The organism is Enterococcus sp. DIV0358 (assembly GCF_051713465.1).
GTDB classification, from domain to species: Bacteria; Bacillota; Bacilli; order Lactobacillales; family Enterococcaceae; genus Enterococcus; species Enterococcus faecalis.
In genome coordinates this window covers 1,346,201-1,403,871 of the sequence record NZ_JBIOPX010000001.1, presented here as the reverse complement: position 1 = coordinate 1,403,871, position 57,671 = coordinate 1,346,201, and the positions used below count along the sequence as shown (strand labels likewise).

The following is a 57,671-nucleotide window of genomic DNA, read 5'->3' as shown; positions in this document are numbered from 1 at the left end:
ATAGATTTTCTTAAATCTACATGGCTGAAAGTCATCTTAAATTTCCCTAGCCATTATAGATACAAACGTTTGTTGTCTGTACCCATAATGTTATGAATACAAACCTATCTAAAATAGCTAAAGTAAAAGTTATTCAGTTGTGTATGGTTTTTCTTCGTTGTCGTCATAAGAATCACTCCAAAACTGATTTAATTAAGAATTGTTAACAGTATACCGCTAGAAAAAACATGTGTCAACACTTATTCGCTTATTTTTTCGACTATTCCATTAAAAACAATGTTATTTTATTCGTCAAAAGACTGAAAAAAGCCACAGGAACCAGTCATTTCACTGATTTCTGTGGAGCAAAAATTATTTTAATTCTTCAGCGTATACATCATCAACTGTTTGTGTTGGGTCGATAACAATGTATAAGTTTTTAGTTTTTTCGCTGACTTTTGTAGATTGATAGATGTTATCCAAGCCCTCATCTGTTTTATCTTTGTAAGGGAAATAAACTAAATCTGGTGTGCCATTTTTGTAAAGAATTTCCATACGTTCGATATCTTCATATTTTAAAGCACGAGAGAACATCCCTAATTCTAAGCCACCTAAGTTAATATCGTGGGTTTGAACATGATCTCCTTCTTGGAAAATTTCAATTTTGAACCCTTCACATGGATGAATTTCAACAAATTCACTACCATGAATACGGCCAAAACTTGTTGTAATATGTTTGATCCATAAATCACCAATAAAACGACGATCAATCGTCCAAGTTTCACCATTTCTGAAATAAAATTTAAGTCCTGTCATTTCTCTAGCCATAGCACAAATCTCCTTACTTAAAAATAATTTCTTACATTATTAGTTTACCATACTTTTGATAAACGGTCACAAACTTTCGCTGTAGATTCTTAATCTTTTGTTATTCTTTTTAAAAAAGAATCAATCTCAACTACTGCACGTTGGTGAGAACCTTTGGCAATTTGTCGTTCTCCTTCATAAGCAACAAATTCATAGCGTATTTTGTGTGCAGTCTGTTCAATGCTGGTCATCGTAACAACGATTGTCGCCCCTACCGCGGATGGATATAAGTGGCGCAATTCTAACACCGTTCCGACAGTTGTTTCCCCAACTGATAATTGGTCCTTCACAGCTTCTTTGGCTGTTTGTTCAATCATGGCAGCTAAAGCAGGGGTTCCTAAAACTTCTAAGTCACCAGAACCGAGCATTTTAGCCGTTTGTGATTCTTTCACCAAAAATTCTTTTGTAAACATTTCTGTTGGCATTATGCTTTCTCTCCTTTTGAACGTTGTTTTTTGGCAAACGAAAGCAGAACTTCTTGTTTATTCTCTAAGCTACCTTCAACAACGTGTTGCTCGATTTCAGCAATCAGTTCCCCTAACCATTTGCCGGGTGTTTCTTCTAAGACGGCTAAAAGGTCTTTTCCTGTGATGGCCAATTCATGTCTTTGATGAATGGGTAATGCCTTAACTAATTCTTTTGTTACTTGTACTTTACTCTCTTGTTGGTAATAATATAAAAGCCTTTCAACAAGGACTGCTGATTCTTCGCCTAATTCATAAAGCATCATTGGCTGCCAGTCGTTACTCAAGCGAAAACGCAGACCACGTACTAATTGTGAAACATTTTGAATTAATTGATTTGAAAGTTTCCAAGCCTTTAAGAAGGAGCGGATTTCTGCTTCTGGTAAATTCAATGATTGGATAAGTAACGTCCACGCTTCTACTTCTGTTTCAATTTGACGAGCAGGCAAGTCCATTAAACGAAAAAGTCCAGCCCCTTGTTCTCGTAATTTTGGACAGTATTGATAGCATTCTGTTTCAATAAACGGAGCTAAGCCACCTTGCCGATTAACCCCTAAAAGCATTTTTACAAATTCAATTGTAATGCGTTCTACTGAAATTTTTTCCAATAAAGGATGAAATTCAGCGATAGCGGCTAAGGTTTTTTCTTCAATTTTAAAATCTAATTGGCTAGCAAAGCGTAAGCCCCGCATCATTCGCAGAGCATCTTCATGAAACCGCTCATGGGGATTACCGACTGCACGAATGGTTTGATTAGTTAAATCTTCGATACCATCAAATAAATCAATGATTTCACCTGTGCTGTCGAGCGCCAAGGCATTAATCGTAAAATCTCGCCGTTTTAAATCTTCTTTCAAGGAGCGAACAAAGGTGACTTCATCTGGTCGACGAAAGTCTTGATAAGTTGACTCGGTACGAAAGGTTGTTACTTCATACTGTTGGTCTTCCATCAATACAAGGACTGTACCATGTTCGATACCCACATCAACGGTTCGTTTAAAAATTTGCTTAATTTCTTCTGGATAGGCACTTGTCGCAATATCGACATCATGGATTGGTTTATTTAATAAAGCATCACGGACACTGCCCCCGACAAAATACGCTTCAAAGCCCTGTGCATTGATTTCACGAATAACGGGAGCGGCTTCTTTAAATTCGTTTGGAATAGTTGTCAATTTCATAGCATCTGTTCCAATCCGTAAAGTAGTTCTGTTCTCTGTACCACTTGCCGACAAGCTAACGCCACTCCTGTCATGAATGAACGCCGATCATAAGAATCATGCCGAATAGTGAGCCCTTCACCTACACTGCCAAATTGGACTTGTTGGTGTGCCACTAAACCAGGTAAGCGGACACTATGGATTCGCAGACCCTCGAAATCAGCCCCGCGTGCCCCTGGTATTGATTCTACCTCTTGCGGCTTCCCTTGTTTTTTTGCTGGCCGAACTTCTTGAATCATTTCTGCAGTTTTTATAGCCGTTCCACTTGGTGCATCTAATTTGTTATCATGATGTAATTCAATGATTTCCACATCCGGAAAATACTGTGCCGCTTTTTGGGCAAATTGCATCATTAAAACTGCCCCAATTGCAAAATTTGGCGCAATTAAGCCGCCGATGGCTTTTTCTCGAGATAGGTTTGTCAATTCGTTGATTTGTTCCTCCGTAAAGCCTGTCGTCCCAACAACTGGCGCCATATCATGTTCCAACGCAAAACGTGTATTTGGATAGGCGGCTTCAGGAACCGTAAAATCAATCCAAACATCTGGTTTGACAGCTAGGACTTCTTCTAAGCGCTGAAAAACGGGAATTGCTGTTTCATCATTGAAAGAAACAGTTTCTTGTGCTTCATGAGGATCATACACACCTACTAATTCAAAGTCTGCGGTTTCTAAGACCATTTGTGTAGCAGTACTGCCCATCCGTCCTTTAAACCCCGCGACAATTATTTTAATCATGTGTTTTCCCATCCTTTCTTTCAAAGCGATAGCGATCCCGCTTGTTAAATTTGGCCATATTTTCTTCAAAAACTTCGGTTAAATCAATCTCTAAAGAATTTGCCATGCTAATCAATACAAAAAAGACATCTCCAAGTTCCTCTGATACTGTCTTTGGTTTTTCGTCTGCTTTTTTCTGTTTTTCACCATAATAATGATTGACTTCACGGGCTAATTCTCCGACCTCTTCCGTCAAACGAGCCATTTGTCCTAATGGTGAAAAATAGCCTGTTTTAAACTGTTGAATATAATCATCAACTTCTGTTTGCATCGATTGCAAACTACGTTGTTCTGATTCTGACATTTTACCCCAACCTTTCTTACTCTACCTCCTACATCTTATCAAAAACTTGGCTATCTGGAAAGGTTCTACTTGTTGTTTTATATAGAGAATGATACAGTTTATACTGTAAAAGGACGTGATTAAATGGAAGAACAAAGATTTTATTTTAAAGATGTGTTATTTATTGTATTAGGAAGCTGTATCTATGCCTTTGGTTTGGTTACTTTCAATATTGCCAATGACCTGGCCGAAGGTGGTGTCACGGGGATTACTTTGATTTTAAGAGCCTTATTTCATTTTAACCCAGCATATACGACATTATTAATCAATATTCCGCTCTTATTAATTGGTGGGAAAATTTTAGGCAAACGTTCCCTCTATTATACGCTAATTGGTACCGTGTCGTTATCGGTATTTTTGTGGTTTTGGCAAAAATTTCCTGTTGAAATTAATTTAGATCATGATTTATTGATTGCTGCTCTCTTAGCTGGTTTGGCCGCAGGATTCGGTAGTGGCCTTGTTTACCGCGTAGGCGGAACCACTGGTGGGACCGACGTCATTGCCCGCATTTTCGAAAAATACTTTGGGATTAGCATGGGCCGCTCGTTGTTACTTTTTGATGTTGCAGTCTTACTCCTCTCGTTGACCTATATTGATGTCAAACGAATGATGTATACTTTAATTGTGTCCTTTGTTTTCAGTCGTGTTGTTGATTCTGTACTCGATGGAGCCTATGCTGCGAAAGGAATTTTAATTGTTTCCAATCATTCCGAAGAAATCGGTCAAAGTTTAATGGCTTCTTTAGAACGCGGGGTAACATATTTAAATGGTGAAGGTGCTTATTCACAAGTGGAAAAACGGGTTCTCTACACGGTAGTCAGCCCTCGAGAAATAATGGAAGTCAAACGGATTGCTAATGAAATAGATGAAAAAGCCTTTGTGTCCATCATTAACGTACATGAAGCAATTGGCGAAGGCTTTACTTATGCAAAACCCAGCAAACAACGGCGCTTTAAATTAAAACAATAAATAAAACCCAGCATTTATTGAAAATGCTGGGTTTTATTTATTGTTGCTTCAAACGATTTAATTCATCGGATAATTCTAAAAACGCTTCTTTGTTGCCTGTTTCTAAAGCATCATCAATTTGAGCTTTAAGTAATGCCATTCGTTGCGTTTGTTCTTCTTGCTTAAAGTATTGATCAATCGCTCTGGCAACTTCCTGATCCACTTGTTCATTCCATGGCGCAAACGGATTGTCTTCTAAAACAGATAAATACTGGCTCGTTTGCCAAGCCTCTGGAAATACACATTCTAAATAAAGAGCTTTCCGCCAATTCATCCGAATCTCATGAAAAATTTGTTCCGGATCTGTAAATTCTTGTGCTTGGATAAAAAGCAATAACGGCTCCTTACCTAAACCATCCGCTACCACACGGATCCCCCGATCGGTTTTCTCTACGTTCTCAACAAAATGAACATTATTTAAAATCGCATCATGCGTTAATAAGTAATTTAAAATCCACAGTACTTCTCTTCTTCCAAAAGGCACGGTATTCACTAACCAAGTTAAAAATTTTTTCTTTTCTGATAAACTAACAAACATCGTCGTTTCCTATCTTTCTTCCATATCTGCTAGCACAGATTGCATGTCTACATCACCAGGTTCATGTTCCAAATAGTGGTATAACAAGTGTTTTGCTTTTTCAAGTTCGCCTTCTTCTCGTAAGAACAATGCGTATTCTTTTAGAAATTCTGGTTCGTGAGACAATTCTTGCGCTGCTTGTTCATAATGAACTTTAGCGACGGCAAAGTTTTCTAATTCGTTGTACGCTTTTGCTAAATTCCATTCAGCATAAGGATGATCCGTTTCCTCTAAATCATTTAAGATAGTAATTACTTCCTCAAAACGCTCTTCCGTGATGTAGAGATTACTTAAGGTCAAACGACTTTCATCTGTTTTCTCACCTAATTCCAAAGCTTTTAACAACCAGTTTTCAGCACCAGCAATATCGTGTAAGCGATAGGCATTTTCAGAGGCAAATTGGTATAACTCTACTTGGAAGGGGTTTTCCGCAATTCCTTCTTCGATCACCGCTTTTGCTTCCTCTAATTGCTCTTCTTCTTGGAGCGCTTCCGCTAAATATAGATAAAGTGATTGATAATGTGGGTTTAGTGTTTTTAATTGCTGGAACAACGCAATGGCTTTTTGATTCTCATGTAACTGTAAATAAGTGAAAGCTAACTGGAATAAACGATCGTCTGTTTGTTCTTCTTTGACCGCGGCTTCCAAATAAGGAACTGCTTCTTCAAAATCACCTAACATGCTGTAACTACTTCCTAAGCGTTCATTCAAGGAAATAGCAGAGATTTGCGCTGTCCCACTTTCTACAATGCTTTGATAACGAGTAATAGCCTCAACAAATTGACCATTTGTAAAGTATAGTTCTCCCAAAGCAAATTGAATTAACGGCTCTTCTGGCATAAGATTGGTTGCTTCTTTTAATTTCGCTTCACTGACTTCTGGAATCCCTAAAACTTGGTACAAATCCGCAGTGACTAAGAGACTTTGAATATAACTGTCACTAGTTTCTGGAATTTTTTCTAAATAGATGAATGCGTCATCTATTTCATTATTTTCAATGGCGATTTCTGCTAATGGAATGTTTAAGCCATCTGCATCGGGAAATTGTTCCAACAATTGTTGGAAAATTTGTTTGGCTTCTTCTAGAAAACCTAAAGATAATAACGTTTCCCCTAAATCAGCTAAGGTATTTTCATCATCTTTCTTTAATGCTTCTTCAAACATTAACTGTGCTTCTGCTAAATTTTCAGCTTGTAATGCTTGAACCATTTTTTCACTATATGACATAATTTCCCCTCAAATCTCTTTTAAAATTTCTTGGTATCTTTCAATCGTTGTTAACAGTTGATCGGGCGTTGGCTTTAAAGCTGCTCCTAGTTGACCGATTTTTTCCAACACCATAGGAGGACCTAGTGTTTCTGTGTGAAGCAAAACTTGTTCTGCGTAATCAGCACTTAAAATTTCTTTTGGAAACGCCACCGGAAAACCTAAGCGAATAAACCAAACGATAAAATTTTTAAATTGAAAGTCAAAGTGATTGACTTGCTGGCTCCATAAAACTTGTAACAATAATCCCAATAATCGTTTCATGGGACCTGATAACAAATGGCCATTTTCGGTTGTAGCAAAGGCCGCTTCAAAAACTCGGCCAAATTGATCCACTTTTTCCCCTGCTTGTTCATAAAAAGATAACAACTCGTCTAAAATACCATTAAATGACGTTTGATTCAACCGTTTTTTAGCTGGATACGTTTGGTATAGCATTTGTAAATAAGCATAATCACAGACAAGACCCGCTCGAATAAAAACGAGCAAATCAATTAAAGGAGCGGCACCTTTTTTATTGGTCAAGGTACTATCAAACAAAATTTCTTCTGAATGATTTTCTATATGCATGGTTGCATGCTGTGCTTGCTGAATTGTGACACTTGGTAAAAGTCCTTGCCGTAACGCTTGAACAGACACAGGCATCAGCCAACATTTGGAGGAACACTTACTTACTTGGTGCAAAAATGCGGTTAATTGTAGTACCCCTTCATTACCTAAACCAATCAATAAAACATCCTGATTTTCTGGCCAATCAGCTAAGAAACGTAACACACTTTCTAATTCTGATAAGTCATTGCAATGAACATCATTGCGACAAATATACCAGTTTAATCCCAACTGTTCCCCAAAGGCATAATTAATCTTCTCCGAAAAAAGATCATAGTAACGCTGATTCGCCAAAACAACGATTGACTCCGTCGTTACTGGTCGTTTTTTTAGGACGGAAGCAAATGTTTCTCCATAAATAATAGCGACCTTGTTTTCCCCTCTAGAATAGTTGTATTTCATTGATTCACCACCTTAAGACTGTTTCCTCTTCCTTCACCCCAAGTCTAGCATAACCACTAAAAAACAGCTACTGGCAACAACTTATTTTTGTCCTTCATTCATAAATCTTTCTCTTTTTATCAAAAAAGCAAGGAGCGAGTGTCGAACCGTTCCCGCTTGATTCTCGGAGCGAAGCACGTTTTTCTCACCCAAGGCTCGTTACAATTTAGCCTTTTAGCGTACTGTTTCGACCACCTCTTAAAATAACATTTTTTATGTATGATTCAAAAAAGAACCCTTGGAAACCAAGGGTTCTAATTGTCTGTCTTATTTCACTGCATCTTTCAATGCTTTACCTGGTTTGAATGCAGGTACTTTGCTTGCAGCGATTTGAATTTCTTGTCCAGTTTGTGGGTTACGTCCTTTACGAGCTGCGCGTTCGCGAACTTCAAAGTTACCAAAACCGATTAATTGAACTTTTTCACCTTTAGCAAGAGTTTCTTGAATTGTTGAAAAGACAGCGTCTACTGCTGCAGTAGCATCTTTTTTAGTTAAACCAGTTGAAGATGCAACGTTTTCGATTAATTCTGCTTTATTTGCCATGGATCATTTCACCTCCTCTATAAGAGATACGATGTTTTTACACACCTAAAGTTCCGTCTATTTTTGAGTGGTCCAAAAACAGACAGCAAATATTGATCTGGTTCAATATTCTGTTAACAAGATAGCATAAGAAAGTTGTAATAGCAAGGTTTTTAGTGTATTTTAACCAGTTTTTTCAAAAAATAATCATTTTTTCTCAAAGTTGATAAATTTATTTGAATATCTAAAAAAAGTATGGTAGAATGCACTATTTTCGGCGTCGCGGAATGATTTTAATTGGCGTGCCCTCAAACGTAAATGCTTTTCTGATTTGATTTTCTAAAAACCGGGCATAAGAAAAGTGCATTAGTTCTTCTTCGTTGACAAAAATAACAAATGTAGGTGGTTTGACTGCCACTTGTGTTGCATAAAAAATCTTCAAACGTTTTCCTTTATCGGTTGGTGTCGGATTAATTGCTACAGCATCCATTACAACGTCATTTAACAACGCTGAAGGAATCCGTAAGTTTTGATTCATACTTACCGTTTCAATTAGTTCAGGCAGTTTGTTTAAACGTTGTTTGGTTAATGCAGACACAAAAATAATGGGTGCATAATCTAAATATTGGAATTCATCACGAATTTCCGCTTCAAAATCACGCATTGTATTTGTATCTTTTTTGACTGTATCCCATTTGTTGACCACGATAATAATACCGCGACCTGCTTCATGGGCATAGCCCGCCACACGCTTGTCTTGCTCACGAATACCTTCTTCTGCATTCAAGACCATTAAAACAATGTCTGAGCGTTCAATCGCCCGCATTGCGCGCATGACGCTATATTTTTCAGTTGATTCGTATACTTTTCCACGTTTACGCATACCAGCTGTATCAATCATTAAGAACTTTTGACCTTCTTCAGATTCAAAATACGTATCGATTGCATCTCGCGTTGTTCCTTCAATATCTGAAACAATCACGCGATCCTCACCAAGAATAGCATTAATCAATGATGATTTACCGACATTTGGACGCCCGATTAAACTGAATTTAATTGTATCTTCGTCCTCTTCTTCTGAAGTGTTAGGAAAATGTTTAACTGCTTCGTCTAACACATCGCCAATGCCTAAACCATGACTACCAGAAACTGGGAAAGGATCCCCTAGTCCTAAAGCATAAAATTCATAAATATCATTACGCATTTCAGGATTGTCAACTTTATTAACAGCTAAGATCACTGGTTTATTACTACGATATAAAATTTTTGCTACTAACTCATCTGCATCAGTAATTCCTTCACGGCCACTAGCAACAAAGATAATCACATCTGCTTCATCAATCGCAATTTCTGCTTGGTGTTTGATTTGGTCCATAAATGGTTCGTCACCTAAATCAATCCCACCTGTATCAATAATACTAAATTCACGCCCTAACCATTCTCCAGTTGTATAAATACGGTCGCGTGTTACGCCAGGAGTATCTTCTACAATCGAGATACGCTCACCGGCAATGCGGTTAAAAATAGTCGATTTACCGACATTCGGTCTACCGACAATCGCAATAGTTGGATTTGCCATTTGATTCCCTCCTTGAGAATTTCAATCCTTACTAGTTTACCTAATCAAACCTTAAAGTGCAAGAAAAGTTTTAGTTTCTGCTGATTTTCTAACCAATTCAAGAAAAAATGAGTTTGACATAGCCAATCTGTTTACGGCTATGTCAAACTCATAAATTTCAAGAAAGTAACGGGTTATTCCTCTTCTTTCGCATCAGATAAAGCGTCACCTAAAATATCGCCCATGGTAAAGCCAGTATTTTCTTCAGGCAATTCATATTCCTGTTCTTCTTTTGGTTCTTCTTGAGACTCAGGTTTTGGTTCTAACGCTTTGATACTTAAAGCAATACGATGTTCCTCTGGATTAACTTCTAAAACTTTCACTTGTACTTGATCCCCTTCATGAAGGACTTCATGAGGCGTTGCAATATGCTTGTGAGAAATTTGAGAAATATGCACTAATCCTTCCACACCAGGGAAAACTTCCACAAAGGCACCGAAGCTTGTTAGGCGTTTTACTGTGCCATCTAAAACAGTCCCAGCGGCTGCTTTTGTTTCGATATCTGTCCATGGTCCAGGCAGTGTTTCTTTAATAGATAAAGAAATACGTCCTTCTTCTGGATTAATTGAAAGAATTTTTACTTGAACGTCTTCGCCAACAGTTAACGCATCACTTGGTTGGCCCACATGCTGATGAGCAATTTCAGAAACATGAACTAAACCATCCACGCCACCTAAATCAATGAATGCGCCGAAATCTGTCAAACGAGCTACTTTCCCTTCAACAACGTCTCCGTCATGTAAGGAAGAAAGTAATTCTTCTTTTTTCGATTCTTTTTCAGCTTCAACAACTGCTTTATGTGAAAGAATTAAGCGGTTTTCTGAAGGTTCGATTTCAATAATTTTAAATGCTAGTGTTTGACCTTTATATTCAGAAAAATCTGCAACAAAATGATCTTCAACCATTGAGGCAGGAACAAATCCGCGAACACCAACATCAACAACCAAACCACCTTTAACAACATTTGTAACAGGTGCTTCGATTACTTTGCCCGCTTGGAAATCTTGTTCAATTTCTTCCCAAACTTTTTTAGCATCTAAACGGCGTTTTGACAGTAAATAACTGCCGTTTTCTTTATCTTTGCCAATTGATGTGATAACAACTAAATCTAACACATCACCGACTTTCACAAGTTCGTGTACATCTTCAACTGGTAAAGTCGATAATTCCTTTGCAGGAACAACGCCTTCAACGCCCGCTCCTTCAATGCCGACAACAACTTGTTTGTCTTCAATGGCTAAAACTTCGCCTTTAACAATATCGCCAACACTGACTTCTTGAACGCTGTTCATTGCATCTTCCATTGTTTCGTTGTTTGCTACTTGTTTGTCTTCAAAATCTGTCATGCCTCTTATCCTCCTATGCCAACAAAAATTCCAAAACTTAGCTATATATACTTACATAGTACGAGATTTTTGTAAAAAAATAAAGCGATTTCTTCTATTTTTCTTAAAATTCTTTAAAAAAGTTCAAAACCTTTTTGTTTAATCACATTTTGTATGGCGGCGACGACTTCTTCAATCGTCAACCCTGTTGTATCGATTTTCACAGCATCACTTGCTTGGACAAGGGGTGATACTTCTCTGGTTGAATCTAAATAATCCCGACGTTCAATCTCCGCCTTCAAGGTTTCAAAATCCGTCTCAATCCCTTTTTCTTGATTTTCTTTAAAACGACGTTCTGCACGTTCTTCAACGCTAGCCACCAAGAATATCTTTACTTCGGCCTTTGGTAAAACTGCAGTACCAATATCTCGACCATCCATGACAACTCCGCCGGCTTGACCAATTTTCTGTTGTAACGCCACCATTTCTTCTCTAACTTTTGCATGTTTTGAAACAGCTGAAACAGCATTCGTTACATCTGGCTGGCGAATCGCTTCGGTCACTTCATGACCGTCGATAAAAACACGTTGGCCATTCTCTGCTTGCTGAAAAGAAATAGTGTGGTTGACACAAAGCGCTACTAATGGCTCTTCCGCTTGAATGTCGATTTGATTTTGCAAGGCCAGATACGTAATCGCTCGGTACATGGCACCCGTGTCACAATACACATAATTCAATTGTTTTGCTAAAATTTTTGCAACTGTACTTTTGCCTGACGAAGCTGGTCCGTCAATAGCAATACTGATTTTCCCCATGAAAAAACTCCTTAACTGATATGCATCCTTTAAAATGCGCTTCTTCTTTTATATTAAAATCAGAAGAAAAGAACTTGGATTTAAACTGATGACGAGTTTCTAACGAAAAAGCAATAAGCCGAAATCCCTCGAAAGACGCAAACCATCTTTCGGAAATTTCTGCTTATTGGCATTCTCATGTAATCATCCGTCGCGGTTTAGCCCTTGAAAGTGCTGTCCAAACCTCTTTTTCTGGATTATTTAATACGTAATGGTTGTCCCGGATAAAACACAGATGTATCAATCCCAGGATTTAACGCTAAAATTTGTTCTAATGTCATTCCGTTACGTTCGGCAACTTGACGTGCCCCTTCACCACTTTGAACGGTATCATAAACAGGTTGTTGGTTCTGCGCTTGTTGCTGTTGTTGATTTTGAGCTTCTTGTTGTTGTTGCTGTTGTGCTTGTTGGTCCTGTTGTTGTTGTGCTTGTTGGTCCTGTTGTTGCTGTGCAGCAGCATCAGAACTTGAAGGTGTTGTATTTTCAGCTGGTTGGCTGCTTGCTGGTTCTGAGCTTTCCACTGATTTTGACGTACTTTCTTTTTTCTTCTCTTTTGATGATGATTGGACTAATGAAGAAGATGGCTGGCTATTTTTGCTAGCACTTTCGTTCGGTTTCTTGTCTTGCATCATCCATAAGAAAGTCCCAATTGGAATGGCAATAATTAATAATAGCAAAATAACTAAAACAGTTAGAAATAATGAATTTCCTCGTTGCTGTTGGCGTTTTGCTAAACGAGAACCACCACCATTTTGATCAGGTTCATAAATTGATTGTTCCCATGGCTCACGAGCTTGGTTTTTCTTTTTGTCCTTTTTACTCACTGCTAATTTCCTCCTAAACTTCTCTCGCTTGTTATTATATCATAGCTTTTGCCAACTGCCGACTAAAAAAATGAATTAATCACGTTCTTTAAATAATTTTAGAAATTTAGAACGCCAATCTTCTTCATTTTGATTGCTGGTCTTGTTCGATTTTACTATTGAATCTTGGTAAATGTCAAAGAATAACGCACAATTATCACAACAAGTTTCCGGTGATTGTTTTACAATCGGTTCTTGAAAATAAGTTTGAATCAACGTTCTTCGACAGGTTGTGGTTTCAATATACGTCAGCATCCCTCTTAATTGCGTTTGACGATCTTTTTCTTTCTCCTCTAAACGATGCTCTAGCTCTTCAAAAGAATAATCCTTGGCTAAATAGCCTTGGACCCATTTTTGTTGTAACTCGGTGGCATTTTCTAACAAACCTGCTTGTTCTTCTCCTTCAATCAGCGATTTTAAGGTCGCTCGATTCGCTCTTGTCTCTTCTAAGAAAAACCGATGAATAAATTCATCCCCTTTTTTATACAATAATAGCGCCCAACTTTTTTGACCATCACGTCCAGCTCGCCCGATTTCCTGCAGGTAATTTTCTAAGCTATCAGGCAAATCAAAATGAATCACTCCACGAACATCAGGTTTGTCGATTCCCATCCCAAAAGCATTCGTTGCACAAAGAATATCGATTTGATTATCAATAAATTGTTCTTGCAAGCGACTACGTTCACTAGCCTCCAAGCCCCCATGATAATAGGCTACCTTAAAACTGGTTTTCGCCTGAATAAGTTGACTAATTTGTTCTGTTTTGTTGCGCGTGGCGCAATAGATAATGATTTTACCAGACGTTTTAGATAAGTAATCTAGTAACACTTCTTCTTTTTCTGACGTTTCCTTCACGAACAAGCCAATATTTTTTCGATTCACTGAAGAAAGAACTTCTTGATAGCTACCATGAGAAAATAATTGTTTTATAATTGCGTGCTGTACAACGGGTGTCGCTGTGGCAGTTAACGCCAAGGTCAAAGGAAAGTCTAGCTGTTTTTGGACCAGATCTAATTTACTATATTCAGGGCGAAAATCGACGCCCCACTGATAAACACAATGGGCTTCATCCACCACAAATAATGCAATTTTTTGGCGTTGTAACACACTAAGTACTTCTTGTTGCAAAAGCATTTCTGGGCTTAAAAACAGATAATCGTATTGGAACATTTTCGCTAAAATATAACGCTTTTCTGAATATTGTAACGTACTGTTTAAGGCAACCGCACCTTTAATTCCTTGTCTTTGTAATTGACGCACCTGATCTTCCATTAACGAAAGTAAAGGAGAAACAATTACCGTTAGTCCCTCTAACTTCTGACCCACAAATTGATAACACAATGATTTGCCAGTGCCTGTTGGCAAAACAGCCAATGTATTCATACCGTCAAGTAAGTTTGTAATCACTTCTTTTTGACCAGGCTTAAACTCTGCATAACCAAATCGAGTGAATAATTCTTGTTCTAATGTCAACAACACTCACTCCTTTTCTTGCCAAATTTGTTGGATTTGATATAAGCGGAAATCTAAATAAGAAAGCGTCTCTTCTTGCGCTCGCCAATCCCGATACACCCACAACCGCGGATCTTGTTCTATTTGAGCCAATTTTTGGAGCATTGCCTCCTTTTCAAGATAAACAGACGCCTGCAGCTGCCCTTGAATAGCCAACTCTAATAGATGATCATGAATGGTACTCAGTTTTATTTTTCGCTGCTCAGCAATTTCTTGAAGTGTCTTACCTTCCGTTAACAATCGTTGAGTTTCTTGCATACTTTGGTTTAGATTTTTTTCTAGATACGGCCATACAAGCGTTTGTAAAGCAGGATAGTTTCCTCCGTACATTATCAACTGCAGTAAATGATGAACCGCTTGCGTGTGCCACAAACGCTGTTCAAGAGCTGTCTTATGGCTTGTTAATTGCTGAGGAACTTTGCCAGTTTGCTGATAACCAGAAAGTTGCGCAACCAAATAGTCGCTTTCTGCTTCAGGTAGTAACTCAAACCCTCGCAACAGTTCTTCTTTGATTGATTGAATGCGCTGCTCTTTCTTGTCTTTTTGTAACCATCGTTTCAAATATAGTTGCGGAATCGGTGTTGATAAAAGTGGAATATACTGTTTTTCCTCAAATGATAAATACGAAGTCACTTGCACGGCAAATTGAATGAGTTGCCAACTTTCTCGATCACTTCTGCCAAAACGATAAAGATCAATTGCAGGATAATCCAGCAACGAAAAATGGTGCTCCTTTAAAAACAGTTGCCCTTCTTTTGTTAGTTGAATCTCATTTGTCTCTTTGTGATACTGAATTTGTTTCGCCTTCGAAAGTTTTTCAAGAAATTGAAAATAGGCTTGTTCGGAAATCGTTGGCCACCAGCCAATGAATCGTAAACAATCATATAAAAAACCATAAATCAAAACAGAGCTAGTCCGTTTGCCTTTTAAAAGATGATACAAAGTTGATGCACGTACCTTGTATCCGTGAGATAATAACGCTAAAATAAAAGTTGCTTCCATAGTAAACCTCTTTTAGATAGGATGTGTCACTGTTTATGCAATCACGTTTAGTTCCTGAAAAATGTATTGCTTGTGGACTTTGTCAAGTTTATGCGCCCAATATATTTGATTATGATGATCATGGAATTGTCCTTTTTAAAGACGAGCCGCATGCTCGACAACAATTTATTCCAGAAAACGAACGCGAGAATGTGTTAAAAGCGTACCGCAAATGTCCCACGCGTGCAATAGAAATAAGCAAAAATGAGTGCTAAATAATTTAGCACTCATTTTTGCTTAGAGTATTTTTTCGAGCCAAGCAAGTGTTTGTTCATCTATCGAAACAAACTGTAATTGTCCTTCTTTTAGCGGTTCTTTGACTAAATGAATTTGATCATTTAGGCCATTGATCCATTCATAACGAAGACCATTTTCTTTTGCTTTAGAATTTTTGGCTTCTAAATAATAATTGACATGGTAATTTTCTTTACCATCCAATTGTAGCGTATTAATGGTTACTTCAAAATCTGGTGAAACATCGGTCGATTTCTTTTCACGTAATCGTTCAAGTGCTTCTATAAAAGAAGGAAATTGAGGATTATTTTCCCCACCAACGAGATATTTTTTAGCAAATTCTGTACTATCCGTATGACTTTTCACTTGTTTGGCAAATGCTTGATAAAAGGTTTCTAGCGCTTTGCGGGCATCATAGTCGCTAGCTAACGGAAAATTCAATTGTAGCGTTGGATTATCGGAGAGCGCTTCGACAAAATCATTTTCACCAATCGTTTCTTTTGATGTTTGAATTTCTTCTCCATTAATCGTCTTTTTAAGTTGAATCGTCATCCCTTTGGACCAGAACAAAGGGCCAATCGTTTTGCTTCCATTCGTTAGCGTACCAACTTTCCGATCATTAATATAAATATCTGCGTCTGGCAGATTGCTCTCCACAACAAAATTCATTCGTTTAAAATCTAAAGGAATACTAGAAATATAATTTTCCTCTTCTAATAAACGATACTCTTCTGTGATAACAGGTTCGCCGGTGCTATCTTTCACTGTGGCTGTAAAGGTATATTGTCCTGGCGCTAAGGGTCCCAATTCTTTTTGATAAGTGGTTGAGTCGGAAGTTCCCACTTCCCGACCGTTCATTGCCAGCGTCACACCGCGCTGATTCGTCGTTAACTGAACAGAAACAGGCGTTAAAATGAATTGATAACGGTGAGAGAAAAATGCTGTTTGACTTGTTTCACGAATAGTTAAACCATGTAGCTTTTTATCCTTTAATAGCGCTTTTTCTAATTTTTTTAGCTCAGTTGGATTTTTTTGATAATAAGTGATTAAAGGCTTAATGCTTTGCGGATTCACTTGAAATTCAGACTCGTTCGTCCTCATTTTTTTACTTAATTCTTGGGCATCACCATTCTCAATCGCTTCAATAAAATGAGAAATTTGTTGTTCCTTAGAAAAATAATGCGTCCCGAGAAAATAGCTACCCGCTCCAAGAACGATGAACACAAAAAGAAACACCCAGATCCAGCTTCTTTTTGATCTGAGAGGAGTAGATTCGTTCCCTTTATTCATTGATGGTTGTGCTTGGTTTTCCTCTTGATGCATTGATTCATTCATTAGCGGAGCGCCGCATTCTTCACAAAAGGACTCCGTATCACGATTCACGTGACGACAATTTTTACACTTTTTCACTCAGGAAAACTCCTCTTTCTTTGATGATTTCTATCATACCAAGGGAAAGTTAAAATTACAATGCAGATGGTTTAGTATTTTTTAACAGAATGATGACAGATTATGACAACCTCTTTTCTTTTAAGCGTAAATTTTAAAAACCCACTGTCAAACATTGTTCAACAGCAGGTTTTTTATCATTTATTTTGTTAACGGTGTTTTTTTCTGAATAGTATGTTGTTTTTTTGATAGCCATGGCAATAACTTCGCATGTAGTACTAGAAAAACACCACTGACTAAGAGGCCTTTAATAAGGTTGAATGGCACAATACCAATCGCCACATAGCTTGCTAAAGATGTTCCTAAAAATTGTTGTGTGGTCACACCATATAATTGTAAGTAAATGGGTGTAATGACAAAATAATTCGCAATACTCATGAAAATTGTCAAGGCTAAGATCCCACTTACTAAGCCCACTATCCGATTTGTACGGATATTTTTCTTTTTACCAAAGAAATAAAAAATTGGCAAGGTGAAGATACTACTTGCTAAAAAGCTAGCGAAATCTCCCACCATATTTTGCGGTGCTAGTCCGGTTAAGAACAGGTGTAACAACGAACGAACAAAAGCAGTAATTACTCCTGCTAACGGTCCGTACAAGAACATTCCGAGTAAAATCGGAATATCACTAAAATCGATTTTCAAAAAACTAAACGCCGGCATAATCGGAAATGCCACAAATTGTAATACTGTACCGATTGCGGCCAACATTGCAATGCTGACCATTTTTTGTACCTTGTTGTTCATCTGAAATCCTCCAATTAAGGACCCATCTTCAACGAACTTTTTGATTCGCTTCTTTGTCATACAAAAAAACCCTATTTTTCTGCAGGGAAAAATAGAGTAGGATTATCTGATGAAAAAGCGTCTCAAATAAGCCCTATCTTCTTTATCCAGACTATACTGTCGGTATTGGAATTACACCAATTCAATCGTTAAAAACGAGTCGTGGACTATAACCACCGGTCGGGAATTACACCCTGCCCCTGAAGACGAACCTTGTATTATATTTTTTTACTTACTTAGTGTAACCGATTTGAACAATGAATGCAACTAACTAAGCTTTTTTATTAAATTTCATTGATTGTTTCGTTTCTCAAAAAAAAAAACAATCCCTCCGCCATAAGCGCGAAGAGATCGAGTCATTTTATCTTATTTAGCTTGATTTAATAATTGACTGATTTCTTTTTTAGTTAAATCACGATATTGCCCTGGTCGCAAACCTTGTAAGGTCAACTCACCGTAACGTTCACGTTTTAATTTTTGAACAGGGAAACCAACAGCTTGAAACATTTTCTTCACTTGATGATTACGTCCTTCATGAATCGTTAATTCCACGACACTGCTACCTGTTTTAATGTCCGCTGAAAGAATTTGAAAATTGGCTGGTGCTGTGCGTTTGCCATCAACGCGAATGCCTTTGGCTAATGGCAATAGATCCCGTTTAGTTGGTACACCTTTAATTTTTGCTACGTAGACTTTATCTACTTCATGTTTAGGATGGGTTAATTTTTGTGAAAAACTTCCATCATTCGTTAAAAGTAACAACCCAGAAGTATCATAATCCAGACGACCGACTGGATAAATTCGCTCAGTAACATCTGTAAAATAATCCGTTACTACTTTACGGCCTTTATCGTCAGACACCGCAGAAATAACCCCTCTTGGTTTATAGAATAAATAATAACCATATTCTTCTTGATAAATTGGTACACCATCAACCTCAACAGTATCTTGTTTACTTACTTGCGTTCCTAATTCTTTGACCACTTGGCCATTGACTTTTACGCGACCTTTGACAATTAATTCCTCTGCTTTGCGACGCGAAGTCACCCCAGCATGAGCAATTGCTTTTTGTAATCTTTCCATTGTTTAAGCTTCCTCGCCTTCCGTTGTTTCAGACATTGGGTTCGTTTCTTGATAACGATCAAAAAATAGATCCATTGGTAGTTCTTCTTCTAATTCATCTTCCATTTGTTGGATATCTGGTAATTCATCTAAACTTTTCAACCCAAAGTAATCCATAAAATACTTCGTTGTGCCATACAAAATCGCTCTACCAGGACCATCTACGCGGCCTTTTTCTTCTATTAACTGACGGGCAACTAACTTTTGGATAGAGCCGGAAGTCTGTACGCCACGAATTTCATCAATTTCAATACGCGAAATTGGTTGCTTATAAGCAATAATGGATAATGTTTCTAGCGCCGCTTGTGATAAGGCGTTCGACATAGGCGATTGCGCATATTTTTTTAGTAATGAGGCATATTTTTTCTTAGTTGTTAAGACAAAATGATTGCCGACTTCTAAAATATTCAACGCCGATTTATTGTCAGAAGCATAATGTTCTTTCAATTTCGTTAATTCTTCATAGGTTTTTGCTGTTGACTTCTCTAATAAGTACGCAAGCTCTTCCAAGCCAATTCCTTCTTCGCCAACCACAAATAAAATTGCTTCAATTTGACTAACTAATGTCACTGTGTTTCCTCCACCTCTGTTGTATCTTCCTGCTGGGTTTCTGTATTAAATAACAAAATTTCACTATAATTATTTTCTTGTTCAGCATAAATCGCGCCCGTTTTCATTAATTCTAAAAGAGCCATGAACGTTGTCACAATTTCTTGTTTGGAATAAGAATCGAAGAAAGAATCAAACGACACTGCCTTCCCTTTCTGTACTTGACGCATACGCTCTGAAATAGCGGAGATTTTTTCTTCGATGGAAACATCGTCACTGGCAACAGTTGTTTCAACAGGCTGGCGATTTTTTTTCTTTTCTAACATGGCATGAAAGGCTAGAAATAAATCAATTGTATTGATTTGATTAGGCGGTAGTGTTGTATCTTCCTCTTTATAATCATCCATATCCATTGGTTCTTTTGTATAATAGAGTTTACGTTCTTCTTCTTTTTCATGTAAAACAGTCGCTGCATATTTAAATTTCCGATACTCCAATAACTGAGCTACTAAAGCTTCCCGTGGGTCTTCCTCTTCAAAAAAATCTTCATCATCAATGATTTCAAGCTCTTGTTTTGGAAGCAACATCTGACTTTTAATAGCCATTAAGGTGGCAGCCATGACTAGATATTCTCCAGCGACTTCTAACTCTAAGGTTTGCATCGCATGAATATAAGACATGTATTGTTCAGTTACTGCTGTAATGGGAATGTCATAGATATCGATTTCTAATTTTTGAATTAAATGTAGTAGAAGATCCAGTGGTCCTTCAAAGACATCTAGTTTTAAATTAATTTCTTGCAAAAACGACACCTACTTTCTTTTCTCGACTTCCTAGTTTACCATAAATTTATTCGTTTGTGGGCATTCTCGCAAATTAAGCCCGAGGAAAATGTTCCTTATAAACATCTGCCATTCGTTGTTTGGTAATATGTGTATAAATTTGTGTCGTGGAGATATCTGCATGTCCTAATAATTCTTGCACGATTCTAAGATCTGCGCCATTTTCCAACAAATGTGTCGCAAAACTATGCCGTAATGTATGCGGCGTAATATTTTTCTCTATCTGGGCTTCTCGGACAATCTGTTTTAAATTTTTCCAAATGCCCTGTCTAGATAACGGTTCGCCATGATGATTAACGAACAGGTGTGTTTCATTCGGATGGTTTTTAATCAATTGAGGTCTGGCTTCGTTCATATAGCGCTCAATCCATTGAATCGCATAATCGCCTAAAGGAATAATTCGTTCTTTGTCCCCTTTTCCGATTGTTTGCAATAAACCAATGGATAAATGCAGATCCCCTAATTTTATTTCAATTAGCTCACTAACTCGCAGGCCCGTTGCATACATCACTTCTAAAATAGCACGATTCCGCATACCTAGTGGTTTACTTGTATCAGGCGTTTCAATTAATCGAGTCACTTCGTCAACAGATAATGTACTTGGCAATTTTTGAACTTTCTTGGGGGAGTCAATATGTTGCATCGGATTATGTTCGCTTAAGCGTTCTTGACGTAAAAATTGATGAAATCCTCTCAAACTAGAAATCATCCGAATCACACTTGCTGAAGCTTGCTGTTCTTCGTGAAGGGATTGCAAAAATTCTGTAATCATGTAACGGTCAACTTCGTCCCAAGAATGCAGGCCTTGTTCTTGTAAAAAGGCTACGTATTTTTTTAAATCTCGCTCGTAACTCCGTCGTGTGTTATTTGATAAGCCCCGCTCTATTTGTAAATAGTGTAAATAATCGACTAATTGTTCTTCCATTATCCTTCCCTCATTTCTAGTACTATCCTATCAGATTATGCCCTAGATTGCATGGGTAAATTCCAACTTATTAAAAAAAAATCAACTGACAACAAAAGACTTGTTCACTAAGTCGTTAACTTAAGAACAAGTCTTTTGTTGTTGCTACTATTAGTAAAGAATAAATTTGTTATTTTATATATTTATCTAGAAAAGCAGCTACTGTTTCCTTATATTTTTCTGGGTTTTTATTATAAGCTTTCGCATGCTCTGCTCCAGGCACGACATATTTCTCTTTAGGTCCTTGGGTTGCATTATAAACTTCGTCTAACATACTAAACGGCACAAACGTATCATTTTCACCATGAATAAAGAGCATTGGTAAATGATTCTTTTGTAATTGTTTAACAGCGCTTGCTTCCCCAAAGAAATAGCCAGCTCTAAGTTTCGTAATCCCGCTAGTAACATTAACTAATGGGAAACTTGGTAAATTGAAAAGCTCTTTCAATTGATATTGCAACTCCTGATTGACTGTAGAATAGCCACAATCTTCCACAATGGCTTTCACGTTATCTGGTAATTTTTCCCCGCTCGTCATCATGACTGTGGCAGCACCCATACTGACACCGTATAAAGTGATTTGTTCTTGCTGACCATTTTCGGTTAAAACTTTCTCAATCCATTGGACATAATCTTTACGATCGGGCCAGCCGAACCCAATATAATCTCCTTGACTTTTCCCGTGACCACGCGCATCTGGAGCTAACACATTGTAGCCCCAATCATGATACATTTTCGCAAAAACAGACATCGTTTCTGCCGAACCCATATAACCATGCGCCATAATAACGGTACGATTACTTTTTTTGTCGGCTGGTAAATAAATAGCCTTTAGACGTAGCCCATCTTCTGAAGTAATTGACCATTCTTGTCGATTTTTGTCATCTTTAAACCACGCGCCTTCAGGTGTCTGGACCACTTTTGACCCTGGGGTATTCTCATTTATAAAGTCTTTCTTTCCTGGAACTACTGCATAATTATAAAAATATAAGCCTGCCGCAATTAAACCAATTGCAATTACTACAATAAGCGCAATCAAAATTTTTAACCATCGATTCATCTACGTACTCCTTTTATTTAAACTGTATGATTCATTATAAGTTGTCGCCCTTTTTTTGACAACTACCATTCAAAGATTCAGCCATCTTTCTTTACCACTACAATGAGACAATTTTGTTGCGACAAAAAAAGCATAGCACAAAAATATTACCTTTTACGCTATGCTCCACTTATCTATTTATAGGAAACTAAAAATTATTTATTTTCAATAAGTTTAAAACTTGACCATGGTTTCAAAAATTCTAATAAGAAACGTTCGTCATCAGAAATACGACCAACCACATTTACACGGCCATCATTTTTCATTTCTTTTAAAGCAATTTGTGTTTCCCCTTTGTATTGTCCATAGCCAACGTTGTCAATCAAGACATCGCCTCGAACAATATCTCTCGTTGTATGAGCTGGGAAAGGACGATCTTTATAGTAAACACGTGTCATTGTTGAACGCAAAACGTAATCAGAACGATCTCCACGATAACTGTGTAAGTTATCGAACAATGCAATTCTTTCATCTTCTGTGATTTCTGGTTCTGTATCCACTTTGATCGAAGGATACGGTGCATGAAAGGCTTCTGCCATTGCTGCTAATTCTGCTTCTGAGGCATAAGCATTTCCGACAGAAATATCATCGATTAATCCTGTTAAAACTAAATGCTTAACTTGCGTTGCAATTTCTAAATCGCGGTGGTCTTCCAAAGAACATAACCCATCTTGTGTCGGCCATGGCCCAAATGTAGCATCGTGTGAGTTCACAAACGCCATCGTATTTAAATTATATTTTCTAAATTTTTCTGAACAATAAACAAAATGCTCATAGCCTAAGCCTGTATAACGATGTGGATAGAAATTATGTGAGCCTAGTAAATTTTCTGTGTTTGGTGAGTAGGCCATAATATTATCTACATAACTTGTCCCTGAACTCATATTAATTTCAATTTTAATGCCATAAGGGTTTCTTGTCATATTCGCCTCTTCTTGCCCAGTAAAACCAAGATCTAAACGAATGCCGTAAGCGCCCATATCATGGAAAAATGATAAATCATCATAAGAGATGCCTAATTGTTCGAACAATGCAGGATTAATATCGACCATCACTTCCATACCTAATTGGTTGGCGTAATCTACGACTTTTTTAAACTCTGCTAATACCTTTTCCCGATCATCATTGATTTGCAATAAACTAGTAAAGACACGCTTAAAGCCGTATTTATGAGCCAAATCCAAATATGCTTTGTCCTTTTCAAATGTTGAACGTTCTGGATAAATTGAAATACCTAATTTTCCCATGTGATTGCCTCCTAAATTGTAAAACATAATAATGTATCTGCTTACATTGTAACAAAAAAAACAAAAGTGGTCTACACCTTTCCTATAGGAAATCTTATAAAAATTCCACTGGTTTGTTATCTTCTCTTTTGTTATGATAAAAAAGAACCTAATTGTCAGTGTGAAAGGAAGAGGAAAACAGATGAAACATAAGAAAATGCTTGCTGTTGCTTCAGTTGCAGCATTCACCTTGCTTTTAGCAGGCTGTAACACAACCAATAATAAAGGCACGACCGCAACGAGTGATTCTATCGCTAAATCCAGTGAAAGCAAAACAAAGGATTCGGTCGACTTAAATTCACTAGATTTACCACAACTAGATGACAAAGTTGCCGAAGATCAAGACTTAGTCCAAATGGTTACTTCAATGGGAAATATTGAAATCAAATTATTTCCTAAACAGGCTCCAAAAACTGTCGAGAACTTTATGAAACATGCCAAAGATGGCTATTATGATGGCTTGACTTTCCACCGCGTCATCAATAACTTTATGATCCAAGGTGGCGATCCTAGCGGTGATGGAACTGGCGGAAACAGCATCTGGAATAAACCATTTGAAGATGAATTTTCAAACCAGTTATATAACATTCGTGGCGCATTATCAATGGCGAATGCAGGACCTAATACTAACGGCAGTCAGTTCTTTATTGTCCAAAATACAGATGATCAATCTGATGGTCTTTTATATGATGATTATCCAAAAGCAATCATTGATGCTTACAAAAAAGGCGGCTATCCTTCTCTTGATAAAAAACATACTGTTTTCGGTCAAGTAACCAAAGGAATGGATATTGTCGATAAAATTGCCAAAGTCGAAGTTGGTGCCAACGATAAACCAAAAACCGATGTTAAAATTGAAAAAATCAATATTCTTCAAGAAGCAAAAAAATAACAAAAAGTCAGAACGTACGCTGAAGATACGTTCTGACTTTTTGTTATTTTTGAATCGCTTGTAATGCCTTTTCTGGTACTTGGTCTTGATTGACCTCTTCATACGTATTGATGTGGGCCCCTTTATTTGAGACTTTTAGATAATGATCTGTTTTTAATTCATGGTCCGCTGTGAAAGTTATTTCTCGCGTTTTGCCTTCCTCATCTGCGGCTACTTGCGTATAACTAGCAATTCCATAGCCATTAACGCTATCGGCTTTCTTTGTTTTAACATACACATTTCCTTCTTTAACCAATGGATTTAATTGATCTAACACACCAGCTAATTCGCCAGAGTTCTTCTCTGCGTAAAACTTGGCCCCAAATAAACCACCACCAATAACAATTGCTGTCACCACTAAAAATTTAATAAATTTCATCACATAAATCCTCCCGAGTAATTATTCTCTGTTACTTCTTCCAAAGTATAGCAAGTTTTAAACAATCCTTCCTCGGGCGCAACGACCAGTTTTTCCTCAGACTTATGTCGTATTTTTGTTATTTTGAATAAATAACAAAACACTACTCTTCTATCAATAATTGACTTAATAATTGAATTTCTTGATTCTTAGTTAAGTCAATTGTTTTCATTGTAACCGCTGTGGCTAAACCTAAATAGATTACCACCATTTTAGGAAATAATTCGACAAATTTTCCTTTGTCCATTTGTACATATTTTTTATCCAATAATAAACGCTCTTCAAAAAAAATTTGAAGCATCTGCTGCAATTCTTCTTCATAACCATGTGCTTTCATAAATAACGCCGTATAGATTTTTTGATGTTTTTGGGCAAATAATATAAAGTTCAGACCCAATGCAATCACTGGGTCTGAGGCACCGACATCTGCTTTATAAAATAATTGCATACGATGAAATAACGATTTAATTAAGGTTCGCTTTAAATCGTCCATGTTGACAAATTCTAAATAAATTGGCTGCGTAGAAATCCCCATAGTATCTGCAATATTTCTAGCAGTTAAATTAGAAAAACCTTTATCTACTAAAATTTTTTCAGCTACGTTTAAGATTTTTTCCTTTGTATATACCTTCGTTCTAACCATTTTCATACCCCTTTTCTCTTTTAGTTAACAATAACTTTATTATGTTCACACAAAAGAAAACCATTTTCATTATATATATAATATTTTACACTTTTTTATGCGTTTCTTTTCTCAAAATTTTCTATACATTTCAAAAAAATTGAGAATTTTCATCGCCTATAAACAAATAGGTCCAGAACAAAAGGTCATCACCTTTTGTTCTGGACACTAAACGGCTGCACTCTTTATTCTTCTATTTGTTTGCCTTGTTCTTTGGCAAGCTCATTTTTATCATAAGCTACAAAGAACGGATAGTAAATCAAGATGGCCACTAGAATTAAAACAATATTCAAAACAGCAGCACGCCAATCGCCGCCTGTCGCCATAAAGGCGCCAATTGGCCCTGGTAAGGTCCACGGTGCGGTAAAGACAACTTCACTTACTAAACCTAATTTAGTGGCAAACCAAGCAATCGTTGCTAAAACCATTGGTGCAAAGATAAAAGGAATCATTAAAATCGGATTTAAGACAATCGGTACACCGAAAATAACTGGCTCATTAATATTAAAAATAGACGGTGCTAAAATAGCTTTTCCTAGTTTTGAACCATATTCTGATTTTGCCCGAAAGGCTAATAATATAGCTAAACCAATTGTGGCTCCAGCACCACCAATCCAAATAAACCATTGGTAAAAAGGTTCTGCCGCAATCCGAGGTAATGCTTCGCCAGCTGCTTTAGCAGTCGTGTTTTCCTCTAATAGTTGTAGCCATAGAGGACGCGCCAACGATCCTACGATTGAAGCGCCGTGAATCCCAAAGAACCAGAAAAATGTGGTTAAAAAGACTAACAACAAGACACTCAATAAAGAGTCCGCTGCTTGAACTAGTGGTCCTACTAAGTTCCCTACAAATGTGTGCCAATCAAAGCCTAAATAATAAGTGATTGAACCAATCAATAACATGACAATTAACGTCGGAGTCAACGATTCAAATGAACGAGCAACAGCAGGTGGAACGTTATCAGGCATTGTAATTTTGAACTTAGACTTATATGTCACTCGATAGATTTCGACAGCAATAATTGACGTCACAATCCCGACAAACATCCCTGCACCACCCAAATTAGCCATTGGTAAAACAAACCCAGAAACGCCAGCTGCTTTACTGGCTTCTTCAGGAATCGCCACAGGTACTAATGTTAATAAAAAAGCAATCGTAGCCAAAATCCCTCCAGAGACTTGATCAAGATTATATGATTTCGCTAAACTAGCGCCAATGCCAAAAGTCGCATATAACGCCATAATGTACATTGTCATTCGGTAAGGCAGTAAAATTGTAGCAGCATTACTTGTTAAAAATTGAGTAATGCCCCAAGATTCTGGTAACGGCGGAAACGCAATAATTAGAAAAAAAGAACCGACAATAATTAAAGGTAATGTCGCAATAATCCCATCCCGCACCGCACGTAAATGGCGCTGATTGGCAATTTTAGCCATTGGTCCAGCTAGATGATTTTCAATCCAAACAGTCAGTTTATCTAACATAAATAACACTCTCCTCTGTTTTTCTCTTAAAAAATAACTCCTTTAATCAGCCATAAATAAGAGATAAGCTCTAATAAAATAAGAGAAATTAAAAACAACCAAATAAAACGCTTACAAAAACCTGTTTTCGTTTCAATAAAATAATGACTATACGCTAACGCAAAAGCAATCCCAACAGGCAAAAAAATCATGGCACCAATATTAAACGGCAGATTGAAAGTCCATAATAAAACACTCGGCAACAGGACACCACATAAGAGCCCCATACTAAAAAGAAAACCAGCACTTTTAACTGAAAACTTAGGAACCATTGCTTGATTGTTTTCCATTTCAATTTCGCTCCTTTCGTTTGTTATTTTGTTACATTTAAAATTATAAGCTATTAAAAATATTATTTCAATCTATTCGCTGATTTAATACTAATTTTAAAATAAAAAACCAGTTCACTGAGTGAACTGGTTTTATGCTTATTCGACAAATTCAAATTCAAAATTACCAATCCGAACAATGTCGCCATCTTTCGCGCCACGTGCTCGTAATGCCTCATCGACACCCATACCACGTAATTGACGTGCAAAACGCATTACTGTTTCATCATGATCGAAATTCGTCATTTCAAATAATTTTTCTAATTTTTCACCAGATAAAACCCATGAAGCATCTGGTTCACGATCAATCGTAAATTCTGGACCTTCTGGTTGGAAGCCATAACGAACGGTTTCTTCCTCTACTACTTCATCTTCATATAATGGGAATTCAGGCGTTACTTCCAACAAGTCAGCTGTTGCATTTAATAAAGGTTCAATACCTTTACGAGTAACCCCAGAGATTGGGAAAATAGGTAGCTCATCAGCATACTCATCTGTGCGTTCCTTCGCAAGTTGCTCTTTAAATTTCGCTAAATTCTCTTCTGCTTCAGGCATGTCCATTTTATTGGCAACAATAATTTGAGGTCGCTCCATCAAACGTAAATTGTGTGAAGCCAATTCTTTATTGATTGCCAAATAATCTTCATAAGGATCGCGTCCTTCCATGCCACTCATATCAATGACATGTAAAATAACACGCGTCCGTTCAATGTGGCGTAAGAACTGTGTTCCTAAGCCGACACCTTGAGAAGCTCCTTCAATTAAGCCTGGCAAATCTGCTGCAGCAAAGCTTCGACCATCACTAGTAGTCACCATCCCTAAGTTTGGAACTAACGTCGTAAAATGATAGGCACCAATTTTCGGACGAGCGGACGAGATAACAGAGAGTAACGTTGATTTTCCTACAGAAGGAAACCCAACTAAGCCAACATCTGCTAAGACTTTTAATTCTAATTCGATTTTACGTTCTTGGCCCGGTTCGCCGTTTTCGGCAATTTCTGGTGCAGGGTTTCTTGGGGAAGCAAAGCGAATATTCCCGCGACCACCGCGTCCGCCTTTTGCTACTACTAAGGTCTGACCATTCTCAATTAAATCCCCAATTAAAGCTCCAGTTTCTGCATCACGAACTGTTGTACCTGGTGGAACTTTGACAAGTAAATCTTCTGAACCACGACCATGCATTCCTTTACTCATACCATTTTCTCCAGGTGTCGCTTTAAAATGACGATTAAACCGGAAATCCATTAATGTGCGTAATCCTTCTTCAACAACTAAAACAACGTCGCCACCGCGACCGCCATCACCACCAGCGGGACCCCCGTCTGGTACATATTTTTCTCTACGGAAAGCAACCATTCCGTCGCCGCCTTTACCAGCTTTGACATCAATCGTCACTTGATCTAAAAACATGGACATATAATTTGTCCTCCTATTCTACTTCTACTATCTTTAATCACCTCAAAAAGCGTGATTCGAAAGTCTTTATTATTGTATCGGGAAAACAACCGTTTGTCTAGCAATTCTAGTTAGTTATCGTTGGAAAAAGCAAAATTTCTCATAAATCTTTCGCTTTCTTTTTGTCGCTTCGCTATCAGTCTTTTGACAAAAAAATTTTAGAGGTTCATACTATAGATAGTTGAAGAAAATCACTTTTTCAGCAAGGGTCCAAAGAAACACAAACATCTAAAGGAGGAATTTTTGTTATGACAGTCAAAGTAGGAATTAACGGTTTTGGAAGAATTGGTCGTTTAGCCTTTCGCCGAATAAAAGAAGTTTCTGATGATATTGAAGTTGTGGCTATCAATGATTTGACTAGCCCAACAATGTTGGCTCACTTATTACAATTTGACTCTACGCATGGCACCTATCCTGGCACCGTGACAGCCACTGAAAATGGCATTGTTGTTGACGGCGAAGAAACCCGTGTCTACGCAGAACCAGATGCAAGTAAAATCCCTTGGGTTAAAGAAAACGGAGTAGACATTGTCCTTGAATGTACAGGTTTTTATACTTCTGAAGAAAAAGCACAAGCTCATTTAGATGCAGGTGTGAAACGTGTGGTTATCTCTGCTCCTGCAGGCGCAATGAAAACAATCGTTTACAACGTCAATGATGATACACTTGATGCCAACGATAAAATCATTTCTGCTGGTTCATGTACGACAAACTGTCTAGCACCGATGGCTTACTTCTTAAATAATGAATTCGGTATTGAAGTTGGTACCATGACAACTGTCCATGCCTACACATCAACACAAATGCTATTAGATGGCCCTGTTCGTGGCGGAAATCTTCGTGCGGCACGCTCTGCTGCAGACAATACTATTCCCCATTCAACTGGTGCTGCTAAAGCAATTGGCTTAGTTATTCCAGAACTTAATGGAAAATTACAAGGCCATGCCCAACGTGTTCCCGTTGTGGATGGATCCTTAACAGAATTAGTTAGCATTTTAAAAACAAAAGTAACAGCTGATCAAGTAAATGAAGCAATGAAAAAACACACCATTGATAACCCTTCTTTCGGTTATGATGATCGTGAAATTGTTTCTGGGGACATAATCGGCACGACAGAAGGTTCGATTTTTGACCCAACGCAAACAGAAGTAACGACAGCTGGCGATTTCCAGTTGGTGAAAACTGTGGCTTGGTATGACAATGAATATGGTTTTACTTGCCAAATGATTCGCTTATTGGAAAAATTCGCTAATTTATAATGCCAATAAAAAACTGCCTTGCATAAATTAATGCAAGGCAGTTTTTTTAATGTTTACTTTGACAACTTTGACAAATACCATGAAAAGTTAAGCGATGATCTTTGACTAAAAAATGATACCGACTTTCAACAATTTGCTCTACTTCACCAAGCAAGTCTTCTTCCACTTCCTCAATTGTGCCACATTCTAAGCATAACAAATGGTGGTGAAAGTGTTTGGCGCCTTCTTTTCTTAAATCATAGCGAGCTAAACCATCGTTAAAGCTCACTTTATCAACGACTTTTAAGTCTGTTAAAATTTCTAGCGTTCGATAGACTGTTGCTAGACCAATTTCCGGACTTTTTTGTTTTACCAAGAAGTAAATTTCTTCTGCTGATAAATGATCTTTTTCATTTTCCAATAATACAAGTACGGTTGCTTCCCGTTGTGGTGTTAATTTAAAGCCTGATTCATGTAATTGTTTTTTTGTCTTTTTTAAAGCAGCAGTCGAATCCATTATTACAGCTCCTTGTTTAGAATGATTACAAATTAAGAAACTTAATTTATCAATCAAATTAAAATAATTATAAAAGAAATAACTGTAATTTGCAAGATATTCTCAATTAGCTACCTTAATTTTTTTCTTTTGATTGTTCCAACGAGCCAATTAGAATTGTTTTACCATCTTCTTGTTTAATTAATTTTTGTTTCATTAAATGGCCTAAGGCGCGTTTAAATTGAGCTTTACTAATGCCAAAGGTTTGTTTAATTTCATCAGGGCTTGATTTATCGGTGAAAGGAATTTGGTGATCGTTTGCTCTTTCTAAGAAAGTTAGAATCATTAACGCATCATCGCTGATTACTTCATGACTTCTTGGTTTTAACGAAAGATTCAATACGCCGTCCGGCCGCACGCCAATCACACGTCCCACTACTTTTTCACCTAAACGTGGTTCCTGGAATCGTTCAGAAGGATGGATAAATCCAATGTATAAATCATCAGTTAAAATATACGTTCCTGCAAGTTTCAGACGATACACATGCCCGGTTAAGTTTTGGTTTTGCATTTCAGCATTCCCACGTTTTGCCATTGCTTTAAAGACTTTTTCATCTGCTAATTCGCCCCAAATGCGGTCTTTACTGTCCACTTTTAAAGTAACCATTACTCGGTCTTCTTTTTTAGGCCAAAGTTCCCGCATAGTTGGTAATTCATCCAACGAAATAACAACATCTTTATCTGGTAAGCCAACATCCACAAAAACACCTAAATCACGTCTCGTTCCTGTGACAGTACCAAAGCCATAGCTACCAATGCGCACAGTAGGAATTGTAGTTGTCAGTGCTGGCTCTTGTTTTTGATTTAAATAACCAAAGCCTTCTACAGCCTCTCCTATGGCATGCGTACCTTCTTCTTTTTTTAAACGGAATGTGATGCCATTTTTTTGAACAAAATAAAATTGTTCATTTTCATCGACCACAATGCCGGTAAATGTTGTTGCTAGTAATTCTCTCATTTATCATTAACTCCTCAAGGAAAATCAATCGAACAAAAGATTTCCGCTTTTGTTCGATTGTTTCTATTTTCTTTTATTGCCCTGCATTACGAGAAGCGTTCCCTTTGAACCAACCTGTTTTAGCATTGATTGTAACTAAATACATGTGAACATTTTTCTCTGTAGTGCCTTCTAATAATTTTGATTGATTGTTTGTTGCATAAAGATTGTAGTAACCTTCGCCATTCACAATTTTGGCAGGTTCTAAAGAATATCCGCCAGGAACCACATAGCCACGAGCAATCACTGTGTCTAAGACTTTTTCTTTCACACCTGGTGCCCATGTCCACGCTGGATTGCTACTATCAGCGATATCGGTAGCATCTGGCGCATAAAGCGGACTAGTGTACACCCCGTCACTGTTCGGTGCCGTGTAGCCATTCGCTTCTGTTTTTGCTGTTTCTTCCTTCTTAGCGTTCTCTTTTTTCGCGGCAGCAGCTTGTTTCGCTTGTTCTTCTGCTTGTTTTGCTTGCTCTGCGGCAGCTTGTTCTTCTGCAATTCTTTTCTGTTCTTCTTCAACCTTGGTTAACGCTTGGTCAGCTGTCGTGACTTGTTTGATCAGTTCTTTTTTCAGCTTATCACTTGTTACTTTATCTACTTCTGCCTTAGCAGCTTGATACGTGTCTCGATTCAGCTGATTGGTAGTTTTTCCATCTTTATAAATGACCTCAACCGCTTTTTTAGCTTTTTGTAATTGGTTGTATTGTTGGTTCGCTTGATCGATTGCTTGGTTCATCAATTGGTCAAACGGATCATTTCCTGTTAATTTCTTTACGGAAATTGGTTGATCAGCAGCTAGAATCGCCGGTTTCAACTCATTGCCATTGACAATCGGGGCCTCAAATAATTGGTTGATTTGTTGAATGGTTTGTTGTTTCTCTTTCAATGTTTGAATTTGTTTATTTAATTGAGAATACTCTTCTGAATCTTTAATTTCCGCGACTTGTTTTGAGAGTTTTTCTGGACTAACAGTCACCATATCGGGTTTAATAAAAACTTGCTCCTTTGTGGTATAAAAGGCTGCTAGTTCATCTTTCAGCGTATCTGTTTTCTTGGATAGTGCCGCCGCCTCTTGCGCGGCAGCTTTTTGCGTTTGATCATGATACGCCCAAGCACTACCTCCAGCTAATAAAACAACCGCAAGCGCAACGAAAGCCACTTTTTTTGATGGTTTCTTTGGAGCAGGCGCTGGTTGAGCATTCCCAGTTTCATTCATCGGTGGTATCACACCTGAATCTGAAACTTTTTCCTCGGTTGTATCAGCTTCGCTCGGTTCCTCTAGCGACGCTGCACTTGTTAACCCTTCTTCAGAATCTGAAATGGATTCAGTTGGTGTTTCGGCTTGGGTTAATACTGCCTCACCGCTGTTTTCTAACTCTTGGGTCTCTGCTGTTTCTTCTGATGGATTTTCAGACATTTCTGTATCTGCTCGATGCGCTTGAATATAAGCTTGCAAAGTTTCGTTTGGTGTTACATCTTGATCTTCTATCGGTGGTTGTGAAAAAATTTCTTCTTCAGAAGTGGTAGAGATAACTTCAGTTCCTGAAATCTCTGTTAAAGCTTCCTCTTCTGACTTCACTGTCTCAGATACCTCAGCTGTTTCTGCTTCAACAGTAGTTGTTTCTTCTGTTGTTTCCTCTAAATTAACTGCTTCGTCCGTTGCTAGTTTTTCTTCTGTTGAATGAGTAGGCATCGCTTCTGTCGCTGGTATCGTTTCCTCCACCGAATCATGAGTCTCCTCACTAGCCCCTTCTTGAAGCACTGCTTCTGAATCAGAAACATCCTCTGAATCAGAGACTATTAAGTTATCTTCTATCGACTCTTCTTTTTTGTCATCATTACTTTCTTCTTCAGGTGATTCGCCAAACAGTTCCATCACATGGCCTAAGCTCATATCTTTTAACTCAGACCATTCAATATTCTCATTTAATTGATCTTCATGTTGTTCATTTTCCTGTGTTTTAAAATCTATATTTGTTGAAGTCGTTTCCGCTTCTTCTTTATCAACTGTTGTGTCAGTTAGTGAATAGCCACATGTTGGGCAGGTCGTTAATTCTGCATCGAATTCGTTCCCGCACTTCGGACATTTCTTTGTCATTCTTCCGCCTCACATTCTGCTAATATTCCATTACTTCTAATTTACCACAACTTGCGCCTTCTTCCAATAACTAGCAATGACATTTAGAGACTTTTTAAAAATCAAAAGCGGCTCTTCTCGCATGCACGAAAAGAGCCGCTAAACGGTATGTTTATTCTAAAAAGTCTTTTAATTGTTTTGAACGAGAAGGATGTCTTAGTTTTCTTAACGCTTTTGCTTCAATTTGACGAATACGTTCGCGAGTGACACCGAAAACTTTTCCGACTTCTTCTAGCGTACGTGTCCGACCATCATCTAAACCAAAACGTAAACGTAAAACATTTTCTTCACGGTCTGTTAAAGTATCCAGAACATCTTCTAGTTGTTCTTTTAACAATTCGTAAGCTGCATGTTCAGCAGGACTTGTAGCATCTTGGTCTTCAATGAAATCACCTAAATGTGAATCATCTTCTTCACCAATTGGTGTTTCTAAAGAGACTGGCTCTTGTGCGATTTTTAGGATTTCACGAACTTTTTCTGTTGGTAAATCCATTTCCGCACCAATTTCTTCTGGCGTTGGTTCTCTACCTAAATCTTGCAATAGTTGGCGTTGAATCCGAATCAATTTATTGATTGTTTCAACCATGTGAACAGGAATTCGAATTGTTCTAGCTTGGTCCGCAATTGCCCGCGTAATCGCTTGACGAATCCACCAAGTAGCATACGTAGAGAATTTGAACCCTTTACGGTAGTCAAATTTTTCAACAGCTTTCATTAAGCCCATATTACCTTCTTGAATTAAATCCAAGAATTGCATACCACGACCTACATATCGTTTGGCAATTGAAACAACCAAACGTAAGTTAGCTTCTGCTAAACGTTGTTTTGCTTCTTGATCGCCTTCTTCAATTTTAAGTGCCAATTCAACTTCTTCTGCAGCAGTTAATAATTGAACGCGCCCAATTTCTTTTAGGTACATACGCACGGGATCATTAATTTTAACACCTGTTGGCGCAGATAAGTCTTCTGCTTGGGCCTTTTCCGCTTCTTTTTCATCTTTTTTCAAGCTATGTTCACTTGGGTCTCCATTTTCATCGACTACGCTGATACCAGCATCTTCAACTTTTTGGATTAATTTTTCCATAGCTTCTGCATCCAAAGTATACGGTGTGGCTAATTGATTCGCTAAATCATCATAAACCACTGTTCCTTTAGGCTTGTTTTCTTTGATAAATGCTGCCACTGCAGCTTCATATTTTTTACTTGTTTCTTTTTCCATGAAAGAAGGCCCCCTTCATTTTTCGGTTCACGCTTGAAATAACTGATAAATCACCGGGACTTATCAAAATAAAATGAACAAAACGCTTAGTTCTATTCATTTATTACTTAAGTAAATGTTCGTTGAGCTTTAAGCTGTCGAGCCAATTGGATAATCTCCATTGTTAATTCGGCTTCAAGCTGTTGGTTGCCCACTCGTTTTGCTTCTTGCTGTTGAATCTTTTTCTGCTCAATTGCCTCTGCAATACTTGATAAGGCAATTACATGTAATAAATCGGCAACTTCTCGCTCAGAGCTTTCTTCCGATAAATTCTGATACGCAATTTCAATTGCTAATTGTTTGGTTTGATTATCTTGCAAAAAATTAATAAAATCGGCAATGTCGAAACTTTGATGCAGTGTCGCATAACTTTCTAGCAAGAAATATAATTCTTGGTATTCATCATGAGCGAACGAAAAATCTGACAATTGTTGAACGGTTTGCCGTACTCCTTGTTCATTCATTAAACGAAATAATAAAGAACGTTCTGCTTTTTGAACTTGTGTTAACGGTAACTTGTTCTGGACGTGATTCTCTTCAAAAACAGGTTCTTCCATTGGTGGTGGCATCATTTCATCTTGATAAAATTGTTGCCTTTCTTGCCGTTGGACTGAACGTTGCTCTTGCTTCAATTGATTGAATTGCTCTTCCAGACTATGAACAGAAAGTTGAAATTCCTGAGCAATTTGGTTTAAATAACGATCACGTTCCAAGGGAGATTGAACATTGGTTAACTCCCGTAACAATTCGTTCACATAATCCAATTGTTCTTTTTCGTTATTCATGTTTCTAGTTAACCGATGATAATTCATTTTAAAACTAAAAACTGTTTCTCGGCCATGATTGGCTAAATTTTGAAAAGCTTCTGCGCCATATTTCCGCACATATTCATCAGGATCCAGCTTTTCAGGGATGCTGACAATACTCAAGTCAAAATGACTGTTTTCTTGCAATAATTGAATCGCACGGTTTGTGGCTTGAACACCGGCATTATCGCCATCGTAACAAATAACTACTTCCTTAGCGACCCGTTCCAAACGCCGAATTTGTTCATTGGTCAAACTAGTCCCCATTGAAGCCACACCACTTTTTACGCCTGATTGCCAAGCAGCGATAACATCCATGAATCCTTCAAAAAGCAAGACTGTATTTTCTTTACGAATTTCTTTTCTGGCTCTATCAAAGTTAAACAGCGTTTCTCGCTTATTAAAAAGTGTTGTTTCAGGACTATTCAAGTATTTAGGCATCTCATCCCCTGGAAAATCAGCTGTTTTTAACAAGCGACCAGAAAAGGCGATGATATTGCCTTGGGGATCATTAATTGGAAACATGATTCGTTGATAGAAACGATCCAAAAACGTACCGTTATCTCTTTGGACAAACAGCCCAGAAGGCTCAAAAAGCGTTTCATCCAGTTGTTCATTTTTAAAAACTTGACTTAAGAAATCACGTTTTTGCGGCGCAAATCCAATTTGAAAGGTCTCAATTAGTTCTTGTGTTAACCCCCGCTCTAATAAATAGTTTAATGCGGGTTCGCCAATTTTAGTATTCACTAAAATATGATGGTAAAGTTCTGCGGCTTTACTATGCAGTTGTAACAAACTCCGTCTTTGTTGGTTTTCTGGGGTATCCGCTACTTCACGCGGCTCTGACCAATCAAAGTCCACAGATAAATGTTCCAAATCTGCAACACGTTTCACGGATTCTGGAAAACTAATGCCTTCAATTTCTTGCAAGAAATTAAAAACAGTTCCACCTTTCCCGCAGCCAAAACAGTGAAAAATTTGTTTGTCTTCTGCTACTGAAAATGAAGGGGAACGTTCTTCGTGAAACGGACATAAACCCATATAATTTTTACCGGATTTTTTTAACTGGACATACTGCCCAATAATATCTACTATATTCGTTCGGTGACGAACTTCCTCAATGACTTCCTGAGGAATGCGTTGTGCCATTGTCCTCACCTCCTAAGAATAGCATTGTGCTAACTCATGTGATTGACCGTTTAAAAAACGCACTGTCATTTCAGTGCGAATTCCAATGGACACATTTACACATGATTTATTGTATCACATAATCGCTGTTTTTCAAGTATCTTGTTTCAACTCAACAAAAAAAGAAAGTATCTAGGACAAAAGTCATCCTGACTCCTGCCCCAGACACTAACTCTTAAAATAATCAGTTAAACATCAAGCTTGCTCCGACTTCCTTCAAGATTTAAAGAAGAACTGCATTTCTGGAGACGAATACTTTTAGCTCAACCTCTATTTTTTATAAATCTTTAATTGTTTTTCCAGCACGTTTCATTTGTACGAAACCAATTGCTACACGCACCACAATATTAATGGCCATCATAATAAAGAAGAGACCCATTGTTTGCGAAGTTAAGAAACCAATTTCTAAAATGTTGTGGAATAACATAGCTGCTACATAAATACCAATAATAGTACTGAAAACCAAGAAAATGCGTAATGGATTGAAAGGCAGACATGCTCGAACAACAGCCATACAGCTAATTCCAACTAATAAATAATACATTAACGTCGTGGTGTCTAAAGAAGAAAATCCTTGATTTTGTCCAATCAGATAAACAGCAATGATATTCGCTACAACTAAAAGCGCATTAACAGACGCATTTTTCAAAGCCGTTGGTAAAAACTTCCCGACAACTTTTCGTTTGTCCCCTTCGAAAGATAAGAAGAAGGCTGGATACCCTTCAATTGCTAAATCAATCAAGGTCACTTGAATCGGAATGAACGGGAACGCAATGGCTGTTAAGGCACAAATGATTGAGAGAATAAACGAATAAATCGTTTTAATGAAGAAAACGCTGGAAACTCGAGTTACATTATTTACCACACGCCGTCCTTCAAACAAGACATCTGGTAACGTTGTAAAATCAGAATCTAGTAAAACTAGATTAGAAATTTGCCGAGTAGCGCCATCTCCTTCTGCCATAGCGATACTACAATCCGCTTCTCGTAACGCCAAAACATCGTTGACGCCATCGCCGGTCATCGCCACCACATGCTCTGTGTCTTTCAACTCACGTACAATGGTTCGTTTTTGCTGAGGAGATACACGTCCGAACACCGTGTATTGCTGAACTGCTTCACGCACTTCTGCTTCTGTCGTTTTGGTCGACAAATCAATATAAGACTCATAACCGGGTAGCCCAGCACGACGAGCAATATTTGAAACAGTCACCGGATTATCACCAGAAATTACTTTTAAGTCGATTCCTTCTTCTTTTAGATAAGCCAGTGTTTCTTTGGCATTTTGGCGAATTGGATCGTCAATTTCTAGAATTGCTAATGGCTCTAAATAAGGCATTTTGGTTTCGTTTAACGGTTGTTGTTCCGCAATGGCTAACATCAAGACGCGATAACCATTCTCTTGTGCTGTAAAAACAGCTTCTGGCAACCGACTATCGTCTACCAAACGCTCAGGAGCCCCTAAATAAACTGTCCCAATTTCTGGAAATTCAATAGCCCCCCATTTTCGTTCAGAAGAAAAAGCCAAGACTTCTTTTGCGCCAAATCGATTGGATACTTCATAATGATCACGAATTGCTTGCATTGTAATATTATTATCCGTACTTTCAGATAGGTAGCTTCCGATAATCTGTGGGAAGAGTTCTTCATATTTGTCATGCAAGATAATCGCCTTTTGCACTTTCATTTTACCTTCTGTAATCGTTCCAGTTTTATCTAAACACAAAGTGTCCACATGGGCCAATGTTTCAATTGAGTACATATCTTGTACTAGAATACGTTTTTTGGCTAACTTAATGACACCTGTTGTCAGCGCAATACTAATTAATAGTACTAATCCTTTTGGTAACATCCCTAACAAAGCAGCTGCAGAAGCAACAACAGATGTTTTAATGCCAGCATCTCTTAGCCAAAAAGCTTCAACAAATAAAATAATCCCTAGAGGAATAATCACCCAACTTGTAAATTTAGAGACTTTACGAATCGAATTGACTAACTCTGATTGAATTGGTTTATGCACTTTAGCTTCTTGGGTGATTTTCACAGCATAGTTTTCGGCACCAACGTGGATAACACGGGCATAGGCTTGTCCGCTAACAATGAAACTTCCAGAAAGCAAGGTATCGCCGATTTCCTTTTCAATTAAATCTGATTCACCTGTTAACAACGCTTCATTCGCTTCGACTTTACCGTCAATAACTTCCATATCAGAAGGAACTTGTTCCCCTGCAGAGATAATAACAATATCTTCCATAACTAGTTCTTTTGTATCAATTTCTTGTTGTACGCCATTTCGAACAACATGAACATTTTCTTTTGCCACAATAGATAATTTTTGAACTAAATTACGGGCATGAATTTCTTGGAAAATCCCGATTGACATGTTCACAATAATAATCGCTAAGAAAGCCAGATTGGAATACGCTCCGACAAATAGTAAACAAACAGCGATTGCAAAGTTTAAAAAGTTGAATAACGTCATGACGTTATCAAAAATAATATCTTTTGTAGATTTTGCTACATTTTCCTCATAATTATTTTGAAGGCCTAACTCTTTCTGCTTGGCAACTTCTTCTGTACTTAACCCTTTTTTCAGGTCGACTTTATTCAACATCCAGCTCTTTCCCTACCTTTTCAATTAATCAGTTACATCCCTTCTAGTTTACTTGCATTTTCATGAAACTGCAAGAAAAGCCTAAAAAATTCCTGTAAGTTGAAAGAATTCTTTAGACTTTTCTCGTTTTAATTTAACTTTTCAATAAACCAACGATTCATTTTGACAATTTCCGCATAGAACATATTGCCACCATTTTGATAAAGGTAACCACCATTGTAAACTAACGCTTGCCAACGATAATAACGATATTTCGTATTTTGGTCATTCCCTAGCAACGGTGAAAGGACTTCTCTTGAATATTCTTCTGCTAACTCTGTCGTGTGTTTCCCGCCGCGTTCTTTAACAAACTGAATATAATCCAGTCCATAATTATATGCTTGTACGCCTGTCCACTCATCACAGCCAGCTTCTTTTGCTTTCGCTAACGCTTCCGCGAGAAATTTTACGCCATGCGCGATACTTTCTTCTGGTGTTTCAATCACTTCTTGTTGTCCATAAACACTTTCACTGCTCTGCATAATATCGCCAGATTTCCCTTTAGATTCTGTATAGATAATCGCTAAAGCTAATGTTTTGTATTCAGGTATTTTATTTTTTTTGACTTCTGCTTCTACTTGTTTTTCAAAGGTCATTACCGTTTCAACATTTTGATGTATTTTATAGCCAAGATAGCCAAGACCAGCAACTAAACCAACAAACAAAAGTAGCATGATTTTATAAATTATTTTTCTTACTCTACGCATCGAATCATCCAAACTTTTTCTTTTAAGATACGTTCTATGTTACTTGAAATAACTGAAAAAAGCGAAGTTTTTGTTACTTCTTTAGTTTTATTTAATAAAAGTAACTTTTTTGTGAACAAACCGTAACTTCGCAAGATTGAACGTTTTCACCTAGAATAGAATAACAAGTAATTTTGTTCTATTGACGCTTATTTATTGCATCAAAAAAAGCCCAGATAAGAATGAACAAAATTCTTTTCTAGGCTTGACTTTATACAACTTATCTATTCTTTTAACAAACAGTCAAATGTTTTATGGAATTTTTTTCCCAGTCATTTCTTTATAGTCTCTACTCATCATTTTCCAAGCTTTTTCAATATCTTCATCTAATCCAAATAATCCGCTTCTACCAACAATATAAATATCAGGTCCTGCAGCATCAATTCGCTTAAATGAATTTCTATTCGATGAGCCATCCATTTCAATTACATAACGATAACTTTTTTCTTCACGTAAATTACGAAGAGCAACAATTTTATCAAGTGTTCCTTCAATAAATCGTTGGCCAGCAAAGCCTGGATCAACGGTCATGATTGTGATTTTATCCAACAATTCAATATATGGAAAGATTGATTCAATAGGCGTTTCGGGATTAAGGACGATCCCTGCTTTAAGATTAGCATTGTGAATTTGGTCAATTAGGCGAAATGCTAGACCATCTAAAACCTCTGCATGCATACAAATCCATTCACATTTGATATCTACTAGTTGTTGTACCCAAAAGCTTGGATTCGTAACCATTAAATGGGCAGATACTGGGAGCTTCGAAATTTTTCTTAACTCCTCAATAAACCACGGAGATAGCGTGATATTTGGCACATAGTGACCATCCATAATGTCTATGTGATACGAAGCAACATGATCATTCAAAAAGGTGATTTGCTGTTTAAACTTGTCCAAATCCATCGTCATTAGTGACGGAGAAAATTCAACTTTGTTCATTCTAATTTTCAACTCTTTCTATCTGATTATTTGGTTGATGTTTTTGAAAATTTTTCTAACTCGTTATATTCAGACGTTGACACATCTCTGACAGGCAATATAAATTGCATTAATTTTGTTGCGCTTTTTCATTTTTTTTTTAGAAAATCTGAATGTCTTCCAAGTTTATCTCCTCTTCTTCTTTTTCTACTAAGGCTTCCATATCTTTCTCAGTTACATCTTTCTTAATAATAGCTAAAACTAAACCGGTAACCACAGCGTTTACAACAATCGCAATAATGCCAGCCAGCGGTTTACTCATTGTTGGAATCATTAAAACACCGCCAAATGGAACTGTCGCATCTGCCCCTAAGATCATTGTTGTTGCGCCACCCACGAAGCCACCAATCGCTGTAGCAATGACTCCTCGGACAATATCATTCATAACTAAAGGAATAACACCTTCAACAATGTTAATCACGCCCATTGGTACGGCAGACTTTAACGTTTCAACTTCTAGTTTTGTATAAATATTTTTTCTAAATAATTTAGCAAAGAAGAAAGCTAATCCAAAGCCTATTGGCGTTGCTGTATTTACTAATTGCAATGCTGTAATTGGTCCATTAAGTCCTTCCGCTTGCATTGTCAAAACAAAGGCAAAAACAGTTTTGTTAATGGGTCCGCCATAGTCTATACCACTTAATAAACCAATTACACCACCAAAAATTAATAATGACGAGTTACCTAAGCTATCTAAAAAGTTCGTTAATAATGAAGTAAATGCCGTTATTGGGGTCCCGATAATATATATCATGATTAATCCACCAGTAATTGAGGTTAAAAATGGAATAATTAATGTTGGCATTAACCCTTTCGCCCAATTGGGTAATTTCACATATTTCAAAATAGCTAATACAAGATATCCTGCCAAGTAACCACCTAAGATACCACCAATAAAGCCGGCACCAACTGCATTCGCAGTTAAACCAATAATAAAGCCTGGAGCAATTCCAGGTTTACCGGCGATTGAAAAGGAAATGCCAGTAGATATAACAACCGGAAGTAAGCCTAAGCCAGCACCACCCATAGTAGCTAAAGCATCCCAAAGCGAAAATTCACCTGGTACCAAGGTTCCTTGACTTGAACCACCAAACCCCATACCAATTGCAATTAAAAAGCCAGCACCACAGACAATTGGAATTAAATATGAGATTGCTGTTAATAAATGACCTTTAAGATTTAACTCTTTTAGTTTTTTCATTTTTATCCTCCTAAACATTGTTCTTTTATTTTATTTTCTATTTAAAAAAATTGCTGTTATGAATTCTTCTGTAGAAAATATCCACAATATGCTGTCTTAGTAATTTCATTAAGAGAATGCCTTCACTACATCCTCTGGCGATTTTGATTGAAGGAATTCTCTCACTACTTCATCATTTCCGAGTTTTCTGGCAAACAATGATAATAGTTTAAGATGGCTAGTTGTTTCTTTATGATCATTACCCACAGCAAAAAGAATGATTCCTTTTACGCCATTATCATCTAAAGATTCCCAAGGAATTTCTGTACTGTTAATACCGATGGCCACGCCTATTTTTTTTACATACGCACTTTTGCCATGTGGAATGGCTAGATAGTTTCCGATGCCCGTTTGGCCTTCCGCCTCTCTATCATAGATATCTTTTATAAAGCCTTTTTCATCTGAAATATTGCCATTTTCAAGCAAAAGATTGGCTAATTCTTTTAACGCTTCCTCTTTTGTATTTACATTCATATTCGTTTTAACGGTTTTTAAGTCAATGATATCCTTTACTTCCATTACAATTCCTCCTAGAAGGTTACTTTTCTTGTGTCATAACTTCTTCTGCTTTTTCAATTAGTTTAGTGGGTGATTTTACAGCAACTTCTGTAGGTACTTGAATGATTCGTTTCCCATCAAAACGCTCTCTTCCAGAAATTTTTACATCAATGGCTAATATAACAATGTCCGCTTCCTTAATTTGTTCATCCGTTAGTTTGTTTTCAATCCCAATGGTCCCTTGTGTTTCTACATGGATCTCAACTCCTGCTTTTTTTGCAGCGTTCTCCAATTTTTCTTGTGCGATATATGTGTGAGCAATTCCTACTGTGCAGGCTGCTACGCCGACTATCTTCATTATTTTTCCTCCTCAAATTTTTCTATAATTTTATAAAAATCTGTTTCTGTTTTTAAACGCAACAACTTTTCTAAGAAGTCTTCATTTGCTAATTTTCTAGTAAATCGACTGATTTCTTTTTTTACTTTTAACCGTTCATTTTCTTTTAGTAAGATGACAATAATTAATTTCACTTGCTTAATGTCTGCCGTCCATGCTTGGATTTCTGTTTTTAAGCCAATCAGATATATTTCACTTTTTTTCAAGAGTGCATTCTCTAAATGTGGCAAGACAACTTGCTCTGCAATCTGATTACTTCCCATCTTCTCACGATTTACCAAAGATTCCTCAATCTGCTTTTTTTCTTTGGGCGTTAACAAAGGCGCTGCTGTTTCTGCAATGAATTGATATACTTGCTGTTTTGAAAGAAGTTCTTGGTTTAGGAAAACTTGGTATAAAGGATTAACGTTCATGATAGATTTCCTCTACTTTTCTTTGTAATCGATACTGATCATCCATTGTAAACATGGCACTTACCAACAATGATTTAATGGGGACCTTTTCCTGTAAATGAATCGTTGTAAGTATCAATTCAATATCAGAATAATCTTTTAATGATTTCCTTATATTTCGTGTGGCAATAATTTCAACAATTTGTAATTCAGGGAATTTCTTTTCAACTTTTACTCTCAATAGTTCTGAAGTGCCAATTCCAGTGGTACACATAATCAAAGTACGAATAGGTAACTGATTGGTTTCAATCATTCGCGCAAAATACAATGTAATAAACCCATTCTCGTCTTCGTTTATAGCCGGTAGTTGATAGTTTTTACTTACTTGCTTAGAAACTTGCACAATTTTTCTGAAAATTGTTTCATAGGTCATTTTTATTTGATCCAATAAACTATTCTTAACATGTATGCCGTTTTCAAGACGATTTATCATTGGTTTTATATGACTAGCCAATTCAAGAAGTAGCTGATCATTATCAGTTAAAATTTTTAGTTGTGCACTCATTTCCTCTAAATAAAATTGAGTAATTTGCATTACTTTGAAAGAAAAATTAGTTACTTTACTAAATGAACCTTGCATCCTAGAAGAAACCAAATATTGATATAAGTAATAAATTTCAACGTTAGGCAGTCTCTTATTTAAATAAGTTTCAATCTGTTGAATCGTTGTTTGCGCGACCTTTTTGAGTACTAAGTCCTTTGTTAATTCTTGTTCTTCTTCGTTAGATAATTGGTATTTTTCAGAAATAGCTACTTTTCGTGAACGACTAATTAAGATATAAAGATGCGAAAAGATGTTTACGTTATATGGATGTGGAATAGTAATATCCAATTTTTTTTCAATGTTCCTGACTTGATCTAACGTAAAAAGGACATCATAATTATTAAAATTTAATGCTTTGTTGTTTCGAAGATCCTCAATATCGATAATGTTCAACAGTTGTATTCTATCGGAAATGGCTTTCCTGATAGCTCTTTCCTCCCCGATAATTGCCAACGTTCGATTTTTCCGTTTGAGTGTTAAATCATATTTCTTTAAATCTTCGGATAATTGTTGTTCATCGCTAAATATCACAGAATCGCCAACATAATATCTTGCAAATAATTCATAAACATTTTTAGCTTGTGGAGAAGCTAACAACAATTCCTCCAGAATTCGATTGCGTCTTTCCCTTGGCGAAAAATCACTTTCTTTTTCGACTAAATGTCGATTCTGTTCCATAAATCGTTCATAGTCTAGCTTGTATCCTCGTCCTTTCTCAGATAATATGAGTGAACCTTCTGAAAATTCATCGTTAATTTTTTTTATCAAACGATAAACTGTCTTAGGAGAAGTACTTAGGCAGTTTGCCAATTCTTCTGCAGTCATATAATCTTGTTTTTTTGAGAGAAGTAACAACAATTTTTGTCCACGTTCTTTTTTCGAACTCATAGCAACCCCTCCTTGATATATTTATTATAATCCATACAAAAGAAAACGCTTCCTTGTTTTCTGTCCGTTACATTGGCCATTTTTGTGAGTGGTTAAAGTGTTCAATTATGCGAAACTTTCTAAGGCTATTTATAAATAAAAATCTGTAGAGCAAGCTATTTTGAATTACTGTCTCTACAGACACTAATACTTTCAAAGAATACAAAAAAAGGGCTGCCTTGCGGCTAGCCCTTTTTTACTTTTATTTTACGGTAACATTTCCGATTACATCATTCATTGAAGTTGTTTGACCTGCTTTTTGTAAATCGTATTGAGCAACGATATCTTGATTTGTGAAAACAACAATTAAATCTGATTTTTTGCCAGCTTGTTCTAATGCGGCTAAATCAATGGTTGCAATTTTATCGCCTTGTTTTACAACTTGGCCTTCTTCAACATGTAATGTAAATGGTCCACCTTGTAACTCAACAGTATCTAGACCCATGTGTAATAATACTTCAATGCCTGAATCTGTTTGGATACCTAACGCATGTTTTGTTGGGAAAATGCTAGTAATTTTACCAGCAACGGGTGTTGAAACTTCGCCGTCTGTTGGTACGACAGCAAAACCGTCACCCATCATTTTTGCTGAGAAAACATCATCTGGTACTTCAGAAATAGGAATAACTTTCCCATTCGCTACAGAATATAATTCAGTTTCTTTTGTTGAAACTGGTGCTTTTTCTTCAACAACTGGTTGAGAAACGGGTGTTTCTTTGACTGGTGTTGCTGGCGCTTGGTGGTTATATAATCGTTGCATTTCGTCAGCAACAAATTGTACTTCCGTACCAACGATAACTTGGATATTGGTGTCATCAATGACTTTCACACCAGGAACCCCAGTTGCTTTAATTTTTGCTTGATCCACTTTGCCTGTATCTTTCACTGTTAAGCGTAAACGAGTTGTACAGTTATCAATAGAAGTTACATTAGCATCAGCGCCTAAACCATCATAAATACGACGAGCTAGAGAAGCAAATTTGTTGTCGCCGTCTGCAACATCTGGTGTTTCTTCGCCATCGCCTTCTTCGCGTCCTGGTGTCATTAAGTTAAACTTAGTGATTGCAAAACGGAAACCGAAGTAGTAAATTGCTGCAAAGACAAGTCCTTGAACCACCAACATCATTGGGTGATTTGCGACTGGGTTTTTCAAACTTAAGAAGAAGTCTACAAAACCTGCACTAAAGGCAAAGCCAGCTGTCCAATGCATAAACGCAGCGAATGCTAAAGAAATACCTGTAAAGACTGCATGTAAAACATATAAAGGCCAAGCAACGAACATAAATGAGAATTCTAAAGGTTCAGTAACGCCTGTAAAGAAAGCCGCAAAACCAGCAGCTAACATTAATGAAGCTGTAACTTTTTTCTTCTCAGGACGTGCACATTGATAAATAGCAAACGCACCTGCTGGTAAACCAAACATCATTACTGGGAAGAAACCAGCTTGGTACATCCCTGTTTGTCCTACAATTGCTTTACCAGTATCTAACGCTTGTTGACCAGCTAAAAAGTTCCCAATATCATTGATACCAGCAACATCAAACCAGAAAACAGAATTCAAGGCATGGTGTAAGCCTGTTGGAATTAATAGTCGGTTAAAGAAACCATACAAGCCAGCTCCTACGAAACCTAAGCTAGAGATTCCTTTACCAAAAGCAACTAATCCGTTATAAACAACTGGCCAGAAGAAGAATAAGATAGCTGAGATTGCTAACATCGAAATAGCTGACATAATAGGAACTAAACGTTTTCCACTAAAGAATGATAAAGCCATTGGCAATTTCACACCAGAGAAACGATTATACATTGCCGCGGCAACTAAACCAGCGACAATCCCGACAAAGACATTGTTGTCCATGCTGTTGAAGGCTGGGTTTACTTCAGCAATATCCTTGAAGCCTTTAATGGCTTGGATAGAAGCAGGCGCTAAAACAGTTTTTGGCACTAAATAAGCGACTAAACCAGCTAATGCTGCCGATCCATCTTTATCTTTTGACATTCCTAACGCTAAACCAACCGCAAATAATAATGCTAAGTTGTTTAAGATAGCCAAACCACCATTCATTAGAAAAGTTGTGGCTGGACTAGCGCCGATTGTTCCCACGATCCAGTTAGCAATACCGACTAATAAAGAAGCCGCCGGTAATACAGCAACTGGTAACATTAACGAACGTCCCATTCTTTGCATATACGCTTTCATTATACGTAACTCCTCACATAAACTATTTAATTTTTATTATTTGGTCATTCTTAATCGTTCAATGTGAATCGATAAATAACCAAGTTCTTCATTTGGTACTTGATAATGAAAATTTCTCATTAATAAGACTTGTACTTTTTTTGAGATTTCATAGCTTTCAGCATACTTTTTCTTTACGACTTCCAAAATTTCTTCATCTAAAACAGCATATTGATTTTGTTGGAAGCGATGAATAAACAAACGTAAATGATTCACCAAACGTGAATAACTGAGACTATTTTTATCATCATGAATATCAATAGCCAATTCCTGCTCGATTAAATGAATAATTTCAGAAACGATTGTAACTTCACGGATACTTTTACTATTATCAGTACGCCCGCTGCGAGCACTATGGATATGAATTGCAATATATCCCGCTTCATCATAACTAAATGGAATCTCTAAGGTTTGTGTTAAATATTCTACAGCCCATTGAGCAATAGCAAATTCTTCACTATATAAAATCTCAATTTCACTTAAAAGCTTGTTCCGAACAATAATATTATTTTGAATATTTTCAGCTGCAAAAGCAATGTGATCACTCAACCCAATATTAATATGTTCATTCAACTTTTCACCCAATACCGTTTCAGCATGTTGGATAATTTCTTCACTCGCTAAAAAGTATTTGTCTTCAATTTGTGATAGCAATACTTGAAGTTTTTTCAGTCCTTCTGGCTCCATCACAAACATCCGCTCCACCAATTGTCGAGATAAGACATCATTTTTAGTCTTATTAAACCCGACGCCTTTACCGACAGCTACTTTCTCCTGTCCTTCGTCAAGAACAAGTACAGCATTTTGATTTAGCACCTTTTTAATTTTCATAAATGACCCTCTTCTGCAGAAGTAATTCTAACATTTTCAGTGAAAACAACAAAAAAAGCATAGAACAATCCCGTTAAACATGTTGCGTAACCATTGTACACCACATTGTATTACGAAATTCTTCCATGCCTAGTATTATCTAGTCACATGAAAACGCTATTCATTTGTTAACAGTGCTTATTCTAACGAGTATCATTATTTTTGTCAACCTTTTTCAATTATTTTTTTATTAATTGTTGACTATTAACAAAAAAGAAACTCTTATCGGGAAGAGGTCGGGACAGAAGTGTTTAACTCCGAGAACCAAGTAGGTACTGTTCAACATCTATTTGCTTTGCAAATAGTGTTTCTCAGCAATAAGAAGGAATTTCCGAAAATTGTCATAAAACACAACGAGGAACGAGTTGATGTTGCATGATACCTACCCGGTGTTCTTTAATTTTTGGAGACCAAGTAGGTATTGTTCATCATCGAAACACTACGTTCTTCGTGATTCTCAACACTTGGAAGGATTAAGATACGCCGAACACTTGTGTGAGAAAGTCAATTTCGGCTTATTTCCGAAGGAACTTCACCAAGTAGGTACGATGATTTCATCTGTTCATGCTTCACAGTGAAACATCGCAACTCTTAGAGCTGTAGCTCTTTTGAAGGCTGTACTGTGACGAGACGCATGTCGAGAAAACACCTTAGAAGTTGTTGAGATCGGAGCAACGCGTAGTGTTGCTTCTGTTCCCGCCGTTTATCAGTTTTTGAGCGTGGAGCAAAAATCCAAAGTGATTTTTGTCCCACGCTCGTTCACTAATTTATTCTTTATAGGCATACTTATATGTGCTCGTTGCACCGAAGTTATGATACTGAATGCCTTTGACACCTGGTCGTACAAGCTGACTACGGGCCTCTTGGTATAAAGGAATTAAAGCGGCATCTTCTTCCACCAATACTTTTTCAGCTTTAATTAATGTTTGCCAACGAGTTTCAGGATCATTTGCGTATTTAGTTGTTGCTTCTTCAATTAGTTGATCAAACGTTGGGCTAGAATAGTTCATACGGTTACCACTAACTGAGCTTTCTAAGAAAGTCATTGGATCCTGATAATCGGGTCCCCACATGCCAACAGACAATTCATAATCCCCTTTTCTCATTAATTCAATCGCATTATTTAAAGGAACTGTTTTGACATTAATAGTGAGACCAGGCAACGTTTCTTGTAACTGGCCTTGGATAAATTCAGCAACTTTTCGGTCACTATCACCATCTCTTGAAAGAAGTTCAATGGCTACATCTCCGTTTAACTCTGCTTTTGCTTTATCTAAATACTCTTTGGCTTTTTTGGCGTCTGTTTTGACAAGGGCGCCTGCTTCTTGACGAAAATCTTCATTCGTTTCTGGGTTATATACAAATTTTTCTGGAATGTACCCATAAATTTCTTTTGAACCATCTGCTAAAATATTATCGACTAAACTTTTTTTATCCAAAGCATAAGCTAAAGCTTTGCGGACATTCTCATTTGCAAAAATGGATGGTTTTTCGTTTCTTTTTTGGTTTAAACGTAAGGAATATACTTTTGACCGTTCAATTGCTTCATAGTCAGGGTTGTCTCGATTTTGTTTAGCAAAATCTCCTGTTAAGACAGCCACATCTAATTCACCTGATTCGTACAAATTATAAACGGTATTGGTTTCTTTAAGAACTTCAAAATGAATCGTTTCTGATTTTACTTTTTCTTTATCGTAATAGTCGGGATTACGCACAAAGTCCCATGACATCGCTGACTGATCCCAATTTTTCATTAAAAACGGACCATTAGATACAATCATTTCACTAGAAGTGCCATAGGCTTGTCCTTTTTCTTTCACGAATGCTTCGTTTTGTGGGAAAAATGGAGAAAATGCCAATAAGGACGTAAAATATGGTACAGGCTTTTCCAAAGTAACCTCCAAAGTATAATCATCAAGCGCTTTGACACCCAATTCCTCTGGTGCTTTTTCCTCTTTTGTAATAGCTGTTCCGTTCAGAATCGTTCCTTCTAACAAGAAAAAGTAATTGGCTTGGTTTTTGGGATTCGCTAATTTACGCCAAGCAAAAACGAAATCATTGGCTGTTACAGCATCACCATTGGACCACTTGCCATCTTCTCTTAGTTTAATGGTATATCGTTTGCCATCTTCAGAAATTTCAGGCATCTCTTTAGCGGCAGCAGGTATCAGTTGATCCTTCTCATCTAATTGATATAACCCTTCAAAGACATTGGACTGTGCGTTAATACTGGCTTCATCTTGTGTAAAAATAGAATCCATTGAACCGATTTCCGAGTTCTCCATTAAATTTAAAACTTTTTTCGAGACACTGGTTTTCTCAGTTGCTTTCTCGTCTATTTTTGTTTCTGCTGTTGTGCCACAACCTACCAAGACCGTACTAACAAATAACATAATCCCCATCATTTTTAACTTTTTCATACTATTCCCCCTATGTGTCAATCAAACGGCAACTCTTCCATGGAAAGCCGTTCTTGCGAAACTATCAAACATGCGTAGGGCAAGCCCTCATTTTCGTACTCAAATTCTCCCCGCTGGTTGTCAATGGGGTCTGCACGCAATTGCATTTTTGCTGGCTGAAAGTCTGCCTGGATTTCACTATTTGCGACCATTCTAAAAACATCTAAATTGCCGAAATAATGATTCCACCGCTGTCTATCCCCGTCTCGGTAAGCACCACCGCCAAAAGATAAATCCGCAAAGAGCCAGCCGTACGGTTCTATATAAAATTGTGCCCAATCATGACAGCCTGTATAATGTGTAGAAACATATAATCCCGATTGCCATTTGGCTGGTATCCCTGCAATCCGACAAAGCGTGATAAACAAAATCGCTTGCACGCCGCAGTCACCTTTTAAATTAGTTGCAGCATACTCTGAAATATTGGAAATTGTAAAATATTCACGCATGAATGAATAATGAATCTTTGTCGTCACAAAGTCATAAATCAAGCGTGCCTTTTTTAAGGGATTACTTTCATCGCCCACAATCTCATCTGCTAAATTTCTTAAATAAGGCGTGAATCGAATATGCGGTAACTGTTCCTCTAAATCAAAGCTTGGTTGCATTTTGTCTACGTTACTTTCTTCTAACTGTTGGTAAACCATCCGATTAACATAACAATATTCAACTGTAAACGTTTGATTTTCTTTTAAGATTGTTTCAAAACACAGTGTTCGTTGAGGCGCATCTTCTGCCGCAATATAGGTTGCCTCAGGTGACGTAGCTAGGATTTCAATTTCTGATTGTTGTTGACACGCTTTGGGTAGCGGCAAATGGACACGAACACGTTCACCTGGACGCTCAAATTCTTTTTTCACCTGAATGGTGGCTTTAATTGTTGTTCTCACTTTTCTACCACCGTTTTTTTGCATTTGTTCGATGTTCTCTTTTAGTTCTTTTTTGCGGAGAATTTCTAATTGATTGCTTTCTGCTTCCCGCAAACGTGCAACATATGCCGCATTTGTTTTAATTAAATTGGCCAAAAATCGAAGTTGGAAATACGGTTCACCGTCAATATAAACCCAGTCCACTAAACCCGTTTCTTTTAAACGAATTAATTCCTCTGTTTGATAATCCTGAAAAGTATCTCTCATCATTTGATCAGCTTTTGCAAAGCTATGAGGATACTCATTCATACGCATCATTTTAATGACATCTTTTTCAATTATCAAACGTTCTTTTAATGCCTGCGGAAGTTCTTTTGTCAACCAAAAATCAATGGCAGTATCCGCACTTGCAAAATCGCCAAATTCTTTCACCCTTTGAATTTCCTCAGGCAAAGGGACACTAAGATACTTTAAATCATACTTCATTAGCTTTACTCCTTTTTTAATGAGAAATGCCTAATCCAGCTACTTCTCCTAATTCCAATAATGGTTTTGCTTCTAAGGATACGCCCCCAGTTACGGGCGCAGTTTCTAAACCGAATGTCGCATCTAAATCTGCTCGTGTGATATTCTTTTGAGCAGCAGCTAAATGGGCAGCAGCCGTGATGCCAATGGTTGTTTCTTCCGCCATACACCCAATCATGCATTCGATACCTGCTGTTTCACAAATCTGATTAATCTTCAGCGCTTCATGAATGCCACCACACTTCATTAATTTTATATTGATAACATCGACTGTACCTTTTTTAACTAATTCCAACGCATCTTGGGCATCAAAACAGCTTTCATCAGCCATAATTGTCGTATTGACTTGTGAGGTAACGTATTTTAGACCTTCTAAATCGCGTCTTTTAACTGGCTGTTCCACTAATTCAATTTGATAATCTGCTAATTCTTGAATCGCTTTAACTGCATCTTTGGGCGTCCAAGCCTGATTCGCATCTAAGCGGAGCTTGATATCAAAGCCAACTGCTTCACGAACCGCTTTTACTCTTGCGATATCAGCTTCAATTCCTGTTCCGACTTTAATTTTTAATGTATCAAAACCTAGTTTGACTTTTTCGACGGCTTTTTGTGCCATCACATTTGGTTCATCAATACCTAGTGTAATATCCGTTATTACTTGGTTATCATAGCCGCCTAACAATTGATAAAGAGGCAGTTGAGCTTTCTGACCCATCAAATCATAACAAGCAATATCGATTGCTGCTTTTGCCGCTGGAGCGAAAGCAGATATTTTATCCATCACTTCATGAATTTTCTCAATATTAAAGGGGTTTAAGCCAATGATTGCTTGGCCAAATAATTCGATCGTTTCAAGCGTGCCAGCCAACGTTTCACCGGTAATAAAAATGCCTGGCCCTCCTTCTCCATATCCAACTAATCCCTCTTCTGTTTCAATTTCCACAATTGCACTATCCGCTGATTCTATCGTCCCCAAAGCGATCGTAAATGTTTCTTTCAGTTTAATTTTCGATGCCCTAACATGTACCTGCTTAATTTTCATAAAATCCTCCCTTTGATATTTCCAATTGACTGAATATTCAGTTTTTTAAAAATGTCCAAAAATTAAATTTAGATTGTTATCGATCATTCTAAACTCATTATTTTCTAATGTCAACAAAATAATGAGATTTAGATTAAAATAAAATGAATCTCAAGTTTTATGAGCTTTTTAATAAATCAGTAAATTCCAGGACATGTGAGATACTTCTCATTTACAAACATTCCTAAAAAAGGTATGATAGTAAAGAGGCAACTTGCAAAGGAGTAGAAGACGAATGAGTGAACAACCTCAACAACGCTCAACCGAAGAAGTTGAAGCAATTAAAGAAGATATTTTAACTGCATTAGAAACAGTGATTGACCCTGAATTAGGCATCGATATTGTTAATTTGGGACTAATTTATGAAGTTGAATTTGCAGAAGAAACTGGTGATACTGTCATCAAAATGACCTTAACCACAATGGGTTGTCCGTTAGCAGATGTTTTAACAGAACAAATCCATGGTGTTTTAAAAGATATTCCTGAAGTGAATAATATCGAAGTAAAATTAGTCTGGTACCCTGCTTGGACAACGGATAAAATGAGCCGTTACGCACGAATTGCTTTGGGTATTCGCTAGTTATTTCGAGACTTTGATTAATGATAAAAACCGCCTGAAAGAACTGACTGATTAGTTTTTTTATGTGGTTTTTTGTTTAGCTAATAGTTTGCTAGTCCAACTTTATTATTTTTCTTTTTAAGCACTTTAAATTTAGCTAAACGAGTCAGACAAAAAAAGACATGGAATCATGAAATTCCATGTCTTTTTTAGTCGGATGTTGTTTTTACTGCAGGACAGTTTTCTTCCAAAAATTCAAAAATACTACTGTAATAATTTTCAGGTTCGTAGACACTTGAAGATAAATGTGGTGCTTTAGCCACAATGAGACCTTTTTTTATCCCCTGAGTTGCCGCTAAATTTTCTTCAAACATTATCATTGGAACAAAGCGATCACCTGTACCGTGAATAAAGAATGTGGGCAACGTATTTTTGTGTAATTGTCTCACGGAAGAAGCGGTTTTCAATTGAAAGCCATAGTTATTTAATGCTAATTGATTAGCAATTGTTAAAATAGGAAAAGCGGGTAAATGAAAAGATTCATGTAGGACGTATTTAAATTCATCATAAACAGAAGTGTAGCCACAATCCACTATTAATCCGCGGACATTCGTTGGTAACTTTTCACCACTTGCCATCATGACAGTAGCCGCTCCCATGGAACCGCCCACTAAAATAATTTCTGCTTCCATATCAATGGCAAGAACTTCACTAATCCAACTTAATAAATCTAACCGATCCAGCCATCCCATCCCAATTTTATTCCCTGAACTTTTCCCGTGCGCACGCAAATCGGGAACTAAAACATTGTAGCCTTCTTCTGCAAAACGTAATGCAGTATATGCCATATCGCGTTTTCCGTTTGAACGATAACCATGCACACAAATCGCCCAACGATGGTTATCTGGATAAGGAATAAAGCACCGTGCATACAATGTTTCATCTTTAATTTTCAACCAACGATCTTCAGCAAAAGACTCTGTCCAAAAAGCTTCGCCTTCTTGTTTTTGTTGTTCTTCTATTTTTGTATATCTTGTTTCCCGTTCTTGAAAATTATCAGGATTTAATAACCGATGCCCTTTTTTATGATACCAAGGGTTGTCTTTAAGCAACGCAATTTTCAAAAAATAATTGGCAATGTAAAAAGAAAAAACAACGCCAATCATTGCAAAAATGATCAGTAACCCGAGGAGCCATTTCATCTGCAAATCACACCCTCTTCTAAAGTATTTCCTTCTTCATTTAATATACTATGGATTTTTCATTTCTGAAAGAAATCACCCTTACATTTTGTTATTTTTTGAAAAAAAAGCAGCCGGCTCAAAAAGAGGCGGCTACTTTTAATCTATCAACAATCCAACGTTGTCATATCTTCATATGTCTCACGGCGAGCAACTAATTTTACTTGTCCATCTTCGACAAAAACCACTGCCGGTCGAGGATTTCGGTTGTAATTACTTGCCATTGAATAACCGTAAGCCCCCGTACTACTAATGGCCAATAAATCCCCTGCTTTAACTTCTGGCAATAAAATATCTCGAAGTAAGACATCTCCTGATTCGCAATATTTACCAACCACTGTGACTTTCTTGACTGAATCATGCCCCTCACAATTCGCTAGAAAACCATCATAAACTGCTTGATACAAAGCAGGCCGTATATTATCACCCATGCCACCATCTACGGAAACAAAATGACGAACACCAGGAACCTCTTTTTGCGCGCCAACTGTATAAATCGTTGTGCCCGCTTCAGCAATTAAACTGCGGCCTGGTTCAATCCAAAGCTCAGGCAGTGGATACCCTAATTGTTCACAATGACCTTTCAAGGAATAAACAATTTTTTCAACAAATGTTGCTGGTGCTAATGGCTCATCTTGCTGCGTGTACTGCACACCAAAACCACCACCCATATTTAAAACATGTGCTGTAAATTGATGGACTTGCCGCCAGTCTTCTAAAATAGTGAACATTTTTTCAACAGCAGCTAAAAAGCCTTCCACAGCAAAAATTTGCGAGCCAATATGGCAATGGACCCCTTGTACATCAAAAGAGGGATTTGATAAAAGGCGAACGAGTGCTTCTGTCGCCTGGCCACTTGCAACATCAAAACCAAATTTTGAATCTTCTTGGCCTGTCAAAATGTAATCATGTGTTTCTGCATCCACGCCAGGACTCACCCGAAAAAGAACTTTTTGTGTTTGGTTTCGTGTAGCTAATAATTCTTCCAACAAGTCAATTTCGTAAAAATTATCAATGACAATTGTACCTATTTTGTTATCCAAGGCGTAACGTAATTCTTCAGGGGTTTTGTTATTTCCATGGAATTCAATTTCCGCTGGCTCCATGCCCCCTTTTAAAGCTGTGAATAGTTCTCCACCAGAGACAACATCACAAGCAATATCTTCTTCCTTTAACACTTGATAAATGGCTAAACAACTAAATGCTTTACTTGCATAAACCACTTTATTTTTGATACCTAATTGATTTAACGTTTGTTTAAAACCACGTGCCTGCGCGCGAATATGAGCGACATCATAGACAAATAACGGCGTCCCGAATTTTTGCGCCAACTTTACGGTGTCACAACCACCGATTTCTAAATGATTTTCCCGATTCATTTTTGCTGTACCAAATAACATGTTTTCCCGCCCCTTCATTTTGTTTTATTAAAAATCATAGCATAAAACCCAGTGGCTTCCTATAATTTTCCACATTTTTCTCTGACTTTCTCCTGTTGATTTTTTTCGCCAAATAGCCTACAATAATTGGCATACGAATAAAAAACCTTTATTATCAAGACTTTAATCTTTTAAATCAAAATTGGTATATACGAAAAAGAAAGAAGGCAGATGACTTGGCTACACTGAACCGCGATCAACAAATTGAAGAAATTATTAATTTGGAAGCAATTTTGAATTTACCGAAAGGAACAGAACATTTTGTCAGTGATTTACATGGTGAATTTGAAGCTTTTGACCATATTTTAAGAAATGGTTCTGGGCGAATCCGAGAAAAAGTTCAATTTTTATTTAAACAAGAATTAAATGCCCATCAGATGGACGAGCTTTGTTTTATTATCTACTATCCAGAAGAAAAATTAACACTTTTAGAAAATGAAAGCGCCCTCTCTTATGAATGGTGGCTATTAACGATTCGCCGTCTGGTTGAAATCGTCCGTTCTTCTTCGATGAAGTACACACGTTCTAAAGTTCGCAAAGCCCTTCCTGAAACCTATGGGTATATTCTCGAAGAATTGATTTATCAATATGATGAAACAACAACCAAAAACGGTTACTATCAACAAATTATTGAAAAAATTATTTTACTAGGTGAAGCCAAACGTTTCGTGACAGAATTAGCTTATCTAATCCAACGTCTGATTATTGATCACCTACATGTTATTGGTGATATCTATGATCGGGGGCCAGCACCAGATAAAATTATGGACCGATTAATGTCCTATCACTCCTTGGATATTCAACTAGGCAATCACGA

General features: G+C 37.2%; 54 protein-coding genes and 1 riboswitch (1 of these 55 cut by a window edge). Of the genes, 6 read left to right on the top strand and 48 right to left on the bottom strand.

Annotated elements, in window-relative coordinates; translation table 11 throughout:
• Window positions 1-351: 351 nt before the first annotated feature.
• The 5 genes from IGK70_RS06910 to IGK70_RS06890 form a co-directional block, all read right to left on the bottom strand.
• Window positions 352-807: a hypothetical protein gene (locus tag IGK70_RS06910; protein ID WP_002357586.1), complete on the bottom strand. Its 456-nt coding sequence runs from the start codon at window positions 805-807 to the stop codon at window positions 352-354.
• An 89-nt stretch (window positions 808-896) separates the two neighbouring features.
• Window positions 897-1,271, bottom strand: coding sequence for a thioesterase family protein (locus tag IGK70_RS06905; protein WP_002361804.1), 375 nt, complete (start codon window positions 1,269-1,271; stop codon window positions 897-899).
• Entirely contained in the window at window positions 1,271-2,491 is a 1,221-nt protein-coding gene (locus IGK70_RS06900; RefSeq protein WP_104874225.1) for a CCA tRNA nucleotidyltransferase, read from the bottom strand. The genes IGK70_RS06905 and IGK70_RS06900 overlap by 1 nt, the downstream gene beginning before the upstream one ends.
• Window positions 2,488-3,267 carry a 4-hydroxy-tetrahydrodipicolinate reductase gene (gene dapB / locus IGK70_RS06895; protein ID WP_220421652.1) on the bottom strand — a complete coding sequence of 260 codons (780 nt, stop codon included), beginning with the start codon at window positions 3,265-3,267 and terminating at the stop codon, window positions 2,488-2,490. Before dapB ends, IGK70_RS06900 begins: the two co-directional genes overlap by 4 nt.
• Window positions 3,260-3,610 (bottom strand): nucleotide pyrophosphohydrolase, encoded by a 351-nt coding sequence (locus IGK70_RS06890; RefSeq protein WP_002363944.1) that lies wholly within the window; start codon window positions 3,608-3,610, stop codon window positions 3,260-3,262. The genes dapB and IGK70_RS06890 overlap by 8 nt, the downstream gene beginning before the upstream one ends.
• Window positions 3,611-3,733: 123 nt before the next feature.
• Here IGK70_RS06890 and IGK70_RS06885 point away from each other — a divergent pair, with 123 nt between their 5' ends.
• The gene (locus IGK70_RS06885) at window positions 3,734-4,618 is read left to right on the top strand and encodes a YitT family protein (protein ID WP_002357595.1); all 885 of its coding nucleotides are present in this window, start codon (window positions 3,734-3,736) and stop codon (window positions 4,616-4,618) included.
• A 37-nt stretch (window positions 4,619-4,655) separates the two neighbouring features.
• Here IGK70_RS06885 and IGK70_RS06880 read toward each other — a convergent pair whose 3' ends face one another.
• From IGK70_RS06880 to IGK70_RS06835, 10 genes are all read right to left on the bottom strand, one after another.
• Window positions 4,656-5,195 (bottom strand): ReoY family proteolytic degradation factor, encoded by a 540-nt coding sequence (locus tag IGK70_RS06880; protein ID WP_002360333.1) that lies wholly within the window; start codon window positions 5,193-5,195, stop codon window positions 4,656-4,658.
• A 9-nt stretch (window positions 5,196-5,204) separates the two neighbouring features.
• Entirely contained in the window at window positions 5,205-6,461 is a 1,257-nt protein-coding gene (locus IGK70_RS06875; protein ID WP_162783014.1) for a tetratricopeptide repeat protein, read from the bottom strand.
• Between the two features lie 9 nt (window positions 6,462-6,470).
• A complete protein-coding gene (locus IGK70_RS06870) occupies window positions 6,471-7,511 on the bottom strand; it encodes a hypothetical protein (RefSeq protein WP_104855960.1) in 1,041 nt (346 codons plus the stop codon).
• A gap of 306 nt (window positions 7,512-7,817) precedes the next feature.
• Window positions 7,818-8,093 (bottom strand): HU family DNA-binding protein, encoded by a 276-nt coding sequence (locus tag IGK70_RS06865; protein ID WP_002357604.1) that lies wholly within the window; start codon window positions 8,091-8,093, stop codon window positions 7,818-7,820.
• A gap of 247 nt (window positions 8,094-8,340) precedes the next feature.
• Window positions 8,341-9,651 (bottom strand): ribosome biogenesis GTPase Der, encoded by a 1,311-nt coding sequence (gene der, locus IGK70_RS06860; RefSeq protein ID WP_002357608.1) that lies wholly within the window; start codon window positions 9,649-9,651, stop codon window positions 8,341-8,343.
• Between the two features lie 173 nt (window positions 9,652-9,824).
• Entirely contained in the window at window positions 9,825-11,036 is a 1,212-nt protein-coding gene (gene rpsA / locus IGK70_RS06855) for a 30S ribosomal protein S1 (protein ID WP_104855959.1), read from the bottom strand.
• Window positions 11,037-11,149: 113 nt separating this feature from the next.
• The gene (gene cmk / locus IGK70_RS06850; RefSeq protein ID WP_002357612.1) at window positions 11,150-11,830 is read right to left on the bottom strand and encodes a (d)CMP kinase; all 681 of its coding nucleotides are present in this window, start codon (window positions 11,828-11,830) and stop codon (window positions 11,150-11,152) included.
• A gap of 236 nt (window positions 11,831-12,066) precedes the next feature.
• Window positions 12,067-12,693, bottom strand: a complete 627-nt coding sequence (locus tag IGK70_RS06845) for a LysM peptidoglycan-binding domain-containing protein (protein WP_104855958.1) — start codon at window positions 12,691-12,693, stop codon at window positions 12,067-12,069.
• Window positions 12,694-12,768: 75 nt separating this feature from the next.
• Window positions 12,769-14,211 carry a RecQ family ATP-dependent DNA helicase gene (locus IGK70_RS06840; RefSeq protein ID WP_104855957.1) on the bottom strand — a complete coding sequence of 481 codons (1,443 nt, stop codon included), beginning with the start codon at window positions 14,209-14,211 and terminating at the stop codon, window positions 12,769-12,771.
• Window positions 14,212-15,246, bottom strand: a complete 1,035-nt coding sequence (locus IGK70_RS06835) for a helix-turn-helix domain-containing protein (protein ID WP_104855956.1) — start codon at window positions 15,244-15,246, stop codon at window positions 14,212-14,214.
• A 35-nt stretch (window positions 15,247-15,281) separates the two neighbouring features.
• On the opposite strand from IGK70_RS06835, the gene IGK70_RS06830 reads away from it, so the two are divergent.
• On the top strand, window positions 15,282-15,500 hold the full coding sequence (locus IGK70_RS06830) for a ferredoxin (protein WP_002357617.1): 219 nt from the start codon (window positions 15,282-15,284) through the stop codon (window positions 15,498-15,500).
• Window positions 15,501-15,522: 22 nt separating this feature from the next.
• Here the strand turns inward: IGK70_RS06830 and IGK70_RS06825 are convergent, their stop codons facing one another.
• The 8 genes from IGK70_RS06825 to IGK70_RS06790 form a co-directional block, all read right to left on the bottom strand.
• Window positions 15,523-16,854, bottom strand: coding sequence for a zinc ribbon domain-containing protein (locus tag IGK70_RS06825; RefSeq protein WP_220421660.1), 1,332 nt, complete (start codon window positions 16,852-16,854; stop codon window positions 15,523-15,525).
• Between the two features lie 255 nt (window positions 16,855-17,109).
• Window positions 17,110-17,775, bottom strand: coding sequence for an ECF transporter S component (locus IGK70_RS06820; RefSeq protein WP_002382314.1), 666 nt, complete (start codon window positions 17,773-17,775; stop codon window positions 17,110-17,112).
• 71 nt (window positions 17,776-17,846) lie between these two features.
• A riboswitch (FMN riboswitch) is annotated at window positions 17,847-17,966 on the bottom strand.
• Between the two features lie 154 nt (window positions 17,967-18,120).
• Entirely contained in the window at window positions 18,121-18,837 is a 717-nt protein-coding gene (locus IGK70_RS06815) for a pseudouridine synthase (RefSeq protein ID WP_104855895.1), read from the bottom strand.
• A gap of 3 nt (window positions 18,838-18,840) precedes the next feature.
• A complete protein-coding gene (scpB, locus tag IGK70_RS06810) occupies window positions 18,841-19,446 on the bottom strand; it encodes an SMC-Scp complex subunit ScpB (RefSeq protein ID WP_002357625.1) in 606 nt (201 codons plus the stop codon).
• The gene (locus IGK70_RS06805) at window positions 19,443-20,237 is read right to left on the bottom strand and encodes a segregation/condensation protein A (protein ID WP_002382313.1); all 795 of its coding nucleotides are present in this window, start codon (window positions 20,235-20,237) and stop codon (window positions 19,443-19,445) included. The genes scpB and IGK70_RS06805 overlap by 4 nt, the downstream gene beginning before the upstream one ends.
• Window positions 20,238-20,301: 64 nt before the next feature.
• Window positions 20,302-21,192 carry a site-specific tyrosine recombinase XerD gene (gene xerD, locus IGK70_RS06800; protein ID WP_002360354.1) on the bottom strand — a complete coding sequence of 297 codons (891 nt, stop codon included), beginning with the start codon at window positions 21,190-21,192 and terminating at the stop codon, window positions 20,302-20,304.
• A gap of 169 nt (window positions 21,193-21,361) precedes the next feature.
• Complete coding sequence (locus IGK70_RS06795) at window positions 21,362-22,291, bottom strand: alpha/beta hydrolase (RefSeq protein ID WP_002357629.1); 930 nt, start codon at window positions 22,289-22,291, stop codon at window positions 21,362-21,364.
• Between the two features lie 194 nt (window positions 22,292-22,485).
• Entirely contained in the window at window positions 22,486-23,577 is a 1,092-nt protein-coding gene (locus tag IGK70_RS06790) for a DUF871 domain-containing protein (RefSeq protein ID WP_002360357.1), read from the bottom strand.
• A gap of 181 nt (window positions 23,578-23,758) precedes the next feature.
• Here IGK70_RS06790 and IGK70_RS06785 point away from each other — a divergent pair, with 181 nt between their 5' ends.
• Window positions 23,759-24,508 carry a peptidylprolyl isomerase gene (locus tag IGK70_RS06785; RefSeq protein ID WP_033625667.1) on the top strand — a complete coding sequence of 250 codons (750 nt, stop codon included), beginning with the start codon at window positions 23,759-23,761 and terminating at the stop codon, window positions 24,506-24,508.
• Window positions 24,509-24,551: 43 nt separating this feature from the next.
• On the opposite strand, the gene IGK70_RS06780 is transcribed toward IGK70_RS06785, so the two are convergent.
• From IGK70_RS06780 to obgE, 5 genes are all read right to left on the bottom strand, one after another.
• Entirely contained in the window at window positions 24,552-24,926 is a 375-nt protein-coding gene (locus tag IGK70_RS06780) for a YxeA family protein (RefSeq protein ID WP_002357632.1), read from the bottom strand.
• 142 nt (window positions 24,927-25,068) lie between these two features.
• A complete protein-coding gene (locus IGK70_RS06775; protein ID WP_162783013.1) occupies window positions 25,069-25,614 on the bottom strand; it encodes a TetR/AcrR family transcriptional regulator in 546 nt (181 codons plus the stop codon).
• A 218-nt stretch (window positions 25,615-25,832) separates the two neighbouring features.
• Window positions 25,833-27,131 (bottom strand): PTS sugar transporter subunit IIC, encoded by a 1,299-nt coding sequence (locus IGK70_RS06770; RefSeq protein WP_104855832.1) that lies wholly within the window; start codon window positions 27,129-27,131, stop codon window positions 25,833-25,835.
• Between the two features lie 26 nt (window positions 27,132-27,157).
• The gene (locus tag IGK70_RS06765; RefSeq protein WP_002357636.1) at window positions 27,158-27,460 is read right to left on the bottom strand and encodes a hypothetical protein; all 303 of its coding nucleotides are present in this window, start codon (window positions 27,458-27,460) and stop codon (window positions 27,158-27,160) included.
• 138 nt (window positions 27,461-27,598) lie between these two features.
• Window positions 27,599-28,915, bottom strand: a complete 1,317-nt coding sequence (gene obgE, locus IGK70_RS06760) for a GTPase ObgE (protein WP_002384537.1) — start codon at window positions 28,913-28,915, stop codon at window positions 27,599-27,601.
• A gap of 287 nt (window positions 28,916-29,202) precedes the next feature.
• On the opposite strand from obgE, the gene gap reads away from it, so the two are divergent.
• Window positions 29,203-30,213, top strand: coding sequence for a type I glyceraldehyde-3-phosphate dehydrogenase (gap, locus tag IGK70_RS06755; RefSeq protein ID WP_002357638.1), 1,011 nt, complete (start codon window positions 29,203-29,205; stop codon window positions 30,211-30,213).
• A 46-nt stretch (window positions 30,214-30,259) separates the two neighbouring features.
• On the opposite strand, the gene fur is transcribed toward gap, so the two are convergent.
• The 18 genes from fur to IGK70_RS06665 all read right to left on the bottom strand — a co-directional run bounded on the left by fur (window position 30,260) and on the right by IGK70_RS06665 (window position 53,576).
• Window positions 30,260-30,709, bottom strand: a complete 450-nt coding sequence (fur, locus tag IGK70_RS06750; RefSeq protein WP_002357640.1) for a ferric iron uptake transcriptional regulator — start codon at window positions 30,707-30,709, stop codon at window positions 30,260-30,262.
• Window positions 30,710-30,824: 115 nt separating this feature from the next.
• Window positions 30,825-31,706: a CvfB family protein gene (locus tag IGK70_RS06745; RefSeq protein WP_002361792.1), complete on the bottom strand. Its 882-nt coding sequence runs from the start codon at window positions 31,704-31,706 to the stop codon at window positions 30,825-30,827.
• 73 nt (window positions 31,707-31,779) lie between these two features.
• Window positions 31,780-33,843 (bottom strand): cell division site-positioning protein MapZ family protein, encoded by a 2,064-nt coding sequence (locus IGK70_RS06740; protein WP_104855833.1) that lies wholly within the window; start codon window positions 33,841-33,843, stop codon window positions 31,780-31,782.
• 151 nt (window positions 33,844-33,994) lie between these two features.
• Complete coding sequence (gene rpoD / locus IGK70_RS06735) at window positions 33,995-35,101, bottom strand: RNA polymerase sigma factor RpoD (RefSeq protein ID WP_002360364.1); 1,107 nt, start codon at window positions 35,099-35,101, stop codon at window positions 33,995-33,997.
• A gap of 107 nt (window positions 35,102-35,208) precedes the next feature.
• Window positions 35,209-37,095: a DNA primase gene (gene dnaG, locus IGK70_RS06730; RefSeq protein ID WP_220421655.1), complete on the bottom strand. Its 1,887-nt coding sequence runs from the start codon at window positions 37,093-37,095 to the stop codon at window positions 35,209-35,211.
• Window positions 37,096-37,411: 316 nt separating this feature from the next.
• A complete protein-coding gene (locus IGK70_RS06725) occupies window positions 37,412-39,748 on the bottom strand; it encodes a cation-translocating P-type ATPase (RefSeq protein ID WP_173963524.1) in 2,337 nt (778 codons plus the stop codon).
• 128 nt (window positions 39,749-39,876) lie between these two features.
• Complete coding sequence (locus IGK70_RS06720) at window positions 39,877-40,494, bottom strand: lysozyme family protein (protein WP_002357646.1); 618 nt, start codon at window positions 40,492-40,494, stop codon at window positions 39,877-39,879.
• Between the two features lie 291 nt (window positions 40,495-40,785).
• Complete coding sequence (gene alsE / locus IGK70_RS06715) at window positions 40,786-41,475, bottom strand: D-allulose 6-phosphate 3-epimerase (protein ID WP_010712440.1); 690 nt, start codon at window positions 41,473-41,475, stop codon at window positions 40,786-40,788.
• Window positions 41,476-41,614: 139 nt separating this feature from the next.
• Window positions 41,615-42,715, bottom strand: a complete 1,101-nt coding sequence (locus tag IGK70_RS06710) for a PTS fructose transporter subunit IIC (RefSeq protein WP_025194433.1) — start codon at window positions 42,713-42,715, stop codon at window positions 41,615-41,617.
• A 108-nt stretch (window positions 42,716-42,823) separates the two neighbouring features.
• Window positions 42,824-43,273, bottom strand: coding sequence for a PTS sugar transporter subunit IIA (locus IGK70_RS06705; protein WP_010712438.1), 450 nt, complete (start codon window positions 43,271-43,273; stop codon window positions 42,824-42,826).
• A gap of 19 nt (window positions 43,274-43,292) precedes the next feature.
• Window positions 43,293-43,610, bottom strand: a complete 318-nt coding sequence (locus IGK70_RS06700) for a PTS fructose transporter subunit IIB (protein WP_002357651.1) — start codon at window positions 43,608-43,610, stop codon at window positions 43,293-43,295.
• Window positions 43,610-44,062 carry a PTS sugar transporter subunit IIA gene (locus tag IGK70_RS06695; RefSeq protein ID WP_104855836.1) on the bottom strand — a complete coding sequence of 151 codons (453 nt, stop codon included), beginning with the start codon at window positions 44,060-44,062 and terminating at the stop codon, window positions 43,610-43,612. Before IGK70_RS06695 ends, IGK70_RS06700 begins: the two co-directional genes overlap by 1 nt.
• Window positions 44,052-45,533: a BglG family transcription antiterminator gene (locus IGK70_RS06690; RefSeq protein ID WP_002377464.1), complete on the bottom strand. Its 1,482-nt coding sequence runs from the start codon at window positions 45,531-45,533 to the stop codon at window positions 44,052-44,054. Before IGK70_RS06690 ends, IGK70_RS06695 begins: the two co-directional genes overlap by 11 nt.
• Window positions 45,534-45,774: 241 nt before the next feature.
• Window positions 45,775-47,772 (bottom strand): N-acetylglucosamine-specific PTS transporter subunit IIBC, encoded by a 1,998-nt coding sequence (gene nagE, locus IGK70_RS06685; RefSeq protein ID WP_104855837.1) that lies wholly within the window; start codon window positions 47,770-47,772, stop codon window positions 45,775-45,777.
• Window positions 47,773-47,808: 36 nt separating this feature from the next.
• Window positions 47,809-48,642 (bottom strand): PRD domain-containing protein, encoded by an 834-nt coding sequence (locus IGK70_RS06680; protein WP_002357655.1) that lies wholly within the window; start codon window positions 48,640-48,642, stop codon window positions 47,809-47,811.
• An 806-nt stretch (window positions 48,643-49,448) separates the two neighbouring features.
• Entirely contained in the window at window positions 49,449-51,101 is a 1,653-nt protein-coding gene (locus tag IGK70_RS06675) for a peptide ABC transporter substrate-binding protein (protein WP_002363926.1), read from the bottom strand.
• Window positions 51,102-51,118: 17 nt separating this feature from the next.
• Complete coding sequence (locus IGK70_RS06670) at window positions 51,119-52,495, bottom strand: transglutaminase-like domain-containing protein (protein ID WP_010715180.1); 1,377 nt, start codon at window positions 52,493-52,495, stop codon at window positions 51,119-51,121.
• Between the two features lie 16 nt (window positions 52,496-52,511).
• Complete coding sequence (locus IGK70_RS06665) at window positions 52,512-53,576, bottom strand: dipeptide epimerase (RefSeq protein ID WP_104855920.1); 1,065 nt, start codon at window positions 53,574-53,576, stop codon at window positions 52,512-52,514.
• A 274-nt stretch (window positions 53,577-53,850) separates the two neighbouring features.
• On the opposite strand from IGK70_RS06665, the gene IGK70_RS06660 reads away from it, so the two are divergent.
• A complete protein-coding gene (locus tag IGK70_RS06660) occupies window positions 53,851-54,195 on the top strand; it encodes a metal-sulfur cluster assembly factor (RefSeq protein WP_002357660.1) in 345 nt (114 codons plus the stop codon).
• Between the two features lie 188 nt (window positions 54,196-54,383).
• Here the strand turns inward: IGK70_RS06660 and IGK70_RS06655 are convergent, their stop codons facing one another.
• The gene (locus tag IGK70_RS06655; RefSeq protein WP_162783038.1) at window positions 54,384-55,376 is read right to left on the bottom strand and encodes an alpha/beta hydrolase; all 993 of its coding nucleotides are present in this window, start codon (window positions 55,374-55,376) and stop codon (window positions 54,384-54,386) included.
• Between the two features lie 146 nt (window positions 55,377-55,522).
• Window positions 55,523-56,833, bottom strand: a complete 1,311-nt coding sequence (gene lysA, locus IGK70_RS06650; RefSeq protein ID WP_162783012.1) for a diaminopimelate decarboxylase — start codon at window positions 56,831-56,833, stop codon at window positions 55,523-55,525.
• Window positions 56,834-57,030: 197 nt separating this feature from the next.
• Between lysA and IGK70_RS06645 the strand changes: the two genes are divergently transcribed.
• Window positions 57,031-57,671, top strand: partial view of a fructose-1,6-bisphosphatase gene (locus tag IGK70_RS06645; protein ID WP_104855917.1) — the beginning only. The gene runs 1,240 nt beyond the window's last position; 641 of the gene's 1,881 nt are visible here — the first part of the coding sequence; its start codon is at window positions 57,031-57,033; the stop codon falls past the right edge of the window.

Excerpts from the sequence above, each read along its gene's own strand:
- IGK70_RS06910 (WP_002357586.1), bottom strand. The coding sequence starts at position 807 with ATGGCTAGAGAAATGACAGGACTTAAATTTTATTTCAGAAATGGTGAA.
- IGK70_RS06905 (WP_002361804.1), bottom strand. The coding sequence starts at position 1,271 with ATGCCAACAGAAATGTTTACAAAAGAATTTTTGGTGAAAGAATCACAA.
- IGK70_RS06900 (WP_104874225.1), bottom strand. The coding sequence starts at position 2,491 with ATGAAATTGACAACTATTCCAAACGAATTTAAAGAAGCCGCTCCCGTT.
- dapB (WP_220421652.1), bottom strand. The coding sequence starts at position 3,267 with ATGATTAAAATAATTGTCGCGGGGTTTAAAGGACGGATGGGCAGTACT.
- IGK70_RS06890 (WP_002363944.1), bottom strand. The coding sequence starts at position 3,610 with ATGTCAGAATCAGAACAACGTAGTTTGCAATCGATGCAAACAGAAGTT.
- IGK70_RS06885 (WP_002357595.1), top strand. The coding sequence starts at position 3,734 with ATGGAAGAACAAAGATTTTATTTTAAAGATGTGTTATTTATTGTATTA.
- IGK70_RS06880 (WP_002360333.1), bottom strand. The coding sequence starts at position 5,195 with ATGTTTGTTAGTTTATCAGAAAAGAAAAAATTTTTAACTTGGTTAGTG.
- IGK70_RS06875 (WP_162783014.1), bottom strand. The coding sequence starts at position 6,461 with ATGTCATATAGTGAAAAAATGGTTCAAGCATTACAAGCTGAAAATTTA.
- IGK70_RS06870 (WP_104855960.1), bottom strand. The coding sequence starts at position 7,511 with ATGAAATACAACTATTCTAGAGGGGAAAACAAGGTCGCTATTATTTAT.
- IGK70_RS06865 (WP_002357604.1), bottom strand. The coding sequence starts at position 8,093 with ATGGCAAATAAAGCAGAATTAATCGAAAACGTTGCATCTTCAACTGGT.
- der (WP_002357608.1), bottom strand. The coding sequence starts at position 9,651 with ATGGCAAATCCAACTATTGCGATTGTCGGTAGACCGAATGTCGGTAAA.
- rpsA (WP_104855959.1), bottom strand. The coding sequence starts at position 11,036 with ATGACAGATTTTGAAGACAAACAAGTAGCAAACAACGAAACAATGGAA.
- cmk (WP_002357612.1), bottom strand. The coding sequence starts at position 11,830 with ATGGGGAAAATCAGTATTGCTATTGACGGACCAGCTTCGTCAGGCAAA.
- IGK70_RS06835 (WP_104855956.1), bottom strand. The coding sequence starts at position 15,246 with ATGGAAGCAACTTTTATTTTAGCGTTATTATCTCACGGATACAAGGTA.
- IGK70_RS06830 (WP_002357617.1), top strand. The coding sequence starts at position 15,282 with ATGCAATCACGTTTAGTTCCTGAAAAATGTATTGCTTGTGGACTTTGT.
- IGK70_RS06825 (WP_220421660.1), bottom strand. The coding sequence starts at position 16,854 with ATGAATGAATCAATGCATCAAGAGGAAAACCAAGCACAACCATCAATG.
- IGK70_RS06820 (WP_002382314.1), bottom strand. The coding sequence starts at position 17,775 with ATGACAAAGAAGCGAATCAAAAAGTTCGTTGAAGATGGGTCCTTAATT.
- IGK70_RS06815 (WP_104855895.1), bottom strand. The coding sequence starts at position 18,837 with ATGGAAAGATTACAAAAAGCAATTGCTCATGCTGGGGTGACTTCGCGT.
- xerD (WP_002360354.1), bottom strand. The coding sequence starts at position 21,192 with ATGGAAGAACAATTAGTCGATTATTTACACTATTTACAAATAGAGCGG.
- IGK70_RS06795 (WP_002357629.1), bottom strand. The coding sequence starts at position 22,291 with ATGAATCGATGGTTAAAAATTTTGATTGCGCTTATTGTAGTAATTGCA.
- IGK70_RS06790 (WP_002360357.1), bottom strand. The coding sequence starts at position 23,577 with ATGGGAAAATTAGGTATTTCAATTTATCCAGAACGTTCAACATTTGAA.
- IGK70_RS06785 (WP_033625667.1), top strand. The coding sequence starts at position 23,759 with ATGAAACATAAGAAAATGCTTGCTGTTGCTTCAGTTGCAGCATTCACC.
- IGK70_RS06780 (WP_002357632.1), bottom strand. The coding sequence starts at position 24,926 with ATGAAATTTATTAAATTTTTAGTGGTGACAGCAATTGTTATTGGTGGT.
- IGK70_RS06775 (WP_162783013.1), bottom strand. The coding sequence starts at position 25,614 with ATGAAAATGGTTAGAACGAAGGTATATACAAAGGAAAAAATCTTAAAC.
- IGK70_RS06770 (WP_104855832.1), bottom strand. The coding sequence starts at position 27,131 with ATGTTAGATAAACTGACTGTTTGGATTGAAAATCATCTAGCTGGACCA.
- IGK70_RS06765 (WP_002357636.1), bottom strand. The coding sequence starts at position 27,460 with ATGGAAAACAATCAAGCAATGGTTCCTAAGTTTTCAGTTAAAAGTGCT.
- obgE (WP_002384537.1), bottom strand. The coding sequence starts at position 28,915 with ATGTCCATGTTTTTAGATCAAGTGACGATTGATGTCAAAGCTGGTAAA.
- gap (WP_002357638.1), top strand. The coding sequence starts at position 29,203 with ATGACAGTCAAAGTAGGAATTAACGGTTTTGGAAGAATTGGTCGTTTA.
- fur (WP_002357640.1), bottom strand. The coding sequence starts at position 30,709 with ATGGATTCGACTGCTGCTTTAAAAAAGACAAAAAAACAATTACATGAA.
- IGK70_RS06745 (WP_002361792.1), bottom strand. The coding sequence starts at position 31,706 with ATGAGAGAATTACTAGCAACAACATTTACCGGCATTGTGGTCGATGAA.
- IGK70_RS06740 (WP_104855833.1), bottom strand. The coding sequence starts at position 33,843 with ATGACAAAGAAATGTCCGAAGTGCGGGAACGAATTCGATGCAGAATTA.
- rpoD (WP_002360364.1), bottom strand. The coding sequence starts at position 35,101 with ATGGAAAAAGAAACAAGTAAAAAATATGAAGCTGCAGTGGCAGCATTT.
- dnaG (WP_220421655.1), bottom strand. The coding sequence starts at position 37,095 with ATGGCACAACGCATTCCTCAGGAAGTCATTGAGGAAGTTCGTCACCGA.
- IGK70_RS06725 (WP_173963524.1), bottom strand. The coding sequence starts at position 39,748 with ATGTTGAATAAAGTCGACCTGAAAAAAGGGTTAAGTACAGAAGAAGTT.
- IGK70_RS06720 (WP_002357646.1), bottom strand. The coding sequence starts at position 40,494 with ATGCGTAGAGTAAGAAAAATAATTTATAAAATCATGCTACTTTTGTTT.
- alsE (WP_010712440.1), bottom strand. The coding sequence starts at position 41,475 with ATGAACAAAGTTGAATTTTCTCCGTCACTAATGACGATGGATTTGGAC.
- IGK70_RS06710 (WP_025194433.1), bottom strand. The coding sequence starts at position 42,715 with ATGAAAAAACTAAAAGAGTTAAATCTTAAAGGTCATTTATTAACAGCA.
- IGK70_RS06705 (WP_010712438.1), bottom strand. The coding sequence starts at position 43,273 with ATGGAAGTAAAGGATATCATTGACTTAAAAACCGTTAAAACGAATATG.
- IGK70_RS06700 (WP_002357651.1), bottom strand. The coding sequence starts at position 43,610 with ATGAAGATAGTCGGCGTAGCAGCCTGCACAGTAGGAATTGCTCACACA.
- IGK70_RS06695 (WP_104855836.1), bottom strand. The coding sequence starts at position 44,062 with ATGAACGTTAATCCTTTATACCAAGTTTTCCTAAACCAAGAACTTCTT.
- IGK70_RS06690 (WP_002377464.1), bottom strand. The coding sequence starts at position 45,533 with ATGAGTTCGAAAAAAGAACGTGGACAAAAATTGTTGTTACTTCTCTCA.
- nagE (WP_104855837.1), bottom strand. The coding sequence starts at position 47,772 with ATGAAAGCGTATATGCAAAGAATGGGACGTTCGTTAATGTTACCAGTT.
- IGK70_RS06680 (WP_002357655.1), bottom strand. The coding sequence starts at position 48,642 with ATGAAAATTAAAAAGGTGCTAAATCAAAATGCTGTACTTGTTCTTGAC.
- IGK70_RS06675 (WP_002363926.1), bottom strand. The coding sequence starts at position 51,101 with ATGAAAAAGTTAAAAATGATGGGGATTATGTTATTTGTTAGTACGGTC.
- IGK70_RS06670 (WP_010715180.1), bottom strand. The coding sequence starts at position 52,495 with ATGAAGTATGATTTAAAGTATCTTAGTGTCCCTTTGCCTGAGGAAATT.
- IGK70_RS06665 (WP_104855920.1), bottom strand. The coding sequence starts at position 53,576 with ATGAAAATTAAGCAGGTACATGTTAGGGCATCGAAAATTAAACTGAAA.
- IGK70_RS06660 (WP_002357660.1), top strand. The coding sequence starts at position 53,851 with ATGAGTGAACAACCTCAACAACGCTCAACCGAAGAAGTTGAAGCAATT.
- IGK70_RS06655 (WP_162783038.1), bottom strand. The coding sequence starts at position 55,376 with ATGAAATGGCTCCTCGGGTTACTGATCATTTTTGCAATGATTGGCGTT.
- lysA (WP_162783012.1), bottom strand. The coding sequence starts at position 56,833 with ATGAAGGGGCGGGAAAACATGTTATTTGGTACAGCAAAAATGAATCGG.